Source organism: Halomonas llamarensis, assembly GCF_023555005.1.
Taxonomy (GTDB): domain Bacteria; phylum Pseudomonadota; class Gammaproteobacteria; order Pseudomonadales; family Halomonadaceae; genus Vreelandella; species Vreelandella llamarensis.
On the sequence record NZ_JAMJPJ010000013.1, the window covers coordinates 1 to 57,671 of the forward strand.

The following is a 57,671-nucleotide window of genomic DNA, read 5'->3' on the forward strand; positions in this document are numbered from 1 at the left end:
CATGGCTTGGAGGGTAGAATCTGTCATGGCGTATCCATTTGTGTTGGTTGAAATCTTGGTCGTGATCAATCAACAGGATACGCCACCCTTCCTTCTGTCCTCCATACACAACATCCGACTATATCTCGTCATAGGTGAAGGGATAACATGATCGATCAAGCCGCCGATTATCGGAAAATCGAACTGTGGTGTTTCAATGGTTACAGTTGCTGCTCGCAGCTCTGCCAACAGCTTCTCAAGATGGGAGGCACTATACCGGCTATCTGACAAGGTTTTCCGTACTTTGGCAGGGTCTACCAAAAGCTCTACACCACCATCAGACACATCGCGGCGGCGTTCGGCACAGTGCAAAATCGCCTCAACAACATCTGCGTGCCGCTGGCCAAGCCTTCCCTTAATACGACAGCGGCCAAAGGATGTTTCCATCCAGTTGGCCTCCATCAGGCTTGGCCGCTGACTGGCCTGGTAAAGCATCACTCTTGCCTGTGCACTGGTACTAGTTGGAGTAACCTTGTTACCAGTTGTCATCAGCGCCTTCCATAACAGCTTTAGATTTCTTGAACGGTAATACTCCTTTGGCCCTACGCTGCCTCTCCAGCACGGCAGGTTTCAGTACACCGCCTTCGTGACGCCTGAACCAACGCTCTGCGAAAGGAGAGCCATAATTCGCCTTGCTCACGCCATAGCGGACGAAGTACCCACGCTGACTATCATCAACACCCCATTCCTCAGCCTCGGTTTGCGTCATGCCAGACAGGTACGATTGCCAGCGAATGTTATCGACCAGAACAGACGACCCACGGCTGGCCTGTTGCTGGTCACCAGCACCAATCATGGCGGCGCTCTTACTGGCATGGTGCAAAAATACGATAGAGCACCCCGTATCGGCGGCAATGGCCTCCATACGTCCGATCACTTGCGCCATTGGGCCGCTGGCGTTTTCATCTTCAATATGGAAACGGCGTAAGGTGTCCAGGATCATCAGGCGACGGCCTTCAGCCGCTCGCTTAAGGCCATCGAACCAGTCAAGACACATGATGTTGGGGCACCTTCCTATCAGCGGCTCAATCAGCAAGCCTTCAGCAACGGCTTGCCGCTGCTCGGCAGTGAGATGTGCCCCAAGCGCATGTAATCGGTGATGGATAGCAGCAGGAGGATCTTCTGCGGGAAGATAGATAACTGGCCCAACAGTAAATTCTCCGACTTCCAGCAAGTCCGGGCCTCCAGCGATCTGCGTGGCAATCTGTAAGGCCAGCATGGATTTTCCGGCACCACCTGGTGAAACCAAGGCCCCCACCGTACCGGCAACCATGTTAGGTAAAACATAATCAAGAGGCAGCGGCGTTTCCGAAAAGGCCGCCATAAGATCAAGGGCCATACTGTTAGGCCTCTATGGTGTTGCCAGGTCGAGCAGCCTGGATTCCAGACGCTTTACGCGTCTCTATCCATTCTTCGACTTCCGATAAATCCCAAGCAACATTTCTGCTTGTAAGCGCTATGCGCTTCGGAAACTCCCCACGCTGTTCCAAGTTATAAATTGTGCGCGTTGAAAGTGGAATCATCTCCAGGAGCTGTTTCCTGTTGATGAGAACTTTATTTGCCATTATTTGCATGCTTGAACCTCCACTTACCTGTTGAGGCTTCATCGTGCCAAGCAATGCAACTTGATTAAGCTTTATTTTTGGACTATAAAGTTGTTATGAATATCGAACATCAAGCTAGACTAGACCTAGGGCAAGACTATATAGCCATCCTTCCAGGCTGCGCCCAGCCTGTTTCTCTTGCTATCGCCAAATTCAGAACGTGTTGGGGACCTTACTCTGCCTTCTCTCGGCGCTACCCCATTCTTCGCCTGATACAAGAACTGATCGATCCTGCCGTAGCTGAATACATGGATTCCCTCCCAAACAGTTATAAAAACTATGTTGCGGGCAGTGGTTCAGGGGTTGGATTTAGCGAAATCATCCGGCTGATAGGGCTGGAAGCAATGGTGCGCATGCAGCACCAACTGCTACGCCAGTTCATAAAGACAAGTGATGAACAAACCCAAAGAGATCAGTGCTTCGTCGCAACCATTGAATCGTTAATCGAATTAATCTGGGATTGCGCCTGTAAGCGTCCGAAGAAATCAACAGGTACCAAAGGCGTCAACCTAAACGTACAACGAAAACATAATTTCTGCGAATTCTGTGGGAACCTTACGGAGTACTCAAAATTCATGCTCACAGTAGAGCAGAGATTAACAAATGAGGTTGAACTTATAGACCACAAGAAACTAGAACTTAGCCACAATTACTGCAAAGAGCATCGCCCCAAACTTGCCAATGACGAGTGGAATCCAAGTTACAAACAAGCAAAGCGCTCCCTCGCACAATTCAATATCGAACTTTCCAGGTTAACTCATCAATCTGCACATCGCTCTAAGCCTCATGCTATGTCAGGAGACAAATTGATCGATGACTATTTCTTCCTATTTATGTTGAATTTAACATTACAGCCAGCAGACGTAGCGGAGCTTCGCAATCTGGCTCGAAAGATGGTCGACTCTAAGCTCTCAGACAATAAGAAGAAAATGCTGGTACTTCAGCATTATGGCTACACTCAATATCAAATTGGCAAAAAGCTACTAAGCAGGAAACAACAACCAATGACACCTCAAGCAGTATCCAAAGCATTAGCAGCCGTTCGCAAAGATTTTTTGCTTCCTGCTAACAGGCCGGAAAAATCCCAATAGAAATTTTAGCCGCTAAAATTCACTGACTAGAATTTTAGCCAACTTGATCTGCGCGAGAAGGGAGGCAGTAATCAGTGCATTTCAGAGTCCGCCAATTTTGCGAGAGTTATGCACCCTTGACTTGTAACGAACCCTGTTTCCTCCGCCTCCGCAGGCAACATATATAGAACGTCGAGCGGTAGCTCTTTCCCCGCAATTCTCAATTCCGCCTTAAGTCTTAACAAAGCCTCACCAGGCGGACCAACAATCAAAATATCGAAATCGCTGCCTGCACCGAGCAATGAAGAGCCGAACATGTAGGATTCGAACTCACGCAGGGACTCACAAGATTTTAGTAAGTGTCTTGCCACCCCACATGCCTTCATCAACGGTTCCGTAAAAGTTTCTTTAACTCTTCCCATTTCATCACCTCACAGCCAAGATCCTTTCCTGCTTCAATGGCATTCTGAGTGGGATTCCCGTTCGGATTGATATTCCAAGCAATATCGATGGGGCCGAACCGATCCCAGAAGGTACGAATAGCGTCAGCTGTCGGCTCATACTCCATGATCATGCCCACTCGAAGTGTACGCCCGTTGGCAAGCGTCATCGTGAAAACTCGGTCAAACTCTCTATCAAGATTTGTAAAAGATCTCATTTGACTAATGAGCCGGTAGGAGAAGAAGAAATCCTTATGGGAAGCACTCCTTACATTGCCGCTGGAAAGGGCGGAACCGAGTGTACCGGCACTTCCCCAGCCTATTGCGTTTCTTTCTAAATATTCGATCGCTCCACCTTCCCAAACGCATTCCTTTCGATATCCGCAAAGGAATTCCATATCGGGGAAATCCTCATGGTATTGTTCCGCTAAGTCAGCGTTGATCGTGTAATCAGCCGAGATAACCGCCACAATGTCGGGCTGATGAGATAGCGTAATTTTGATAGCATCACCGTGAATATGCTGTGCTGACGCACTCTTATGAGCTTCCAATATATATTGAAGCGCATAGCTCACCTGCCAGTTCATGAGAAGATTCCATCCATTTCTTCTGGGTAGCGGATAGCACTGCCTGCTACACCACAAACATGTCGCTCTGAGAGACCTCGAACATGCTCTTGGTATTGTGCGAATGTCTGTAGCTCAGCTTCCGTCATGTGCTGTTGGTTTGCCATGATAATGGCCTGGATACGGAAATGGTTAGGCAGAATGACACCTCGCATCCTCTGCATCCACGTTTTAGCTGCTTCAGATTCTGGATTATACTCAAAGCCTGATCCATCGGAGGGCGCAAACTCCCTCCATACAGCTTTGTTTTCTGCCATGGCGGCGACCACGGCACATCTAACTTGGCCACGCTCATCGTATGTATGAATTCCTTGCCTGTGTGCCAAAGCAGCAAGATGATTATTTTTCCAATCTAGCAACGTACCTCGGCTATATCCGCCGGGATCTTTGTCGACTATCGTATGGCATGTGGGACACAACAGAATAAGATTTTCAAAAGAGTCGACCTCAAGCCCTCCAGTGGGCCTTTCTTCATGGCGCGGCCCCGTTTCTCCATGTGGAATCACATGAGCCATTTCAGCTATATGCTTGTCCCCACCCATTTCAGCGGGAAAAAGAGGCTGAAGGCAGTCGGGGCGTTGACAGTGACCTGCTGCCTCCGAAAACAGCCGAAGTTTCGTTTTTGTAGGTATTTGTTTACGCTCTGCCATTGTTGCAAGCCTATAATCTGATGCGGATACAATTAATCCATAGATAAAATACAAGAAAAGTTATCGGGTCTTTCCAGCAGTCCATTCATCAATCATATCAGCCCAGTCCTGCAACATAGCTGTACGCTGATCACGATACTCGGCTTTGTTATATATCGCCCTTACACCTTTTTGCTCATGTGCCAAGCATTTCTCTATCCAGTCGGTGTTGTAACCGGCTTCATGAAGCAAGGTACTGGCTGTCCGCCTCAGATCGTGGGGTCCAAACTTGGCAAGAGGCTGTCCTTCTTTTTGAGCTAGCTTGTAAGTCATGGTCATGACACGATTGAGCGTGGCACTGCTCATGGGCACGTCAGAATCGTAACGCGACGGCAGAACATAATCCGATCCGCCGGAGAACGTCTTCAAAGCGATGAGGATGTCCATGGCCTGCCTGGATAGAAACACCAGGTGAGGGTTTCGACGCTTCATCCGTTCTTTAGGGATCGTCCAGAGCGCTTCGCTGAAGTTGATCTCACTCCAAGTGGCATTCGTCAGCTCGCTTTTACGCACCATCGTCAACAACAGTAGCTTTACCGCTGCCCGGATCGATGGTGATGTACCAATACGCCCCATGTACTGGTACATGATCCTGATTTCTTCGGGCGTCAAGGTTCGATCTCTCGGCTCAAACCTGGCAATGCTTGCGGGCCTCACCAGGTCTGCCGGGTTCTCAACCTTCTGGCCTCGCTCAGTCGCCCAGCGGTATACCTGGAGTACAATCTCACGCGCATGAACCGCCGTAGCAGGTGCACCGCGCTCTACGATGGCGTCAGTTAGTGCTCGTAAGTCCTCGTGGGTGATTTCGGTCAGCTTCTGATTGCCGAATTTCGTTTCCAGCTCTCTCGTATAAACCGAGCGGCGCATATCACGGGTAGAATCGGCCATCTGATAGCCACGTAGCCACTTTTCCGCCCAGGCACCAAAGGTTTCAGCCCCTTTAACACGCGCCTTGTCTCGGGCCTTCTCCTTCGCTGGAGACTTTCCATCAGCGACCATCCGCTTGGCTTCACCAAGTCGCTCACGGGCTTCTGCCAGAGTGATTCCCCCAACGCCATAGCGGCCAAAGGTAATTGTCTCTTGCCTGCCATTGATCGAGTAGTTGTAACGGAATGAGATAGAACCGGCAGGAGTGACGGCCACATAGAGGCCATCCCGGTCATTCACCTTGTAGAGTTTATCCCTCGGCTTGAGGTTGCGCAGCTTGGTATCGGTCAGCAAGAGTCTTATCCTTCTTCGATTCCGATACCATGCTGAAAGACCACCTAAAAATTAGGCATTAATGTTAATAAAAACAGCCAGTTAAATAATTTTGATACCATGAACACACAGGATCAAGCAGCATGGTATCGGCTATCACTCATGGCATCATGTCTCGATAATACCACCTTAGGTACCACGCTCAAGCGGTGCTTCCCGCTGCCATCAGTTGCCAAACATTGCCAGACACAAAAACAAAAAAGCCCATGAAAACATGGGCTTAATTGTCATTTAATGCCAGTTAGTACCAACTAATGCCTAACGTGTGATCATTCCCACTCAATAGTAGCAGGCGGCTTACTACTCACATCGTAGGTTACCCGCGACACCCCTTCCAACTCATTGATAATCCGGTTGGAAACCTTCTCCAGCAGCTCATAGGGCAGGTGCGCCCAGCGGGCGGTCATGAAGTCGATGGTTTCTACTGCGCGTAGCGCGATGACCCATTCGTAACGGCGGCCGTCGCCGACGACGCCGACTGACCTCACCGGCAGGAATACGGCGAACGCCTGGCTGGTTTTCTCGTACCAGCCGGAGTTGCGCAGCTCTTCGATGAAGATGGCGTCGGCATCGCGGAGGATGTCGGCGTATTCTTTTTTGACTTCGCCCAGAATACGCACGCCCAGCCCCGGCCCCGGGAAGGGGTGGCGGTAGACCATGTCGTAGGGCAGGCCGAGTTCCAGGCCGAGTTTGCGCACTTCGTCCTTGAACAGTTCGCGCAGCGGTTCGACCAGCTTGAGCTTCATGGTTTCTGGCAGGCCGCCCACGTTGTGGTGGGATTTGATCACGTGCGCCTTGCCGGTTTTGGAGGCGGCGGATTCGATCACGTCCGGGTAGATGGTGCCCTGGGCGAGGAAATCCACATCCTCGATTTTGCTGGCTTCATCATCGAACACGTCGATAAAAGTGTTGCCGATGATCTTGCGCTTGAGCTCCGGGTCGCTTTCACCCTTCAGCTTGCCGAGGAACAGGTCTTCGGCGTCAACGCGGATGACCTTCACGCCCATGTGCTTGGCGAAGGTTTCCATCACCTGGTCGCCTTCCGCCTTGCGCAGCAGGCCATTGTCCACGAAGACGCAGGTCAGTTGGGTACCAATCGCCTTGTGCAGCAGCGCGGCCACCACGGAGGAATCCACCCCGCCGGAAAGGCCCAGCAGTACATGGCGGTCGCCGACTTGCTCGCGTACGCGCTGTACCTGGTCTTCGATGATTTGCGCGGGCGTCCACAGCTTTTCGGCCTTACAGATATTCAGCACGAAGTGCTCGAGAATGCGCTGGCCTTGCAGGGTGTGGGTGACTTCCGGGTGGAACTGTACGCCGTAGAACTGCTTGTCTTCCCAGGCCATGGCGGCAATCGGGCAGCTTGGGGTGGAGGCAGTCACGGTGAATTCGGCGGGCGCCTGGGCCACCTTGTCGCCGTGGCTCATCCATACGTCCAGCAGCGCTTTGCCGGTGTCGTGGTCCACGTGGTCTTTGATGTCGTTGAACAGCGCGGTGGTTTCGTCCAGACGAATCTGGGCGTAGCCGAATTCGCGCTTGTTGGAGCCTTCCACCTTACCGCCCAGCTGCTCGGCCATGGTCTGCATGCCGTAGCAGATGCCAAACACCGGCAGGCCCATCTCGAACACGCACTGCGGCGCGCGCGGGGAATCCAGCTCGGTGACGGATTCCGGCCCACCGGCCAGGATGATGCCGTTGGGGTTGTACTCGCGAATCTCTTCTTCGGTGATATCGAAGGCGCGAACTTCGGAATACACACCGATTTCGCGAACCCGGCGGGCGATCAACTGGGTGTACTGGGAGCCGAAGTCGAGAATCAGGATCTTATGGGCGTGAATGTCACTCATGGCGGTATCTCGTTAAGCGGGGCGGGGCCACGGTAAGGCCAAAAAGCAAGCGGCGAGCTGTGCCCGCCGCTGTTTAACTAAAGTGCTGGTTAGCTCACCCGGTAGTTGGGGGCTTCTTTGGTGATCTGTACGTTGTGGACGTGGGATTCGTTAAAGCCAGCGCCGGTGATTTTTACGAACTCCGGCTTGGTGCGCATCTCTTGAATATCGCGGCAGCCGGTGTAACCCATGGAGGCGCGCAGGCCGCCCATCAGCTGGTGGACAATCGAGCCCATCACGCCTTTATAAGGTACGCGGCCTTCAATGCCTTCCGGCACCAGCTTTTCGGCGCCTTCGGCTTTATCCTGGAAGTAGCGGTCGGCGCTGCCCTGATTCTCGGACATGGCGCCCATGGAGCCCATGCCGCGGTAAGCTTTATAGGTACGGCCCTGGTAAAGCTCCACTTCGCCCGGGGCTTCTTCGGTACCGGCCAGCAGGCCACCCACCATCACCGCGCTTGCGCCAGCGGCAATGGCTTTTGAAAGGTCGCCGGAGAAGCGGATGCCGCCGTCGGCAATCAGCGGAATGTCATACTCTTTCAGCGCTTCGGCCACGTTGGAGACGGCGGTGATTTGCGGTACACCTACGCCTGTCACAATCCGCGTGGTGCAGATAGAGCCGGGACCGATGCCGACTTTCACCGCATCGGCACCCGCGTCGGCCAGCGCCTTGGCGGCGGCGGCGGTGGCGATGTTGCCGCCAATCACCTGAATGGTCGGGAAGTGTTCCTTGATCCAGCGAACGCGGTCAATCACGCCTTCGGAGTGGCCGTGGGCGGTATCTACAACGATCACGTCAACACCGGCTTCTGATAGCGCCGCGACGCGGTCCGGGGTTTCTGGGCCGGTACCGACGGCAGCGCCTACCAGCAGACGGCCATCGCTGTCCTTGGCGGCCATCGGGTAGGTGCGGGCTTTTTCGATGTCCTGGAAGGTCACCAGGCCGCGCAGGTGGAAGGCGTCGTCAACGATCAGCATTTTTTCGATGCGGTGTTCGCGCATCTTGGCTTTGCTTTCTTCAAGCTGGGTGCCTTCCGGCACGGTGACCAACCGCTCGCGGGGGGTCATGATGTCGGCCACGCTATCGCCGTGGTTGGGCTGGAAGCGCATGTCGCGCTCGGTCACGATACCCACCAGCGTTTCGCCTTCTACCACGGGGAAACCAGAAAAGCCGTACTCGCGCGCCATGGCGAGCAGGTCTTCGAGCTTCGCCTTGGGGCTAACGGTGACCGGATCTTTTACAATCACGCTTTCGTGCTTTTTAACCTTGCGCACTTCAGCGGCTTGCTGGCTCATGGTCATGCTCTTATGGATAATACCGATGCCGCCTTCCTGGGCCATCGCAATCGCTAGCCGCGCTTCAGTGACAGTGTCCATCGCAGCGGAAGCAAGCGGAATATTGAGCGAAATATTGCGAGTCAGGCGGGTTCTGAGGCTGACATCCTTGGGCAGAACATCGGAGAAGCCGGGAACGAGGAGTACGTCATCGAACGTAAGTGCTTCTTGGGCCATACGTAGCATAGCGGCAACACCCTGATTGAAGAGGAAGTGGGGCGTGAAAGGTTAATCGCCTAGTATAACGCCTATGCGACCAAGGCAGCAATTCGCGGACACGATACCAACGCGCATTACAACGTTTTTTCATGCAACGTTTTTTCATGCAACACAAGGTTCTCTCGCATGCCAGACAAACCCGCCGCACTCTCCGTCAGCGAACTCAACCTTAAGGCGCGTAAGGCGCTTGAGCGCGACATGGGCGAGGTGTGGGTCGAGGGCGAGCTTTCCAACGTCTCCCGCCCCGCGTCTGGGCATGTTTACTTCACCCTGAAGGATGACCGGGCGCAGGTGCGCTGTGCGCTGTTTCGTCAGCGGGCGCGGTTTGTGTCGGCGCCGATGCGCGATGGTGACCAGGTCAAGCTGCGTGGCCGGGTGTCGCTGTTTGAGCCGCGTGGCGATTACCAGCTGATTGTCGAGGCAGTGCAAGCGGCGGGCTTGGGCGAGCTGTTGGCGGCCTTTGAGCGCTTAAAAACCCAGCTCGACGCGGAGGGCGTTTTTGCCAATGCGCGCGCGCTCCCTCACCCGCCCCGGCGGCTGATGATTTTGAGCTCCGCCACGGGGGCGGCCATTCGCGATGTGCTGGCAGTGTTAAGCGCGCGCTGGCCTCTCACGGAGGTGACGCTGATTCCAGTGCCGGTGCAAGGTAAGGAGGCCGCGCCCGCGGTGGTGGCCGCCCTCGGCCTGCTCAACCGTCAATCACAGCTCGACCCTGAGCGCGACGCGGTGCTCATTACTCGCGGCGGCGGCAGTTTGGAAGATCTTTGGGCGTTTAATAACGAGCACTTGGCACGGGCGATTTTTCACTCGCGGCTGCCGGTGATGTCGGCGGTGGGTCACGAAGTGGATATCACCCTGGCGGATTTTGCCGCTGATATGCGCGCGCCCACCCCTTCCGCGGCGGCCGAACGTCTGGTGCCGGACCAACACACCCTCAAGCGCCAGCTTGAGCACCATGAAAACCGCCTGATGCGGGCCATGCAGGCCCGCCTGGAGCGGGACAGTCAGCGGTTCGATACCCTACGCGCTAAGCTGCGCCACCCCGGTGAGCAGCTTAACCGCCAGCGCCAGCACTTAACCGCCCTCAGCCAGCGTTTGCAACGGGCCACCAACGCACGGCTTACCCAGCAGCGCGAGCGGGTGAATCAGCTTAAAGGGCGGCTGACAAGCCAGGACATGACTCGCCTGCACCAGGCAGAGCAATCGCGACTCCAGCAGCTAAAACGGCGTTTAGACAATGCTATGCAGCGCCAGCTCGAAACCCGCCAAGCGCGCTTGACCAGCGCCGCCCGCGAGCTGAATGCGATAAGCCCTTTGGCCGTATTAGGGCGTGGCTACGCCATCGCGCAGGATGAGAGCGGCCACGTCATGCGCCGAGCGCAAGACACGCAACCGGGGCAGAAACTCAAACTGCGCCTGGGTGAAGGCAAACTCAGCGTCGAGGTGAAACGGCGCTACAAAAGAAGCTAAAAATTACCCATCGGCAATGAATTGATATAAGCGCCTTGAAGCCATTCTCGCGCCTTTCTAACCCGCCAGCACCTTAATCAGCACTTTGGATTTTCGCGCGTGGTTGTACGTTTCGCGCTTCAGCGGTGGCAGGTCATCCAAGCTGGCTGAGGCAAAGCCGCGTTCGACAAACCAGTGGGCCGTGTGCGTGGTCAACACAAAGAGCCGCGTAATCTCGCGACTTCGGGCGCGCTGCTCAATGGCGTCGACCAGCCGCTCGCCACGGTCGCCACCGCGATAGCTGGCGTGCACAGCCACGCAGGCAAGCTCACCGAGTTGTACATCGGAAAAGGCGTGCAGCGCCGCACAGCCAATGACCATGCCGTCTCGCTCGATCACCACGTAGTCATCAATTTCATGTTCTAAACGCTCACGGGAGCGGGCCACCAGCATGCCGCGCTGCTCCAGCGGTTCGAGCAAATCCAGAAGCCCCGCCACATCATTGAGTGTCGCCGGGCGCAGCTGCTCGTAGCGGTGTTGGGTGATCATGGTGCCCACGCCATCACGGGTAAAAAGCTCACTCAGCAGTGCATCGTGGTTGCGCCAGCACAGCAGGTGCGTGCGCGCAACGCCCTCGCGGGCCGCTTGGCAGGCAGCGTGAAGATGACGCGCCAATTCGCTGCCCGGCGTGGCCTGGCTTAGCCTTGGCTGCGCTTCATACGGCGAGAGCTGACGCAGCAGCGCACCGGTATCGTCTTCAAGCCCTTCTGATTCGCCGAGCAAAATCAGCTTGTCGGCTTTTAGCGCCACGGCGGCGTGCTGAGCCACATCGGACGCATCCAGGTCAAACACTTCACCCGTACTGGAAAAGCCCAGCGGCGGCAGCAGCACCAACGCGCCTTTATCCAATAACCCCTCGATGGCACCAGCGCGCACACGGCGCACCTCGCCGCTGTGATCGAAATCCACGCCTTCGCGCACGCCCAGCGGTTTGGCGGTCACCAGATTCCCCGAGATGACATTGAGTTCAACACCGTGCAAGGGCGTGCTGGGGAGCCCCAACGAGAGTCGCGCCTCTAGCCACAACCGCTGTTGCGCCGCAACTTGCTCGACAGTCGCCATGACCGCGCGGTCGGCCACCCAGCGACCGTCCACGCGCCTTGGCGTAATCTCGGCTGCCGCCAACGCCGTGTGTACCTGGGGACGAATGCCAAACACCACCACCAAGCGCACACCTAGTGAGTGCAAAAGCGCCAGATCTTGAATCAGCTGTTCGCCGCGCCCAGACGCCATTGCCTCGCCTTCGATCAAAATCACAAAGGTTCGCCCGCGGTGCGCATTGATATAGGGCGATGCGTTACGGAACCAGTCAACAAAAGGGAAGCGCGTATCCAAGGGCCGCTCTCCGGCAGCAGGTGAATGAAATCTCGTATGCCGACGTTACCGGCCCGCTTACTTTAGCAGAGCACAAAAAAAGCGGCATCTTCTCAGTGCGCAGCGCGCCAGAAGATACCGCTTGGGCCGGGTTAACGCGGATGGCGTTTAGCGTTAGCCGAAGATGCCTTTGAATATAAAGAAGAACAAAATGGCAAGGCCTGCGCCAGCGGGCAGCGTAATCAGCCACGACATGGCAATAGTGCCAATCACCCGTAGATTCAGCGCCGCCATGCCACGGGCAAGGCCCACGCCCAACACCGCCCCCACTAACGTATGGGTGGTCGAGATCGGCAAGCCCGTACCCGAGGCCAGTACCACCGTCGTCGCGGCGGCCAGTGTCGCGGCAAACCCACGGCTCGGCGTAAGTTCAGTAATGCCCGTGCCCACGGTGGCGATCACTTTGTGGCCGTAGGTTACAAGACCGAACACGATACCGGCACCGCCTAACACCAGCACCCACCAAGGCACCAACGCGGCGCTTTCAATATCTCCGCCACTTTGTACCACGCTAATCACCGCCGCCAGCGGGCCGACCGCGTTGGCCACGTCGTTAGAGCCATGGGCAAACGCCATCGCGCAAGCAGTGAAGATCATCAGTACACCAAAGGCGCGCTCTACGTTGGCATAGCCAAAGTGGTCATCGCTGGATTTGACGTACTTCACGCGACGCTCCATCCAGGTACCAATGGCTGAGAGCACTAAGCCGAAGATGATCGAGATCAACAGGCTTTGGCCAAAAGAGAGATCAAGACCGACGTGCTTCAACCCCTTGGTCATGGTGACCATCGTCACCACAAACCCCACGAGGAAAACGTAAGCGGGCAGATAGCGTTTGGCAGCCGCCAACGGATCACGGGCTTCAAATACCAGATACTGTAGCGATTTAAACAGCACAAAACCAACGGTGCCGGCCAGTAGCGGCGATACGACCCAGCTCGCAGCAATGGTCCCCACGCCACCCCAGTCAACCGACGCCGCGCCTAATCCAGCAACGGCAAAGCCGACAATAGCGCCCACGATGGAGTGTGTGGTGGAAACCGGCCAGCCTTTCATCGAGGCAATCAAAAGCCACGTGCCCGCCGCCAGTAGCGCGGAAAGCATACCGTAGACCAAAAGCTGCGGATCATCCTGCAAAAGCGCCGGGTCGATAATGCCTTTGCGGATGGTATTGGTCACCTCACCGCCAGCCAGCCACGCGCCGAGAAACTCGAAAATGACGGCGATGATAATCGCTTGCTTGATGGTAATGGCCTTGGAGCCGACCGAGGTACCCATGGCATTGGCGACATCGTTTGCCCCCACGCCCCAAGCCATAAAGAAGCCAAACAGGCAGGCAAGGATGATAAAAATCTCGCCGTGTTGCGCAATAATTTGCATCTTGCCCCCTTTTAACGCGCGGTCAGAATCTGCAAGCGGCTACCCACGCGTTCGGCGCGGTCAGAAAGCTCGCCAACCCAATCGATAATCTTGTATAGGAAGATCACATCGACCGGCGGCAACTCACTTTCCAGCGCAAATAACTGACGACGAATTTCCACTTGCTGACTATCCGCTTGGTGCTCAAGGGTGTGCAGTTCACGGATCATGTTCTGCATGACATCAGAAACATTACGGCCAAAGCCGGATTCAAGCAGGTCTTTCAGCTCTTCAAGCGCCTGGCGCGCCTGGGCCACACAAGCCACGCTGGTATGCATGTACTGACGCATCGGCTCGGCAAGGCTTTTCGGCACGCACATTTTGCGCCCCAGCATAATGCCAGTAATGTCACGCACCTTATTGGCGATTTTGTCCTGCACGCTGATCAAATCGAGAATATCCGAGCGTGACACGGGCAAGAACATGGTGTTGGGTAGGTTAAGGCGCAGTTCCGTTTTGAGCACATCCGCCTCGTGTTCCAAGCGCGTAATGTTTTCACGCAGCTGGGCGGCACTCTCCCAGTCGCCTTGAAGCGATGCTTCAAAGAACGGCAGTAACTGATCAGCGCAGTCATTCGCTTTGACGATGTGCGCCAGCAGCGGCTGGAATGGCGAACGGCCAAACATCGCAGAAAAAGGATTGGAGGTAACCATAAAGCCTTTTAGCCTGTTTTCGGGAAGCCTGGATTTGGCGGGCGCCAGTATAAAGATTGACCTCGCCCACGTCATAAAAAATTCATATTGACATCAAAAATTAACCGTAGCGTCATATTAACGAGGTGGCAAACGTCATGAAAAATCCGAAAGTGTCTGCGCAAGCCCCGACGGAAGTGGAGCTAAAACTAGCCCTCGCCCCCGGCGGCCCGGCCCAGTTGGCTGCCCACCCGCTGCTTGATACCGCCACGGCAACGCGGCTTACGCTGACCAATACCTACTTTGATACCCCGGACGGCGCCCTTAACGCGGCGCGTGTTGCGCTACGTCTGCGTCAGATCAACGGCCAAACGCTGCAAACGGTCAAAACCGCCGGGCAAGGCGGCGGTGGACTTTCCTCCCGCGAAGAGTGGGAGTGGGAGGTAAATGGCAACCAACTCGACATCGCCGGCTTAAAAACGCTACCGCCTTTTCAGTCGCTGGATGACGCCACTCTCGCAACCCTCGTGCCGCAACTGCGCACGGATTTCACGCGCACAAAGTGGGATATCCACCATCAGGAAAGCCAAATTGAATTGGCGCTGGATGAGGGCGACATCGACTGTCACGGCTACCGCGCGCCAATTCGTGAGATGGAGTTGGAGCTTAAAAGCGGTACCCCCAACGCGCTTTGGGCCCTTGCTACAACCTTAGCGGCTGACGTCGCCCTTCGCCCTTCGGACAGCAGCAAGGCCGCCCGCGGCGCAGCCCTTGGCCGTCAGCACTGGCCGCTGCCCGAAGCGCACACGCCAAGCGAGTGGTTCCACCGGGCCACGCTTGCGCTGGATGCCTTTCACGATAGCGGCCAGGGCACATTTCTCACCTTGGCCTTTGAAGCGCTCGCCACGCTTGCCGCGCACCCAACGCTCAATGACTCAGCTCGCCCGCTCGCCCAAACATTGCCCCAAGCGCTCGATGCAAACGGCCAGCCCCGTACCGCTTACGGCAGCGCTGCGCTGACGCTGGCGCGAGCTTTGGCCAACCCCACCGACCTGCTGTGACACGGCGCTAATGTGACGACTGACCGAAGGACACCGCGATGAGCCTCACCCCCGCTGGCAAGGGTCTGCGTACCCAGCTTTTCCACGTGATTTTCGAATCCGATACACCGGCATCGAAAACATTCGACATCGTGCTGATCATCGCTATTTTGATTAGCGTCGCGGCACTGCTGCTCGATAGCGTCGAGGACTACCACGCTCGCTTTGGCACGGTATTCCGGTATATCGAGTGGGGGTTTACGCTGCTATTCACCGTGGAGTTAGCCCTAAGGGTCTACTGCTTAGAGCGCCCGTGGTTTTATCTAAAAAGCTTCTATGGCATTGTCGATTTGATGGCCATCGTGCCCGCGTGGCTGGTGCTTGCCATCCCCGGCGCCCAAAGCTTGGTGCTCATTCGTATACTGCGAGTGCTGCGCATTTTTCGCATTCTGCGCTTGATGGAATTTGTCGGAGAAGGGCGTTTGCTGCTTGATGCGCTTAAACGCAGCCTGCGACAGATTTTTTTGTTTTTCTTCTGCATTTTGATGGTGGTCACGCTGTTTGCCGCGCTGATGTACGCCATTGAAACCCCGGAGGCAGGCTTTACCAGCATCCCCATATCGATTTACTGGGCAATCGTGAGCATGACCACGGTGGGTTACGGCGATATCGTGCCCATGACCTCGCTGGGCAAGTCCATTACCGTGATACTGATGTTGCTCGGCTACTCGATTATCGCGGTGCCCACCGGAGTTTTCTCAGCGCAGGTGATACGCTCGATTCGCCAAGACCGCTACTCCGACGAAGCATGCCCCGGCTGCGGCCATGACCGCCACGAAAAACACGCCCGTTACTGTCTACGTTGTGGCACTTGGCTGGATGAATACAGCGAAGACCCGCGCAAACACGAGCCTTCGGCAGAGAACGATCAAGGCACTTGATATGTAGACTCACCTTATTCACCACGAAGGACTGCATCATAGTGGCACGCGCTACGATAAACGCGAAAGCAACTTCAAACCGATAGTATCCCTGGGGTGCATAGATCGCTGCTTGCGAGTTAACCTTTCTGAAAAAAACTAGCGTTTACCTATTAGCTTTCCACCTCATACCACCTCATAACAAACGGATGGCAAACGAATGGCAGACATTGGCAGACACTTAAATGACGGGCTACATCTGCGACCCTCAAGAGACTCAGATCATCTTTTTCTTGAAGCGCTTTACCGTGATATCCGGCAAGACCTACAACTTGCGTTGGCCGATCAAGAGGTGATTGAGGCCCTACTTGAGATGCAGGTTAAGGCCCAAGCGGTCGGTTATGGAACCGCTTACCCCAATGCCTTGTATTATATCGTCGAAAAACAGGGCGAGAAGATTGGTCGCGTTACGGTGGATTTCGGTGCCGATGACGTGCATATTCTTGATCTTGCGCTAATCAAGGGCGCACGTAACAAAGGCTACGGTGCTATTGTTTTAAAAGCTGTCCAGTCAGCAGGGGCTCAAGTGATGAGCCCCGTTTCGCTTTCCGTCGATCCATTGAATGTTTATGCCAAACAGCTTTACCAGCAATTAGGGTTTCGCTTTGAAAGGTTAGTGGGGGCAGTTGAGCGCTGGGTCTGGTATCCGCAAACGCCCTAGTGAAAAGTTAGTTAAAGACAAGTTGATACCAGGGCCGTAGATTATCCCCTACAGGGGGTAACACACGGTTAATATAGACACCTTCCATCGCCGCCCCGTCGCCTAGGCGTAAAACCCCGGTAGCGCTGGTAAAATCAGCTTCGTCTTGTTGACCAGACAGCAGAACGCGGAAAGGCTCCCGCGCCTTGCATGACCCCGGTACTTGGCACTCGGGGCGGCTTTTCACTTGCTCGACCGTTAACTGCACCGAAAGTGTCGGTGTCGCCTCAAAAACACACGCTTTTCCCTGTAGCGGCTGAAAATCCGCCGCTGTAATGGTGCCTAACATCGTCACTCCTCTGTGGGTGGCCGAGCCCTCACGCAGTCGGCCACCACCACTTGTCCTATGGGCGGGATGGAAAAATACCCTGTAACGCAATACTAAAGTTCAGGGCGAGATAAGGGTTCATTACGTTAAACGGTTGGCTCCCTCCGCTACTGCCCGTTTGTCCATTGTCTAACTCAACCGTGCTAGAGGGAGTGCCATGGAAGTAATTGCGAACCGGATCATTGAGATTGACTTTTCCGCTAGCTAAATAATCCCCTGTAGCTGGCGTGTCTTCATTGGCGTCATCCGGCGTGGCCACTGCCCCAGAGGTATGCGTGTGGTTAGGCATTTCATAAATACTAAGTGTGCGGTTTTCCACTCCAGCTTGCACACCGATATTGACATTTCCCATGCCCGTTCCCTGACCTTGCCCTCTGGGCATTCGCCCTTGCAAATCAGGCAGGTTAAAGGTGGTTTGACCATTGCCGCCATAAACAATGCCAAGCAAAGCAAAGAGGGCTTGATTCTGTGCAATAGACAACTGGGCACCATTGCATAGCCCCCACCCCTCCGGCGCCCATGCAAAACCTAACATTTTGATTTCACCGAGGAACGGATCCATAAAATACTCCTTGTCACTATTTTAATTAAGGTGATTTTAATAAATATATCGCTTAATTATTATAACGGCTACTCGGCCACCAGCGGCTACGCGTTAGCGAACCGGCTGTTCTGATAACCGTGCTAATAATAGGCTTAATAGCACTAACAGCAAAATCTTACAGATGCTTAAGCCAACAACTACAATATTAGCACTCATTGGCTATAATCACTTAATGAGACTAAGATGTTTTGACATGTACATGCGAATGTAAAGCAAAACCATACAAATACTATACAAAATCGGCTTAAGGCCGAAACGACTTAAAGAGCCACCTCTCTATGAATACTTCTACCCACCCAATACACCCAAGCCAATTGGCTGATCGGCATGAAATTATCTTTGTCGACCCCAGCGTTGACGATTACCAGACGCTGCTTAACGGCGTGGCCGCCGATACCGAGATCATACTCTTAGACCCCAACGCCAACGGCATTGAACAAATCGCCCAGGTGCTGGCACAGCGCAGCGAGCTTGACGCCATCCACCTCGTTTCCCACGGCAGCGAAGGACGCCTAGCGCTTGGTCATAGCACACTGGATAGCGAGACCCTGCCGGGCCACGCCAACTCCCTTGAGCAGTGGGGAGACGCATTGGGGACAGACGGTGACATCCTTATTTACGGCTGCGATGTTGGCGCTGGCGAGCAGGGGTTGCGGTTTGTGGAAGCGCTGGCTTTGGCAACGAACGCGGACGTGGCTGCATCGGATGATCTGACAGGAGCTTCCAGCCTGGGCGGCAACTGGGTACTAGAGCAGCAGTATGGTCAAGTGGAGACCAACAGCTTAATAGGGATTGAGCAGCAAGACACATGGCAAGGGCTGCTGGCAGAATCTGTATTTGACTGGGATTCAGGACCCGCCACTGATGATGGACTAACTGTCAGTGAACAAGTCGATGGGGTTACCTTGACAATATCGGCGTCCAATGGCACCGATATGGGTCTAAGTAATGCGGGCGGCACTTATAATATAGAAGGCTTTGCCGCCTACGCAGAGGCTAATTACAGCACTAGTGGGACCACATATACTTTTACATTCGATCAATCTGTTGATATGGGAACGATCGAGCTCCTGACAACTTCTGGCGAAACCAAGGCTACGTTCAGCGCCAGCGGTCATACGGATATACCCAGCGGCCCCATTGCTAATCTAAACGACGCCAGTGTCGTTGACTTAAGCAGCTTTACTGGCATCACATCGTTTACTATGGCACCAGTTGACCCTGAGCAGTTTTATTTTGACGAAATCAGTTTTACTAGTGCAAACAACTCGCCAGTGTTCACTACCATCAACGACGGTGATATCGATGAAACCGCCATCAGTGGCACAGTGGTATTGGAGAATAGCGATATAATAGCAAACGATGGTGACGGCGGTGGAGCTGATTCGGTCACTTATTCGATTGTAGGCGGTACAGGGGAAGACTACTTTGACATTGATACGTCCAACGGTGAAGTCACGTTAAATGCAGCGGGTGAAGCAGAGTTCGACTTTGAAGAAACCGAGAGTTACACCCTGACCCTGCGCGCCGACGATGGCAATAGCGCCACCGATGAGACCGTCACCGTTTCGGTTAACGATATCGCCCCATCCATTAGCACCGGCCAATCCTTTGGCGTAAAAGAGAGCGACACCAACAGCACGGCGCTGGGCACAGTTGCCAACACCGGCGATGACGATTCAATAAGCTGGTCCATACAGTATGGCAATGACACTGGCATTTTTGCCATCAATGCCGCAACAGGCGAGATTACCCTAAACGATACCAGCCAGCTCGACGCCAGCGCGACCGGTAGCTATACGCTCAGCGTACAAGCCACCGATGGCACTACCCCCTCAACAGAAGATATCACCGTCAACGTCATCGACGACGTGGCCCCCAGCGTTACCAGCATTGCCCCCAGCGGTTCACCTGCTGCCAATGCCGCCTCCATAGATTACACCGTTACCTTTAGCGAAGACGTCAGCAACGTCTCTGCCGACGACTTCTCACTCACCACCACTGACTCGGCAGATGGCACCATCAGCGGCTTCAGCGGCAGCGGTGATAGCTATACGGTGAGTGTCACGGGTATTAGCGGTGAAGGCGATTTACGCCTTGATCTTAACAGCGGCACCGATATTGATGACGGCGCCAGTAACGCGCCGGCGGCTTACAGCAGCGGCACCGCCCACAGCGTTGACTTAGTAAAACCAAGCGTGACCAGTGTGTCGTCCACCACGGCTGATGGCACCTATACAGCGGGCGATACCGTCGACATTACGCTGACCTTTAGTGAAGCCGTGACGGTAACCGGCACACCAAAACTTAGCCTGGAAACTGGCACGACCAACCGTGAGATTGATTACACCGCGGGTTCAGGCTCCGACACGCTGACCTTTACCTACACCGTGCAGGCGGGGGATGAATCCAGTGATCTGGCGCTGGCGGGCACCGAGATCATGCTCAATGGCGGCTCTATAAGGGACGCAGCAGGTAACGACACGGTAGCTGCCCTGCCCACGCCTAGCGAGGCTAACTCGCTGAGTAGCAAAAAAGATATTGTCATTGATGCCGTCGCGCCCACCGTCAGCAGCGTGTCGATCCCCAACAGCAGCCATAATATCGGCAATGCCGTGACCGTGACCATCGCTGCTGGAGAAGCTGGCTTATCGTTGGCGTCCGGTACGGTCAACGGGGTAGCCGTCACCGGTTTTACCGACCAGGGCGGCGGTAATTACACCGCTACTTATACGGTTCAGGAAGGTGACGCTGAACGCGCCTCCGGCGACGATATCCCCGTTAACATGGTGTTGACCGATGCCGCAGGCAATAGCTCTGCGGCCTATACCGCCCCGATCAGCCAGAACGCGGATGCCATCGACGCTGCCCGCCCCACGCTGGATGGCGCCATTACCCCGTCGGTGGCGACCATTACCGATGCCCAGGTGGGCAGCAGCAGCTTTACCTTAACGCTGAATTTCAGCGAAGCGATGAACACTGGCGCCGCACCAACAATCACGTTTCCCGCAGAAGACCCGTCGAATACCCTGAGCTTTAATAGCGGCAGCTGGGCAGACGCCACCACCTATACCGCCACCTTCGATACCGCCGATGCCAACGAAGTGGTGAACGATGTGGATGTGAGCATCAGCAATGCTCAAGATGCAGCGGGCAATACGTTAGCGGCAGTGACACAGAGCAACCTTTTCAGCGTGATTACCGCCCCCGCGCCGGTCGTTCAGGCGGTTACCTCGCCCATCGCTAATGGTACTTTCGCGGTGGGTAGCAACATTGGTATTACCGTGGCGTTCGATGAAGCGGTCGACTTTACCGCGAACGGCGGCACACTGACGGCCATACTTAACACCGGGGCGACGGTCATTCTCGCCAATGGCGACGCCGCCAACCAAACGCAGTTTAGCGGCAGCTATACGGTTCAAGAGGGCGAGACGGACACCACGGCGCTTAACGTGACCTCGCTAAGCCTTGCGGGGGGCGCCACGCTGGCCGCCCATGATGATGGCGTACCGGCCGACCTTGGCACCTTGCCGAGTGGCCAAAACCTGGCCGACAACGCTGCGCTGGCAGTGGATGCCAACACCCCTGCCACCTCTTCCCCCACGCTAGCAGCCAGCTCCGACAGCGGCGTGAGCGATAGCGACAACATCACTCACCAGACAACGCCCACCCTCACCGGCACGGGTACAGAAGCGAATGCGATGGTTGATGTGCGCGTCGGGGGTAGCAGCGTGGGTAACGCCACCGCGGATGCCAGCGGTGACTGGACGTTCACCTTTGCTGACGGCGACCTCAACGAAGGCTCCAACGCGATTGATACGATTGTCAGCGATAGCGCTGGCAACACCAGCAGCAACTCCGCAGACTTATTGATTACCCTGGACACGACCGCCCCCACTGCCAGCGATGACACCGCCGCCACGGTACGGGAAGATGCGGGTAGCGCGGCACTGACCGGCGTTAATGCCAGCGGGGATAACCTAACCGATAACGACACCGGCGCAGACACCACGGCCCCCATTGTCGCGGTGAATAGCGACACCGGTGCCCTGGGCAGCGCGGTGGCGGGCAGCCACGGCGGGCGCTTTATCGTCAGTGCCGATGGCACCGCCAGCTTTGACCCCGACGGCGAGTTTGCAGCCCTGGCCCCCGGCGAAACACGCACCACCAGCGTGTCGGTCGACGTTCAAGATGCCCCAGGCAATATCAGCACGTCCACTCTGAGCGTGACAGTGGATGGGGTCAACAATGCACCAACGATTGCGGCCAATGCCGGTCCAAGTGTTCAGACGGGAAATAGCGTCACGCTGACCACCACCCACTTAAACGAAGGCGACCCCGACGACGACGGGGATGGCTTAACCTATACCCTCAATACCCTGCCCACCGCTGGGACATTATCGCTCAACGGTACCGCCTTAGCCGCTAGCGACACCTTTACCCAGCAGGATATCAACGACGGCCTGGTGGCCTTCACTGCGGGCAATAGCGCAGGCAGTGCCAGCGTTGACTTCACCTTGGCCGATGGCGGTGAGGACGGGGCAGCCAGTGTTTCCGACACCTTGACCTTCACGGTGCAAGCACCTCCGCCGCCACCGCCGCCACCTACACCGGACCCCGAGCCAGAGCCGGAACCAGAGCCCGAACCAGAACCAGAACCAGAGCCCGAACCGGAACCAGAGCCCGAACCGGATGACAGTGACAATGATGGCGTTGCCGACGATGAGGAAGCCCGCGTGCCGTCTTTAGGCGGCGGTACGGGTGACGGTAACGGCGACGGCATCGCGGATATCGAACAGGATAACGTCTCCTCAGTGCCGTTTTTAAATAGCGATACCGCCGTGTCTAATCCGGGTGAAGCACCGGAAGTGTTTGTTACATTGGCAACAAATGCCAACAATAATACGGGTGGTAACGGAGGCGCCCCGACGCTACGCAATATCCAGCAATTAGATGCCCCGGAAGAACGTCCGGACGACCTCGACATGCCGTTGGGGCTTCTCTCGTTTGAAGCGGATACTGGCACTATCGGCGGCACCAGTGAGTTTACCCTCGTTGTGGATGGCGACCTGGCCATCAACGGGTACTGGAAACAAAACGCCGCTGGCGAATGGGTCAACCTCGCCAGTGACGAATTCGGCGGCCGCCTGGAGCAGGTAGAGGACAAACTGCGGCTCGACTTTACCCTGGAGGATGGCGGCGAATTTGATAGTGACGGCATCGCCAATGGGGTGATCGTTGACCCGGGCGCCTTGGGATTTCGCCAAACGGCAACGCCTCCGCCGGAGCCGCCAACAGAACCTGACCCCGCCGCCCCTTTCGACCCGCAAACCCCGGGGCTAGAAGATTTTAGCTGGATCTGGAACGAACTGGGCTAACATGCCAAGGAAATCTCTCATGCAAACAGCGCTTATCTTTTTACGCCGCCTACCGCGTGTCGCTTGGCTCACCGGCTTCATTTGCGGCGTAACCGTTGGTCAGGCGCACGCCAGCGCTTACCTTCTACTGGAAGGCGGCAAGAGCTACGCCGACCTTACGACTCAATCCTTTGACCGTGCCGCCGCAGCTTGGCTGGCCACCCCCACGGCCACTAGCGCCCAGGTGAGTAGCGACGACAGCCACACTCAATGGCGCCTGGGCGCAGGCTATGCGTTCAGCAAACAGTTAGCCGTCGAGCTTTACTATGAAGACCTGGGTGACTATCAAGCCGCCATGAATCTGAATGGTACCGACGGCCAAGGTGCCGCCGCGCAGCTAAACGCCACCGAAGCCGTTAACGTGAGTGGCGTAGGGGCGCAACTAGTTGGCCAATGGCCGCTGACGTCCCACGTATCCCTACTTGGCACGGCAGGTGTCGCGTACTTAGAAAACGAACGGCGTTACGACGCCAGTGTGACCAATTTTGACGCCCCGACTCAAATAAGCGACGCCAACGACGACAGCCACACATGGGTACCAACCCTGGGCGTCGGGGCCCAGCTGGCCATCACCGAACAGCTTTCTCTACGCGGGCGCTACACCCGCTACTTCGACGCCGGTGAAACCGACAACCTACCAGGGTTTGATCTGGATATGATCAGCGCGGGGCTTACCTGGCAGTGGTAACGGGCTGGATGAATATAGCGAAGACCTACGCAAGAAAGACGAAGACAAAAACGCGCCCCAGAACAGCTAAACAAAATAGCCAAATCTGGGGCGCGTCGTGTTTATTCAGCGCAAAATAGGATGGTTATCTTACCCATCACTCCACTTCGAGCGGGGCGTCCCAAGCGTCTAACTCAGCCTCGCTCCAGTCACCGTAGGTAGCGTTGGGGAACATGATCCAGTCGTTGCCGAAGCGTTCAGCATTATCCTCTACCAGAGCGCGCTGTTCCTCTAGGTTTGCCTCGGCAAACTCACCGGCAAAATCATGCAGCGAATCGCCTAGCTGCATCACCAGCGTATGTGCACCATCCACCTCGGCACGACGTTCTGACTTGGGAGGGCCCAGCAATTTAACGCTATCTTTAGACACCTGCGGCAGTTCCAACATCTCCAGTGTAGCCAGGGTATCGGCTTCATTTTCCTGGTAGCGGTCAGAAACGTAGTAGATAGCAACATCGTGCTCGTCAGCATATTCCAAAAAGTCTTTCGCACCGGGCATCAAACGCGGCTCCCCTTCCCGCTCCCAATGCTTCCAGGTATCCCAGGTAGTGAAGTCATGACAAGCCTGCATGTCCCGCGCCAACAAAGCGCTGTTATCTAGCACTGTCTCGTCGAGATCGGTAATAATCGCCAGGTCGACATCATCGCCATGGGCTTCGATCTGCTCTTCAAGGCGATAGGTGGCAAGCTCAAACCCTTGACGCTGCAAAGCGATGACTTCTGCTGATTGCTGTTGGTAGCGTAGCCCCATAGCGTACTCAGCCTGAGCGCAGTTCGTATCGTCATGGGCTACTGCTTGTCCCGCGATTAACGGCATACTCGCTAGACCTGCCAGGGCAGCCAAGGTTGCAGCATTGCGATAGCGCGATAATGTCATAAGCAATCTCCTTTCGTTGGCAATCCAAAAGCAGCGAACACACCGCCACCTGGATTGCTTTTTGTTACTGAAAAACGCTTGGCTACCCTATTTTATTTTTATTAATCATTCAAATATTCAAAAAAACGCCCTTAGCGGAGCGCATAAGGGCGTCAGGCATTTAGTCAGCGATTGAAAGAGGCTGGTGTGGGGTTGCTGCCACTTAATCGGTAAACGGCGCCACATCCCCTCGCCCTTCGCGGACGATCTTGGGCGGCAAATCGCGCAGGTCGATGACGCTTGTCGGGTCGAGTTGGCAAGCACCCCCGTCGATGATCAAATCCAGATGGGCGCCGAAGCGCTCGCGGATATCCTCGGCGTCGCTCATCGGCAAGTCCTCACCGACGGGAATCAGGGTAACGCTCATCAGCGGCTCACCTAGGGCATCGAGTAGCGCGTGGGTAATCCGGTGATCCGGTACGCGCACCCCGATAGAGCGGCGCTTGGGGTGCAAAAGCAGGCGCGGCACTTCAGTAGTGGCCTCCAGAATAAAGGTATAAGCCCCCGGCGTGTGCGCTTTGAGCAGGCGAAACACGTCGTTGTCCACTTTGGCGTAGGTACCGATTTCGGAGAGATCCGAACACACCAGGGTAAAGTTGTGCTTATCGTCCAGCGAGCGTAGCCATTTGATCTTTTCGATGGCTTTTTTCTCGCCTAGATGGCAGCCAAGCGCGTAGCCGGAATCGGTGGGATAGGCCACCACACCACCTTTGCGAATGATCTCTATTGCCTGATCAATCAAGCGCTTTTGTGGATTGTCGGGGTGAATCTGAAAAAATTGGCTCATGATGAAAGCCTCCCTACGGTGAATAACGTTTCAGTATAGATAATCGCGTTGAGCGTGCTTAGCAGCCAATCGCTAGCTAACAATACCTAACGGACAAAACAGCGCGACGATAAAAGCGGATGGCACCATACCGGCGGCGCTGCCGTACGGGGCACAACGCTCATGCTCCCGGGGGCGGCGTGGCTACCGGGAAAGTGAAAGTCGCTACCTAATGACGCGTACAAATCACGCTCGACCAGCTGGCGCGCCAAATCCCGCGTGGCATCCGCATTCTGCTGGCCGTTCACCAGCTCCACCGCTTGGCCGCCGGCCTCGCAAAACGTATCCATCAGCAGCCCGCGCTTACGCCGCGTCAACCGATAACGCAGCGGATGGGCAATCACGGCCACGCCCATGGATGCCACGATCCACTCTACTGCTTGGCTAACTTCCGGCCACTGCGCCTTGACGTCGCCTTTTTTGCCACTGCCGAGAAAGCGCTTAAACGCATCGGCCCAATCTTTGGCCACGCCCTCTTCCACCAGTGCGCGGGCAAAATCGGGGCGCCCCAGCGGTCGTTCGCTGCCCGCGTGAGCACGCGCCTTTGCGAGCGCATCCGGCAACCCCATTTTTTCCAACCGCTGGGCGATTACCTCGGCGCGCTCGATCCGCGCCTCGCGCTGCTGTGCGAGCCCTTCGACCAGTGGGCCTTGCAGGCCGTTCGGCATTAGCGCCACGACATGAATCCCCACGCCCTGCCAGCGTGTGGATATCTCGCCCCCCGGCAACAGGCAAATACCTGCCTGTTGCGCGGCTTGCTCGGCCTCAAACACGCCATCCATGGTGTCGTGGTCGGTCAACGCCATATGGGTCAACCCACGCTGCGCGCACAGCGCGACTAACGCCGTAGGCGAAAGGGCACCATCGGAGGCGGTAGAATGCGTATGAAAATCGACCGAATAGTGCTGATCGGCGGCGAGCGTAGGGGGAAGTGTGGCAATAGGCATGACGCCGTCGGACGAGTTTGTCAAAATAGCGGGCTCAAACAAGGCGGAATATGCTGCCATAGTGCGTGCTGCCAACCATGTGGTCAATGGCACGCTTTCGATATCAAGGAGTTATGCCCATGCTGTACGCCATTATCAGCGAAGACGTTGCCAACAGCTTAGAGCGCCGCTTGGCCGCTCGCCCCGACCACCTCGCGCGCTTAGAAGCGCTTCGCGATGAAGGGCGCTTGCTACTTGCCGGCCCCCACCCGGCCATCGATGCCGATAACCCCGGCGACGCCGGCTTTAGCGGTAGCCTCGTGATCGCCGATTTTGAAAGCCTCGATGCCGCTCAAGCCTGGGCTGACGCCGACCCGTATATGATTGCCGGTGTCTACGCTAACGTCACGGTCAAACCGTTTAAGAAAGTTTTGCCTTAATGTGCTTAGGCGTCTACGGCTGTTCACAGCCGTTTTTCCACACCGTCTTTCTTCACAGTGGCTGTGGACAACTCTGTGAAAACTCGGCGGACGCCTTTCGCTAAGCCAGAAATAACGCCCGGCTCACCACATTGGTTATTTTTTAACCACTTCATACTTTACTCATATGCTTCTTGCAGGCGGAGATTTCTGTGACACAGCCTCCCGGCCCTTCTTGCTTCCCCCCGTTGCCCGCGCTTTCCGCCCTCACGCCACCTGAGCTGCGCTGGGAAAACGGCGCACCGCACTCACAATCCTTTGATGATGTGTATTTTTCCCGTGAAGACGGGCGCGCAGAAACCGAACACGTGTTTATCCACGCCAACCATTTGCCCGAGCGTTTTGCCGCTTGGCGCGAGGCGCGCGCGTTTGTGATCGGCGAGACGGGCTTCGGTACCGGGCTCAATATGCTCTGCGCCTGGGCGTGCTTTGAGCGCCACGCCCCGGCGGCGGCAAGGTTACATTTGATCTCCACTGAAAAGTATCCACTGCCGCGCCAAGCCCTGTCGAAAGCGCTCAGCGCCTGGCCGTCGCTTGAAGATTATGCACAGCCGCTACGGTCGCAGTGGCCGGACGCGGTGAGCGGTATCCACCGGTTGCACTTGAGCAAGCGGGTGACGCTCGATTTGCACTTTGGCGATACCGCCGAGCGGCTTGCATTGCTCGATGGTCAGGTTGATGCCTGGTTTCTGGATGGCTTTGCGCCGTCAAAAAATCCTGAGATGTGGCAACCATCACTTTTCCACGCCATGGCGGCGCGCTCGCGTCCAGGGGCGACGTTTGCCACCTTTACTTGCGCCGGAGTCGTTAAGCGCGGCCTGAAAGCCGCTGGCTTTCGCTGGCAAAAAGTGCCGGGCTTTGGGCGCAAGCGGGAAATGCTCGCCGGTCATATCGACTTGCCGCCCGCTGATACACGCCGCCATGAAACGCCTTGGTTCACGCCACCACCGCCTCAGCCTGCCAAGCACGTGGCGGTAATTGGCGCTGGCATCGCCGGGAGCAGTGTGGCTGCTGCATTGGCACGACGGGGTGTGGCAGTCACCGTGGTGGATAAAACCGCCCCGGCCGCGGGCGGCTCGGGCAATCATCAAGGCGCGCTCTACGTTAAGCTCGCCGCTGAAACCAACGTGCAAAGCCGGGTTTACCTTAGCGGGCTCATGTACAGCCGCCGCTGGCTTGAGTGGCTCGACCCAGCACGAACGCTGTGGAGCGAGAGCGGTGTGCTGCAACTGGCATTAAGCGAAAAAGAAGCCCAGCGGCAACGCCGTTTTTTTGCTAATCATCCGCTGCCCGTCTCGCTACTCACCCTTCACCCGCGAGGCGAACTTGAACATATCGCCGGGCTTCACGTGGCGGGCGATCAGGGGCTTTTCTACCCACAGGCAGGCTGGGTGCGGCCTAAGGCACTATGTGAGCGCTTACTATCTATACAAGAGGTTCGTTATCAACAAGGCGAAGTCACACAGTTGCGCCAAGGGGATGACGGCTGGCAGCTATTGATGGCAAACGGTGACCTATTAACGGCGGACCAAGTAGTGATTGCCAGCGCGTACCTGGCGAATGGCTTTGACCAAACACGCGCCCTGCCACTGCAGGCGGTTCGCGGCCAAGTATCGTGCGTGCCCTTACCGGCAGAAGTTACGGGCCCAGCACCGGTGATTTGCGCAGGAGGCTACGTACCGCCGGCGTTGGATGGCATGCTCACCTTTGGCGCGAGCTTTGTGCCGAATAGCGAAACGACCGGCGTTTCCCCTGAAGAGCACCAGCGTAACCTTGATGAGCTGCGCCAGAGCGTGCCAACGCTTGCCGATGCCCTGGAAAGCGCGGGGGTCACCCCAGAGCAATTGGCTGGCCGTGCGGCAGTGCGCGCAGCAAGCCCGGATAAATCGCCCTATGCAGGCCCAGTGCCGGATGCTAACGCCTGGCAAGCAGATTACGCTGTGTTGGGCAAAGACGCCACGCGCGTGCCGACGCAAACCGGTCAGCACCATCCGGGGCTTTGGATCAGCACGGCCCACGGCTCGCGAGGCTTAGCCAGCGCGCCGCTGTGCGCGGAAGTGATTGCCTCACGCATGTGCGACGAGCCGCTGCCACTAGAGGCGCCGCTAGCTGATCACCTTCACCCTGGACGGCGGATTATCAGCGCGCTGATTCGCCGCCAAGTATTGTAGCCTGCGCCTCCTCTCTAGCTGTCAAACGAGGTCTCCTTCTTCTTCATCATCGCCAAGGTCGCGACCGAAACTGCGCCACTGCGCCAGCGTCATGACTTCTGTCATTTCCAGTTCCAGGTCGTGGGCAATAATCAACTCGCTGCGTTCAAGTTGCTGTTTTAGCTCAGCGACCCAGCCACGCATGCCTTCGCCGGTGTCTGTGGTGTCGTAGCCTTGGCGGGTCACAAAGGCTTCCAGCAGCGCCTCCAGCGTTTCCGGCGGCAGCATGCGTGCGGGCACTTCGATAAATCGGCTCATACGTTGTCCTCTTCTTCGCCGTTTTCCCAGGTGTCTAAGCGCTTAAGAAACGTGGCTTCGTCGATCACCGGAACGCCTAACTGCTCCGCTTTGGTCAACTTGCTGCCAGCGGCTTCTCCCGCTACTAGGCACGCGGTTTTCTTCGATACGCTGCCGGAAACCTTGGCACCCAGTGCTTGCAGGCGCGCTTTGCCTTCGTCACGGGTCATACTTTCCATGGTGCCGGTCAGTACCCACGTTTGCCCGTACAGCGGCGTAGGGCCACGCACCACGTCGCGCTCTTTCCAGCGCACCCCCGCGGCCAAAAGCGCATCAAGCGTTTCTTGGTTATGCACTTGACGGAAAAATGTATGCACATGCGCCGCGACGACAGGGCCAACGTCATCCACGACTTCTAACGCGGCTTTATCAGCCTCTTGTAAGGCATCTAACGTGCCAAAGTGCGCGGCCAGGTTAGCCGCTGTGGCCTCGCCCACTTCACGAATCCCCAAGGCATAAATAAAGCGCGAAAGCGTGATTTCCTTGGCGTGTTGGAGCGCATTGACCAAGTTAGACGATGATTTCCCCCCCATGCGCGGCAGCGTTTGCAACCGCTCGACGCTTAAGTGGAAAAGGTCCGCGGGTGTTTTGACCCAATCGTGGTCCACCAGCTGTTCGATCAGCTTTTCTCCCAGGCCATCGATATCCAACGCGCGTCGGCTGGCAAAGTGCTTTAGCGCTTCTTTACGTTGCGCCGGGCAGTAGAGCCCGCCTGAACAGCGCGCCACCGCTTCGCCCGCTAACCGCTCAATCTCGGAGTCGCACACTGGGCAACGGCTCGGAAAGACAATCTCACGAGCATCAGCCGGGCGTTTATCAACGTCAACGCGCACCACCTGGGGGATCACATCGCCGGCGCGGCGAATGGCGACCGTATCGCCAATGCGCACATCCAACCGCGCGATTTCATCGGCATTATGTAGCGTGGCGTTAGAGACGGTCACACCCGCCACGCTCACCGGCTCCAGGCGCGCTACGGGGGTAATGGCACCGGTACGGCCGACTTGAAACTCGACATCGTTGAGGCGAGTAATCTCTTCCTGTGCGGGGAATTTAAACGCCACGGCCCAGCGCGGCGCACGGGCAACAAATCCCAGCTCGCGTTGCAGGCGAAGGTCATCGACCTTGATCACCACGCCGTCAATATCAAAACCAAGCCGGTCGCGCTTCTCCCCTAGCGCCGCACAATAATCCGCGACGGCATTTGGGCCGGTTACCACGGATAGCTCGTCGCTGGTGCGAAAGCCCGCGTCTGACAGGCGCTGCATTAAGGCACTGTGGGTGGCATCGCCCATATCCGGCTCTAACCGCGCGGCTTGATAGGCGTGAAAATCAAGCGGGCGAGTCGCGGTAATGCGCGGGTCAAGCTGACGCAAACTGCCTGCCGCCGCATTACGCGGGTTGGCAAACACTTTGCTTCCCTGCTCACGAGCACGCTCATTCAGTGCCTCAAAACCGGAATGGCGCATAATCACTTCACCGCGCACCTCCAAAAGCGCAGGCGCTTTTTCGCCGCGAAGACGCAACGGCACCGAACGCAGGGTACGCAAATTCGACGTAATACCCTCGCCCGTACGGCCGTCGCCACGGGTGGCGCCGCTTACCAAGACACCTCGCTCATAGACAAGCGATACCGCGGCGCCATCAAGCTTTGGCTCACACGAGAACGAAATCTCATCCGGCACACACTCAAGCCGCTCGGCCACGCGCTCAGCAAAGGCAAAAATATCTTCGCGGCTAAAGGCATTATCAAGCGACAGCATGGGGATGGCATGGATGATTTCTGGAAAGCCATCCGCAGGTGCGGCACCCACGCGCTGCGTAGGCGAATCTGGGGTAACCTGCTCGGGATATTGCGCTTCTAACTGCTTAAGACGTTCGAACTGACGGTCGTAGTCGGCGTCGGTGAGCGTGGGGGTATCGAGCACATAATAGCGATAATTAGCATCTTCCAGCTCGGCACGGAGCGTGGCAATGTCCTTAAGCACGGCGGCATCGGGCTGACTCATGAAGGCAAATCCAAGCAAGGCAGAGGGAATGAATGTAGGGCTCAATTATACAAAAACACCCGCTGCCTGGCTTGGCAGCGGGTGTTTTTTTCATTTGCAACGTATGCGACGCGTAAAGGGAAACCGGATCAGTGCGCCTGCATCTGCTGATGCAAGCGATGGCGACGCTCAAACTCATGTACACGCTGACGGGCAAACTCAATGGTTTGTGCCGTCATCACACTATGGTTCTCGTCTTTAAGCTCACCGCCTAAGTGGCGTACCACGACCATCGCCGTCTCGACCATGGCTTCAAAGGCAGCGCTACTATCCTCAGCGCCGGGTAACGGCATCAGGAATGTCACGCCAGGCGTGACAAACTCGTCCATCTCTTCGATTGGAAAAGAGCCCGGCTTCACTACGTTCACCATGGAGAACTGCAATTCACTGTCAGAACTCTCCGTTTCAAAGCGGTGAAACACTCCCATGCCTCGGCTATAGCGAAGGCCGCACATCATTAAAAGCTCCAGCAGTGTGCCGCCATCAAAGCCTTCCTTGTCTCGCGACATCACGCTGATCACGATCACTTCTTCTGCGTTAGTCAGCGTGTTGCGGGCGTGCCCACCGCACACATCATGGCGTAGCGCTTTTTCCAATGTAGGGTGCGGGCGCACAACGTTATCGTAGCTGCCGTCATCATATTCAGCGTCTGCGTACGTATTGTCAGGTTGATCGTCTATCGCTCGCGCCCTTACTGGCGGTTCATCAGCTGGGGCCACTGCCTCAGCGGTTTTAGCAGCAGCGGCTTCTTGTTGAGCGTTTTTCTGCTCAGCGGCTAGGCGCGCTTGTTCAGCCTCAGCGGCCGCTTGGGCTTCTAGGCGCAACGTTTCTTCTCGCGCTTTGCGTTCGGCTTTTTCCTTGGCCTGCGCCTTGGCTCGCTCGGCTTTTGCTTCTTTCTTTTGCTGTTTCGCTTTACGCCGTTCGGCCATCCGCTCTTTTAGGGAATGCTTGATACCGTCAAAATCAACCAGTCGGTAGCTGTCATTCTCGTACTGCTCGTCGTCATCGGATTCTTCACGCTCACCGGCAATGTCTCGGCGCAGCTGACGCCGTTTGGCTTTGTTATGCTGGGCGTGATGGGCTTTAACATCGTCCTCGTCGGCACGGATACCGCTTAACGTGGGCTGAGTATCGTCGATGTGTATCGTGGAAGTCTGCCATTCGTTGGCTTTATGGTTAGCTATATCAGCATGATCGGACACATGAACCTTTTTGGCTTTTTGAGCACTTGCCTTTTCATGGTCAGTGTCAGTTGGCTCAGCAGTCGCCGTGGGGGGTACCGAGAAGGTAGGTTCTGTCTGACGTGGTGATTCAGCCGCTGACGTTTGGCCTGCCGCCGCTTTGAGATCGCTCGGAACGTCTTCTTTCGTCTCTTTCGCCCGCCGGAACTCTGAAAGCACCCGAGAAGGTCCGGGATGCGCTTGGCGCTCCAGTTTAGGCTTACCGCTCAAGCCACTATAATCCGCCGGTTTTAACACTCGCGCACCGCCGTTAGGTAGCTCCCAGCTCAGCTCTGCCTGGCGCTGCGCCTCTTCAGGATCTTTATCAGGGTTTTTGGTATCGCCAATGTCGGCACCGGCCGCTTGGTCTAACTGAGGTATTCGGCGTTGGCGCTGCAGCCGACGGACTCCATCAATGACGATCAGCGAAACCAACGCCAGCCCTAACACTATTAGCCATTCTCTTAGTTCCATGTCGTACGTTCCATGGGTCGTTTTGCCGGTTAAAGACTCTCGTATTGAAACATCACGATCTGAACACTTCTAAAACATCAAACTCTGAGCACAACAGTTGAATATATAAACGTTAACGCTGCTGTCCAGTTTGCCCAATCTATTACACTAAGCATAGCGTTAGTACGACAAAATAGGCCATTTTTTGCCTATTTTCACGTTTACGCGCCGCTTCAACCTCTTTTTACTATTTAGTAACGCACTTTCAGGCTAGCCGCTTTATTATGCATCAGCAAGCACAGCGGCTTCATCGACCCCTACCGCCACCAAGCGAGACACCCCTGGCTCTTGCATGGTCACGCCCATTAGGCGCTCTGCCGCCTCCATCGCAATCTTATTATGGGTAATATAGATAAACTGCACGTTTTCCGACATCTCTTTAACCAATTTAGCGTAGCGCCCCACATTAGCATCATCCAGCGGCGCATCCACTTCATCCAACATACAAAACGGCGCAGGGTTAAGCTGAAAAATCGCAAACACAAGCGAAAGCGCGGTTAAGGCTTTTTCGCCACCGGAAAGAAGGTGGATGGTGCTGTTCTTTTTACCCGGCGGGCGCGCCATGATGGCCACCCCCGTTTCCAGCAAATCCTCACCGGTTAACGTCAACCACGCGGTGCCGCCACCAAATACCCGCGGAAAAAGGGCTTGGAGCCCACTATCGACCTGCTCGAACGTCTCTTTGAAGCGCACACGTGTTTCTTGGTCAATGCGTCGAATCGCTCTTTCTAAGGTCTCCAGTGCTTCAGTTAATTCGGCGTGCTGCGCCTCTAAATAGTTACGCCGCTCGGCTTGTTGGTCGTACTCTTCAATGGCCGCGAGGTTAATCGCGCCCAGACGGCGAATTTTGTCACTGGTCGCGTCTAACGTGCCCTGCCAGCTCGCTTCATCCGCGTCGTTAGGCAACTCTGTCGCCAACACCTCGGCATCGTGGCCTAGCTCGGCCAGGTGCTCATCCTGCGTGGCGGCTTTTAGTTCCAGCGCTTGAACCTCCATCCGGCGGTTTTGCAGCTGCTCACGGCTCTGCGCCAAATTACGCTCGTGAGACTGGCGTGCTAGCTCATCATGGCGCAACTGTTCAGCGATGGTTTGCGCTTGCTCGCGCGTTTCGTTGAGCCGATGCTCTTGCTGCTCACGCTGGAAAAGAAGTTCTTCTAACGCTTCAGAGGCAAGTTCATCAGGCTCGATAAGCCCTTCACGTGTTTCTTCTAGCTCACTAATACGCTGCGATAAACGTTCTTCGCTTTCAGCACTACGCACTTTTTGTGCGTCAAGGCTCGCTTGCTCGACGGTTAAGCGCTCGCGCTCTAACGCTAAACGCTGCTGGTCGGCTTTAAGCGGTGCGTATTCATGATTAAGCCGTTCGCGTTGCTCACGCTGCTGTTCACGCGCTGCACTGGCTTGATCACGATGCAATGCCGCCGCTTCAAGATGCTCCATCGCGTCGTTCCAACGAGCGCGCTGCTCTTCCAGCTTAAGATCAAGCTCGGCACCGTCTTGTTGCACCTTTTTAAGCTCATCATCCAACTCCTTGGCACGGCTTTCGAGATGCTCTACCTGCTGAGCAAGGCTGCGTTCTTTAAGCGCTAACTGCTGTCGCGTTTCAATACTCTCCCGCTCTTGCTGCGCATGGACATCGCGCGCTTCTTCCAGTGACTCCAGCGCGACAAGCGCCTCGTCACAGCGGGCTTGCGCCAGTGCTAACGCTTCCTGCTGCGCTTGGCATTGCGTTTGGCAATCACCAAAACGGCGACGCGTCACCAGTAGCGCATCAATGGCCTCTCCCTCTGCTTGCTGACGCAGCCAGTCTGCGGACTGCCAAACGCCATCACGGCTAATGACGCTGTCACCTACCGGCAGCGATGCCAAGCGCGATTTAATATCATCGGCATGTTCAACGCAGTGGATGGTGCCTAACCAAGCATTGAGTGCGCCCGCGCCTTGTACCAAGGCGGCAACGGTATGGTCAGGGGCTGAAATACCCGGTGTATCTGCCAGCAAGCACCAATCCGTTGCGAGCGCCTGGGGTAACGCGGCGAGTTTTTCTGGCGCTACCACACGGGCATTCATCCACGGGGCAAGAAGCCAAGACGCTACGCTTTCCCAGCCGGGTGCCACCTGAAGAACTTCACCCAGCCGCGGGGCATTTGCCAGGCCGTGGGCATCGAGCGTCGTCAGTAACGCCGGGTCGTGGTCGGTTAGCTGTGCGTCAATCAACGCGGCCAGCGAGGCCTGCTCGCCTTCTAAGCGGCTGAGCGTTGTTCGCGCTTCATCACGCTGGGCGTTAGCCTCTTGCTGCTCGCGCTTCGCCTCAGCAAGGCGCGGCTGCCACGTCTCGCGTTCAAGATTAAGCTGCTGCGTTTGCGCATCGGCCGCGCTGTGTTGCTCTTGCGCTTTAGCATGCTCGGCGCGCAGTGCATTAAGATCCGCAATATCGCTACGCTGTTGACGGCGGCGCTGCTGCTCGGTGTGTAAGCGCTTTAATTGCTGCTCAATATCATGCAGCTGATCTTGACTACGCTCAGCGCTTCGGCTTGCTTGGCGCCATTGTTCGTCAGCATCAGACCAAGCGGCTTCAGCACTTTCCAGCGCGGGCGACGCCTCAGACATTGCGTGCTCAAGGGTTTCCAGCTGCTCCTCTAGCGCCTCGGCTTCCGGCAGCAGTGCGTCTAATCGCTCTTCAATGGTAAGCAAGCGCTCACTATCTGATTCCCCTAATTCACGCTGCTCATTGAGCTCGCGTCGAGCATTATCGATATCGCTGGCAAGCTGAGCTAGGCGGCTACGGCGGTGGGATTGGTCCTGTTCTAAGCGGGCGATACGCGTGGTGGTATCGTAAAACTGCTGCTGGTGTCGCTCTAATACGTCGGCAAGTTCATCGTGCTGCTCGCGCGCCTGCTCCAGACGCGTTTCGCATTCGCGCACACCAAAGACGTCTTTTTCGACACTGATTTCAAGCTCTCGCACGCGGTTTTCTTGCTGCTGCTGTTCGGCCCGCAGCGCGCGGGCGCGCAGCAGCGCAAGCTCGCCTTTGAGGCGGTGCTCTTGCTGCTTCAGGGTTTGATAGCGCTTTGCCGCTTCGGCTTGACGCTTTAAGCGCTCTAGCTGCTTATCCAGCTCTTCGCGAATGTCGTCGAGGCGATCAAGGTTTTCTTGGGTGCGGCGCATGCGGTTTTCGGTTTCGCGACGCCGCTCTTTGTATTTAGAAATGCCAGCGGCTTCTTCCAGGGTGGCACGCAGATCATCCGGGCGTGCTTCGATTAACCGCGAGATCATGCCTTGGCCAATAATGGCGTAGGAACGCGGCCCGAGGCCCGTCCCCATAAAGAGATCCGCGATATCTCGTCGACGGCATTTCTGACCATTAAAGAAGTAGTGAGATTGGCCGTCGCGGGTAACCTGTCGTTTCACCGCAATTTCAGCGTATTGGGCGTAGGGACCACCCATCATACCGTCACGGTTATCGAATTTCAGCTCGATAGCGGCTTGCCCCACCGGCTTGCGCACAGTAGAGCCATTAAAAATCACGTCCGCCATCGACTCGCCACGCAACGTTTTGGCCGATGATTCGCCCATCACCCAGCGTACCGCGTCAATAATATTCGATTTACCACAGCCATTAGGCCCAACGATGGCCGTCATATTGCCATCGAAGGGTACGGTGATGGGGTCAACGAAAGATTTGAACCCGACCAGGCGGATGGAGGTTAAACGCATAGTAAGGGCCGCCAACGATCACTCAAAGACACGATCCACAACGACCTCTACGGCTTCATCTTCTTCAACCGGGCCAACCGTGACGCCGTCTAAATCACCGAAGAGATCCCCTGGTTGCGGCGTGGCTTGCCCTGAACGTGAAACGCGCACCATCAAACGTGCTTGCTGCACTAGCGATAGCGAGGCTTCTGGTGACATGGCGTTGGTTTCATCTAATACAACCGTCATGGGCAACGCCGAGACCTGTGCCCTGACCACGGCAAGCGGTGGTAGCTCGCCTTCCATATCGCGCGCCGTAATAAAGACGGTGGCATCGTTAGGGACAGTATCAGCCAGCGATTCATCTAGCGAAACCTTGACGCGAACCCCCGGGCCTTGAGCCTGCCCGATATCCGCTTGCTCAGGCTCCACGCCCATACGGCGCTGGGCCACGCGGATACCTTCCCGCAACGACGAGGCCGTGTCTTCGTCGTCAATATTGGCCAGCGCGCGGCGCCAGCGATCAATCGCGGTTTCGTACTCGCTGCGGTCAAACGCGTGCACCCCTAAAAGCCCTAGCACGGTGGGCTGACGCGGATCCTGCTCAAGTGTCTCATCTACCAGCGCCTGCACTTCCGACGTGAGTTCACGCCCTTCCATAAAAAAACGTAGCTGAGCGAGCTGGGCTAGCAACGGCGCCAGGCGGCCTTCGATATCGATCAGCCGCTCAAGCGCATTAACGGCTTTTTCAACTTGGCCCGTTTCACGATAGAGCGGAAAGAGCTCAGACCACACGTTAGGGTTATCGGGCTGTCGCTCAGCTTGCGCTTCCATCCGCTCGATATACATCGCAAGCGACGCCTCCGGATCAGCCTGCACCTCGCGACGGGTTTCCAGCAGCATCAAGTCACCTTCAGCGCCCTGAAACTGGTACCAGACAACACTGACCGCTACCACGCTCAGCATAACCAACGGCACGACAAAACGCCCTGATGTGTACGTTTTCAGTGGGCGTCGTTTGAGGTTTTGGGTGTCTTCTAGCAGGCTGCGCTCTAGCTCAAGGCGGTCTTCTTCAAAACGCGAATCATCAATATCACCGCGCGCGCGCACTGCTTCCAGCGAGGCGAGGCGGCGCTTAAAGATGGCGACATTTTGCTCTGCGGAGGTATCGTTGGCTTCGAATGCTTGCTGCGTATCGTGCAGCTTTCGCGCTTGTCGAAGCGGCAATACCAAAAGCCAGAGTGCCGGCAACAATAAAACGGCAAACGCAATCCACAGCAGCGTCATGAAGACCTCTCGCGGTTAATGAGTTCATCCAGGCGGGCTCGCTCTTCGGCACTCAGCGAAGTCGCCGATGCATTGCGCCGTGCACGCACCATCCATACCACTAGTAAAACGCCCAACAGCACCAACACAACCGGTAGACCCCATAGCAGGTACGTGCGGTTTTCTAAGCGCGGGTTATAGAGAATGTACTGTCCAAAGCGCTGCACCATATGGTTGATAATTTCGGTATCGGATTGACCATCCTGAAGCAATTGATAGACACGCTCGCGCATATCACCCGAAATTGGGGCATCAGAATCGTTGATGGCCTGGTTCTCACACAGCGGACAGCGCATCGACGCCGTAAGATCTTGGTAACGCTCCTTTGTCACAGGGTCCTCAAACTCACGGATTTCCTCTGCGCCTAACGCGCTGCTGGCGAGAACCCATAGTAGCGTAGCGATAAGCCAACGATTCAGCGCCATTTTTCCACCTCCGGCATAATGGTATCGCGCACGTCAGTGGGGGCAATATACCCTGTATGGTGATAACGAATGATGCCGTCCGCGTCGACCAAAAACGTCTCCGGTGCGCCATAAACCCCAAGGTCAAAACCGATATCGCCCTCCGGGTCGAAAATATTCAACTCAAAAGGATTGCCGAATTCACTTAAGAATTCTCGCCCCTTCTCACGGGTATCTCGGTAGTTAACACCCACCATACGAACATCGCGATCAGCAAGATCGAGTAGCTGCGGCATTTCCTGTTTGCAGGCCGGGCACCACTCGCCCCACACATTGACGAGCGTCACTTCACCGGTTAGCACGCTCTGATCAACGCGACGATTTGGGTCTTCTAGCGTGCTTGCCTCAAACGCGGGAAAGTCGCGCGCCACTAACGCTGAATCGCGATACGAGGGGTCTTCCGAAAGGCGCAGATAAAGAAACACGGCGAGCAACAAAAAACCCACCAATGGCAAAAAAAGCAGTAACCGACGTTTCATGCTATTGCCTCCTTCGAGGCGCTGTCGCTAGACGAGGCACTCGTACTCTCAGAATCGTACCTTTGTTGGCGAACACGTGTGCGGCGATAGCGCTTATCCGCTACGGCAAGCAGGCCGCCTGCGGCCATCAACAAGCCACCCAGCCACAACCAACGCACCAAGGGCTTGTGCTGAATACGCATGGCCCAGCTGCCGTCGCCGAGATCCTCGCCCATCGCGACATAAAGGTCTCGGAAAAAGCCAGCACGTAGCGCCACCTGCGTCATCGGCATGCCCGTCGCCAAGTAGAGCCGTTTTTCCGGCTGCATGGTGAACTGACGTCCGCTTTCACCACGCTGAACCTCAATGACCGCAGTATCCGCCAAAAAGTTAGCGCCGCGGCGGCTTGATAGCTCTGTCATCGTGAAATGGTAGCCGGCCACCTCGACGCTATCTCCCGGCCCCATGCGCACGTTGCGCTCAATGCTGTAATGGGAGACCACGGCGACCCCTACAATGGTAAAGGCCACGCCCAGATGCCCAAGCACCATGCCCCAATACGTCAGGGAGAGTTTTTTCAGGCCAACACCAAACGAACGCGCATGGCGGGTTTTATCCCAAATATCGCGCAGTATCGGCAATACGATCCAAAGCGCCATCAGCATGCCAAGGGCCACCCAAATGTTCCATTCAGGGCCATAAAACACGGGAATTAAAGCACCCAACACCAATGCCACGACACCGGCCAGCCAGAGTTTGGTGTAAAGCTCTTTCGCCGCCATGCGCTTCCAGCGTGCCATCGGCCCTAATCCCATAAAGATGCTCGTCACCGCCATAAGAGGGACAAACAGCGCGTTAAAGTACGGCGGCCCCACGCTGATTTTGCCTAATCCTAGCGAATCCAAGATCAACGGGTAGAGCGTGCCCAACAGCACCGTGACGGTCATAATCACGAGCAGAATATTGTTGATTAATAAAAGCGCATCCCGCGATAGCCAGTTAAAACCCACTTTTTGGCTAACGCGTGGCGCACGCAGAGCAAAAACCAATAGCGAAAGAGTGACCGTAATCGCGAGCAGCATCAAAATGAAAAAGCCGCGCGCCGGGTCATTAGCAAAGGCGTGTACCGAGGTTAAAACCCCCGAGCGCACCAAAAAAGTCCCCATTAACGAAAGCGAAAAAGTGGCAATCGCCAACAGCACTGTCCAGCTCTTAAACGAGCCGCGCTTCTCGGTCACCGCCAGCGAGTGAATCAGTGCGGTACCGGTCAGCCAGGGGAGCAACGAGGCGTTTTCCACCGGGTCCCAGAACCACCAACCGCCCCAACCAAGCTCGTAATAAGCCCACCAACTGCCAAGCGCGATACCCACGGTGAGAAACGCCCAGGCGATATTGGTCCAGGGGCGTGCCCAACGTGTCCATGCCGCATCTAAGCGTCCGCCCAGAAGCGCGGCAATGGCAAACGCAAACACCACGGAGAACCCTACATAGCCCATGTAAAGCATTGGTGGGTGAACGACGAGACCAAAATCCTGCAAAAGCGGATTAAGGTCGGCACCGTCTTGCGGCATATTCGGCAACAACCGATCAAACGGGTTAGACGTCACCAAAATAAAAAGCAAAAACCCTACGCTGACCGCGCCCAGAATCCCCATCACGCGAGCAACCATATCGCGCGGAAGCTGCCGCGAGAAAACACCGGCAAAAAAACCCCAGCTGGCCAGCATCAAACTCCAAAGCAGCACAGAACCTTCATGGTTGCCCCAAACGGCGCTGAGCTTATAGTACCAAGGCAACATCGTGTTGGAGTTATTGGCCACGTTGGCCACGCTAAAATCATCCAGCATGTAGCTGGCGGTTAAACAGCCATAAGCAATCAACAAAAACAAAAACTGCCCTGCTGCCATAGGCCGACCGTAAGCCATCCATAACGGGCGCCGCGTCGCCGCGCCTGCTAATGGCATAATGGTCTGCACCGCTGCCATTAGCAGAGCGGTAACAAGGGCAAAATGGCCAACTTCTGGGATCATTTCAGTGAACATGTGCGCTCCGGGTTAGCACGTGACAGTCGGCTCGGCATAGCATGACGCTAGTACTCACTTGCTTTAGGCACGCCCTCTGCGTCAAGACGTTTCCCCACCTCAACGGCTTTAGCCTGGAAATCCGCCGGTTTATAACCTGATTCTTCGAGCGCCTGTGCGACTTCCGGGGGCATATAGTTTTCGTCGTGACGCGCTAGCACTTCATCCGCCCGCATGCGACCGTCAGCCTGTAGCTGACCTACCACGACCACACCCTGACCTTCACGGAACAGGTCCGGCAAAATGCCGCTGTAGTAAACATCAAGATCATCGACGTAATCGGTCACTTTAAACTCAACGTTAAGGCTCTCCGAGTCGCGGGATACCGAGCCTTCTTTCACCATCCCCCCGGCGCGTATGGTGCGTTCGATGGGCGCATTACCCTGTGCAATTTGGACCGGGCTGAAAAACAGATTGATATTAGAGCGAAGTGCATACAGCGTGAGCCCAACGGCGATGGCGGTAAGCGATACCAAGCCGAGAATCACAAACATCTTCTGTTTACGCTTAGGTGTCATGCTGACCTCCCGCTACAACCGGTTGAAGTGGCGCTGGGGCGGCGTTTTGCTGCTTTCGTGCGCGCTCACGCCGTTCACGACGTTTTAAACTGTTAATTAGCTGACGGCGTTCAAATCGTGCATGCCACACAAGAACCACGAGTAAAAATAGTGTCAGCCCCCACGAAGACCACACATACGGCGCATGCCCTCCCATGGCGATAAATTCTGCGAATGAGTTAAACGCCATTGTCATGCCTCCTGAACCCTGTCTCGCACCCAACGCTTGTTGGATTCACGGCGCAAAATTTCGTTTCGTGTCCGCATTAGCGTCAAGGCAATAAAAAAACTGTAAAACCCTAGCACCATGATCAGCAGAGGCATCCACATCTCGGTCGGCATCGCCGGGCGCGATGTAATCGTAAAGGAAGCCGGCTGGTGCAGGGTATACCACCAATCCACCGAATATTTAATGATCGGGATATTGATCACCCCCACCACTGCCAATACCGACGCCGCACGCGACGCGCTATCTCGGCTAGTAAAAGCACCGCGCAGCGCGATGACGCCTAAGTACAGAAACAGTAAAATCAACATGGAGGTAAGACGCGCGTCCCACATCCACCACGTTCCCCAGGTGGGCACGCCCCACACCGCGCCGGAAAACAGCGACACAAACGTCATCGACGCGCCCAGAGGCGCCATAACAGTCGCCGCCATATCCGCGACTTTTATCTTCCAGACCATGAACACAAGCCCCGCAACTGCCATCGACACAAAAATCGACTGCGCCAAAAACGCGGCGGGAACATGCACATAGATAATGCGAAAGCTATTGCCCTGCTGATAATCCGCCGGTGCAAATGCCAGCCCCCACACAGTGCCGGTCACGATCAAAAGCGCCGCGGCCACCCAAAACCAGGGCTCAAGCCTGGCACTGATACCGTAGAACCACTTGGGCGATCCCAGCTTATGAATAAAAGCCCACATAGTGAGTCTGTCCTCAACCGTTAATACTGATTCGCAGTGATGCCGCAATCGCCCAGGGCGCAAGCATAAGGGCAGCCGCTAGCAGCGCACCCAAAATCGCCAGGTGCGCGCTGACGCTATCGCCTGCAATTGCTGCCTGCACCGCACCGGCACCGAAAATAAGCACGGGAATATAAAGAGGTAACACTAGCAATGACAACAACACACCGCCCCGAGCCAACCCCACCGTTAGCGCCGCGCCTATCGCCCCAATAAGGCTCAGCGTCGCACTGCCTAAAGCAAGGGACACAGCAAGCACCAAGTAACTTCCTGACGGCAATGCCAACATAATACCCAAAACGGGTGCCATTAACGCCAGCGGCAACCCCGTCAAAAGCCAATGTACCGCTACTTTCGCCAGCGATAACGCGGCAAGCGGCTGAGGTGCGAGCAGTAACTGCTCCAAACTGCCGTCATCGAAATCGCTACGAAACAGGCTATCCAACGAAAGTAACGCCGCTAGCAATGCGGCTACCCATAAAAGCCCCGGTGCGATTAATGCTAACAAATCGGGATCGGGGGAAATGCCGATGGGAAACAGCGTGATGACCAAGGCAAAAAAGACCAAGGGATTTAGTACTTCACCACGACGACGTAGCATCAACACGAGATCACGCTTCAATGTCGCCGTTAGCGCGAGTGTTAAGCCCTCACCGGGCTCTTTTAGTCTCGGGGCAACCGCTGTGATTTCCTGCTGCACCACACTCTCCTTATACTTAGCCGGTGATTCAGCCCAGCACAATGCGTCGTAAAGCAGGGGACGAGGCCAACTCATGGTGGGTTGTCACAATCACGCAGCCACCGCTATTCGCATGCGCCACAAGCTGGGCTTCAAGCGCGGCAACACCGTCACGGTCAATGGCGGTAAAGGGCTCATCCAGTACCCATAACGCACGCGGTGTCAGCGTCAATCTCGCCAGTGCGATACGGCGGTGCTGGCCGGCAGAAAGCTGCCCAGCCGGCACATCTTCAAACCCCGCAAGCCCAACATTGGCCAGGGCGTCTAAACGCTCAGACTCGCTACCGCGCTGTCCGTCCAATGCTTGGTACCAAGAGAGATTTTCTAACGCTGTGAGCCCTGTCTTTACGCCCGGCGAATGGCCGAGGTAGAGCAAATTGGTCAAAAAATGCTCGCGCACCTCGCGCATAGGCTGACCATTCCAATACAGTTCGCCATGATAATCGCTCAGTTGCCCCGAAAAAATTTTCAATAGCGTGGTTTTACCACTGCCGTTAGGACCTTCAATCCGGACGACCTCACCACTATGGATGTCCACATCGAGACCCTGAAACAACCAGCGATCATCGCGTTCACAGGCGAGCTGTTGGGCTTGTAGGCGCAGACTCAAAGGGCTCTCCAAGCATATTGATTTCGCGTCGAACTCTACACGGAAAGCGTATTTCTCGCTAGTCACGCCCTGCGACGCCGGGTCGCATATTGACCTTGGTCAACTCACGCTTTAACGGGATACGCCTATCCGCGCAGATGATTTTCACGCCAAGGCTAGGGCCTGTTGACGTTTCACATTGGGAGCCATAAAAAACCGCACGCCAAAGCCACCATGCTTTCGTAGTTTCGCTTCAGTTTATCGTAGCGCGTCGCTATGGCGCGATACGATTTTAAACGGGCAAAGGCATTCTCGACGAGATGCCGATAGCGATATAAACCTCTGTCCAGACTGGCATTTCCCTTTTTCGAGTTGCGCCTACGTGGAATCACGGCCTCCATGCCTTTCGCCTCAACCTGCTCACGGATACGCTCGCTGTCATAGCCCTTGTCAGCCACTAGCGCCTCCCCCGTCGGCAAGTCGTCAATCAATGCCTGGGCTTCTGTGCTGTCGTGTACCTCACCGCCCGCTATCCTGAAGGAATTGGGAAGGCCATAAGCGTCAACGGCCAGATGAATTTTGCTGGTGTTGCCTGCACGACTTTTGCCAATGGCTTCTGACTCTTCTGTGGCAGCCCCTGTACTGTCCTGGTGCGCCTTGACGTAAGAGCCATCAATGAATAGCCACTCGACATCCGGATCCTCGACCAGCATGTTGAAAACCGCCATCAGCTTTCCAGCCGATGACCAGGCGTTGAAGCGCTTGTAGACCGTATTCCAGGACCCAAACGCCTCTGGCAGGTCCCGCCACTGGCAGCCAGTGTGCATCCGGTAAAGGATGCCTTCCACAGTGATGCGCAGGTTGGCCTTGTCATAGATACCTTGTTGAAGCAGGATAGGTTTCAGCTTCGACCAGTGTTCATCCGTGAGCATTTGTCGGGGCATCGCAAGCTCGCAGTTTGTTGGCGTGAGAACCTCTATTCTGCGAGCTTGCCCCTATCCTGCCAAATCATCTTCGATCAAACGTCAACACGCCCTAGACTGTATAGAAAAACACATATACAGTTAATCATGTACATAACAACAGACTGTACTAAAAAACACTTTTAAAAGAATACACTAAATAAGCCACAGGATGTCGCTGCCCACTTTGACCCAGGAGACTTCCATGACCGCCTTCCCCGCTATCGCCGAGTTCCATGATACCCCTGTCGCTAAGCGCATCACACGCCGCAATATTTACGCCATCAAAGTGCGTGGCAACCGGATGAACGATTGCAACCTATTTGATGGTGATGTCATCATTATTCGCCGTTTTCAGCACGACACCTACGATGAAACAGCAGTGGCTGAAATTAATCGCCGCTCTGTCACGCTTAAGCGACTTTCCATCGGCCACGACGGTGTTCATCTTCTGCCGGAACAAGCGGGCACACCTGCCATGTTCTTGCACAATCGCGACATTCAAGTGCTTGGTCTTGTCATGGGGATCGAGCATCAAGCCTCTTAGCTTGCTGCTGTTGGCCGCCAACCCCTGGAGCATTAATGCGTTATCCCGTCCCCAATCTTGCACCCGAAACTTGGCATGGCGAAAGCATTGAGATCGAAAAAAGCCAGTTTATTGCCTGGGTGTGTCGTGCGCCGAGCATTGACGATTTCGACATACTGCTCGACGCGGCCAAACAGGCACACCCGAATGCTAGCCACTATTGCAGCGCCTACATTGCCGGGGCGCCGAGTGAGCAAAATCGCATTGGCTTTTCGGATGACGGTGAGCCCGGAGGGACGGCGGGGCGCCCCATGTTTCAAGTTCTTAATGGCAGCGGTATCGGCGAAATTGGCTGCGTTGTTACCCGTTATTTTGGCGGTACCAAGTTGGGCACAGGCGGATTAGCGCGCGCCTACGCACAAGCGGTAAGCGCCGCGCTGGAAACGCTCCCTACTTGCGAGATTGTCGAGCGCGACACCTACACTCTGCGCTTAACGTTTGCCCAAGAAGCCGATGCTCGTGCTTGGTGTAATGAGCAGGAGCTCCCGATTGAAAATGCCGAATACGATAGCGATGGTGTGCGTTTAGCCATCGGATGGCCACGAGATCGTATGTTTGAGCTTGGTGAGCTGGAAAACCGGCTAAAGTCCCGCATTATCGCTAACCCACCGACAAAAACGCGGCACGCTGATTAACAGCGTGCCGCGCTTGACTTACGTGCGATGGGCCATTGGTGACAAGCTGAAGTTAGCCCAAGCGCTTAACCTAAATACTTAATCATCACCCCAGCCGCTACTGCCGAACCGATAACACCGGCCACGTTGGGACCCATCGCGTGCATCAACAGGAAGTTGTGCGGATTCGCTTCTAGCCCCACTTTGTTGGCCACGCGCGCTGCCATCGGTACCGCCGAAACCCCTGCAGCCCCAATCAGCGGGTTGATCGGCATTTTGCTCACCAGGTTCATCAGTTTAGCCATCAATACACCGGCCGCGGTGCCAATCCCAAAGGCCACAATGCCGAGCCCCAAAATACCTAGGGTCTCCACCGAGAGAAAACTCTCCGCCATCAATTTAGAGCCTACCGACAACCCCAGAATGATGGTCACGATATTAATCAACGCATTTTGCGAGGTGTCGGATAAACGCTCGACCACACCACACTCGCGCATCAAGTTACCAAAACAGAACATCCCCAGCAGCGGTGCGGCATCGGGCAGAAACAGCGCCACGAGAATCAGCAGCATTAATGGGAAAATGATTTTTTCCAGCTTCGAGACCGGACGAAGCTGCGTCATAGTGATCTCGCGCTCTTTTTTGCTGGTTAACAGGCGCATAATCGGCGGCTGAATCAGCGGCACCAAGGCCATATAGGCATACGCTGCGACGGCAATCGCCCCGAGAAGCTCAGGGGCCAACACGCTGGAGACATAAATTGATGTTGGACCATCCGCCCCGCCGATAATCCCGATCGCGGCGGCTTGATTAAGCGAGAAGTCCATCACGCCCATTGATGACAGCGCGACAGCGCCAAACAGCGTAGCGAAAATACCAAACTGCGCGGCGGCGCCTAAAAACAGCGTGCGCGGATTGGCCAGTAGTGGGCCAAAGTCCGTCATCGCGCCTACGCCCATGAAGATGATCAATGGCGCGACCCCCGTGCCAATCGCCACCTTATAGAAGTTATAAAGCATGCCGTCGCTGTAGCCGACATTGACGACCACGTCCTTAGCCGCGCGAAGCGCGTCTGCCGACGCATTGCCATCCGCCACACTTTTAAGCGCGACACGCCAGCTCTCGGCACTCGCCAACGGATCAAGCGCGATCCCAAATGCCGCGGCAATTTGCTGCAAAACAGCAGGCTTCCCCACCTCAATGGCTTGATCTAGCGCGGAAATCGCAAGACCCGCTTCAGGAATATTGGCCAGTATCCCGCCAAACCCAATGGGCACGAGCAAAAGCGGCTCAAACTTTTTGTAGATCGCCAAGTAAAGCAGCACAAGCCCCACCACGATCATCGCCGCTTGGCCAAGCTGAAGGTTATAAAGCCCCGAGCCTTCCCATAACGTGATTATCTTATCCATAGTGCGAAAGCCCCTTAAAGTTCGATCAACGTATCGCCAACGACGACGCTGTCGCCTTCATTGACCTTCACCGCGGAAACCGTACCGCTGCTTGCGGCGCGCACTTCGGTTTCCATCTTCATCGCTTCGAGGATAATCACCACGTCGCCTTCGACAACCGCATCACCGGGCTTAACGTTCACTTTGAAAATATTCCCCGCTAGCGGGGCGTCAATGCTCTCGCCACTGCTTTCGACTGGAGCGCTTGCCCCTTTCTCTTTGGACGCATTAGATTGTTCTTGCACCTCACCGATATCACCACCTTCAGACACTTCCACCACAAACGCCTTACCGTTGAGTCTGACGGTGTAAGTTTCGGGGCCGCTACTCGCCACCGGGGCTTTTGTTGGCTCAGCGTTGGCGGGCGCCTTAGCAGTGGCATCCGGCGCTTGCGGTACCGGCTCGAACGCATCCGGATTGTCGCGGTTTTTGAGGAACTTCAAGCCAATCTGTGGGAATAGCGCGTACGTCAAGACGTCATCCATTTCACGCTCGCCCTCGGCTAAACGGATGTCGTCTGCCTTGGCTTTTTCTTTGAGCTCGGTAGCAAGCTTATCCATCTCAGGGCTTAGGTTATCCGCCGGGCGACAGGTGATCGGCTCGCCGCCATCAAGCACGCGTTTTTGCAGCTCAGCGTTGAGCGGGGCGGGCGCGGCGCCATATTCGCCCTTGAGCAAGGCCTGAACTTCTTTCGAGATCGACTTATAGCGCTCGCCCATCATCACGTTCATCACCGCTTGGGTGCCGACAATCTGCGAGGTCGGTGTGACCAGCGGGATAAAGCCCAAGTCTTCGCGCACACGGGGAATTTCGCTTAACACATCGTCAAGCTTGTCACCGGCGCCCTGCTCTTTGAGCTGGCCTTCCATGTTGGTGAGCATACCGCCCGGCACTTGCGCGATCAGAATGCGCGAATCAATGCCTTTTAACGAGCCTTCAAACGCTGCGTACTTCTTACGCACGTTGCGGAAATACGCCGCAATGTCTTCCAATAGCTCCAGATCCAGCCCCGTATCGCGGTCGGTGTCCTTGAGCATTGCCACGACGGATTCGGTCGGACTGTGGCCGTACGTCATCGACATCGACGATATCGCCGTATCGACATTATCGATACCCGCTTCGACAGCTTTCAAAATAGTCGATGTCGACAGGCCCGTCGTCGCGTGGCACTGCATGTGAATCGGGATCGATAGCTCCTGCTTTAAACGGGTGACCAGATCATATGCGGTGTAAGGCGTCAAAAGCCCCGCCATATCCTTGATAGCTAACGAGTCGGCGCCCATGTCCGCGATGGTTTTGGCCAAATCAACCCAGCTTTCCAGCGTATGAACCGGACTCACGGTGTAGGAAATCGTGCCTTGCGCGTGGCCTTCAACATCCCTTACGGCCTTAATCGCCCGCTCTAGATTGCGTGAGTCATTCATCGCATCAAACACACGGAACACATCCACGCCGTTGATTTTGGCGCGCTCAACAAACTTATCCACCACGTCGTCGGCGTAGTGGCGATAGCCCAACAAGTTTTGGCCGCGCAACAGCATCTGTTGTGGCGTATTGGGCATTGCCTGTTTAAGCGCACGAATGCGCTCCCACGGATCTTCGCCTAAGTAGCGGATACACGCATCGAAAGTCGCGCCGCCCCACGACTCTAATGACCAGAAGCCGACTTTATCCAGCTTTTCGGCAATGGGCAGCATGTCATCAAGGCGCATACGTGTCGCGAATAGCGATTGATGGGCGTCACGTAGCACAACATCCGTAATGCCCAACGGGCGTTTCGTCTCATTCATGGCGTTAACTCGTATCGATAAGTAAAAAGGTGAAAGAGGCGCTAGAGATTGTCGTTAGTTTACAAACAAAATTCTCTTTTTTAACACAAGCAGGCTACGAATCACGCCCTTTTTGGCGACGGTAGCGATGAACAGCTGCGCTAATCACCGCCTGCACTTCATCGTCTTTTGGTGAGGTGCCAGTAGGCCCACGCCGCACAGGCGCTGATGGAACAGGGGCGGGCTGAAAGCGGCGCACAGCGCCCGACATCAGTGTAACGCTGATGACCAAAACGGTAAGAAACGTAAAAACGAACCCCATACCCAGCGCCATTAAGGCAAGCCCTTCGTTTAATAGCTCAGTATTTTGCATTTGGCATTCTCCTGAATTCACGCTGATTACAGCGTTTCTTATAGCATACCCAGCGGCATTACCACGGTTAGCGCAATAAGGGTGGTACAATAAACTGCCACACTCAGAAAAGATTGCAATGGCGCCATAGTGGAACTCAACGTTGTTAATTTACTACAAAAAGGCAAAATAGGCCTTGCACCGATGGAAGGCGTTATCGATGCCCTTACCCGTAACTTATTGACGCGCCAGGTGGGTTTTGACTGGACCGTGACCGAATTTGTTCGTGTAGTCGATGCCCGCTTACCCCCGCGCGTGTTTTATAAACATTGCCCCGAACTACAAATATTCCCTGCATCCACGCCCAGCGGCGTCCCCGTTCACCTCCAGTTACTCGGTTCAGACCCTCACGCACTTGCCGCCAACGCCCGCCAGGCCCTCTCGCTTGGTGCGCTAAGCATTGATTTAAATTTTGGCTGCCCCGCAAAGCTTGTCAATCGACATGATGGCGGCGCATCGCTTTTACGTCGACCAGAGCGGGTTTATGCCGCCGTCAAAGCCGTTTTTGACGCTGTTGGCGATCAGATTCCGGTCACGGCAAAAATTCGTTTGGGCTTCTCCAATCGTCGTTTAGCGATTGCTTGTGCCCAAGCAGCAGAAGCCGGCGGCGCCTGCCAGCTGGTGGTACATGGGCGCACACGCGACGAAGGCTATCGTCCGCCAGCGCATTGGGAATGGATTAGTAAAATTCGCCACCGAGTGAAGATCCCCGTAGTGGCGAACGGCGATATCTGGACGCTGGAAGACTACTGGAAAGCACGCACGCTGTCAGGTTGTCGTGATGTCATGCTTGGCAGAAGCGCCTTAGCCGACCCATGGCTTGCGCCTCGCATTCGCCACTGGCAGTTAACGGGCGAGCGTTTACCTGAGACCACTTGGCCTATGCGTGCCAACATGCTTAAAGAGTACGCCCATTTGCAGCGGCAAAACCTGCCCGAGCGCATTGTCGTCTCACTCGTCAAGCAGTGGCTCGCGCAGATGCGCCAGGGCAACGCGGAAGCCGACCGCCAATTTCAACGAGTAAAACGCATCACCGACCTGGCAACGCTGCTGGATAGCCTCGTGATCGATGCGCCAACACAACCACAACACAGGCACGCCCCCTTAGAGGCGTAACCTTGATCAAGAGCATAGCGGCAGGCCGATATCAAAAAAAACGCCCTACCAAAATAAATGGGGGGCGCTACACACGATCGCGAGATCAGCGACGCGAGCCACCGCTAAACTAGCCAGGAAAATAAAACTGATGGGTAACTTCATCATTAACGACTATCAAAACAGAAAACCCGCTCTCTTTGAGAGCGGGTTTATAATCTGGTGCGCCCGGGAGGATTCGAACCTCCGACCACCTGATTCGTAGTCAGGTACTCTATCCAGCTGAGCTACGGGCGCTTAACGCTACTGCACTAGAATTAATATATTAAAACTTGCGCATTAGAGGCTTTTCAGGAAGGTGGTGCGCCCGGGAGGATTCGAACCTCCGACCACCTGATTCGTAGTCAGGTACTCTATCCAGCTGAGCTACGGGCGCTTACCTTTTGCTATCCTTCACCCTTTTTCGACGAAGAGACAGCATGCCAATTGGCGGAGAGAGAGGGATTCGAACCCTCGATAGGGCTATAAACCCTATACTCCCTTAGCAGGGGAGCGCCTTCAGCCACTCGGCCACCTCTCCTTAACGGCACGGCGTGAATATTACCGATTTGGCGCGAGCCTGTCTACCCTTGTGCCAATTTTTTTCGCGCCAGCAACAAAAAGCGGGGATTCCCCTAAGACACGTAAGCCTATGTGCCATAAGCAAAACCCGCTCTTCAGGGCTATTACTCGTCGTCGTCTTCTTCGGTGCTTCGCTCACGCTGAATACGCTGGTAGATCTCTTCACGGTGAACAGCAACGTCTTTCGGCGCATTAACGCCAATACGGACTTGGTTGCCTTTCACCCCTAAAACCGTGACGGTAATTTCATCACCGATCATCAGGGTTTCGCCAACACGGCGGGTTAAGATGAGCATGGCTGATCTCCTTCTCAGACGTTTTTTGTTGCAACGGGATGTGTCCGCCAGAATCGGCGCCGTGCCATTATGCGCCATGACACCGCTGTCACCAATGGCGCAGGGTTATATCACCTGAACACCCCGTTGAAAGAAAGCCCACCACCGCGCGGCAGCGAGACCCCTTATTTAGCGTAGAAGGTTTCACACATCTTACGTTATCTAAATGCCGTGTTACTCAGGTTCGATATCCGATTTATTCAAACCAAAGGCTTTATGCAACGCTTGAACTGCCAATTCCATGTGCTTCTCATCAATCACGACAGAAATTTTGATTTCTGAAGTCGATACCATGCGGATATTGACATTTTCATCGGCCAAAACGCGGAACATCTTGGACGCTACGCCCGCATGCGAGCGCATACCTACGCCGACGAGCGATACTTTCGCGATATTATCGTCACCGCGCAGATCACCGCCACCCAGATCAGGAATCACTTGCTCTTCGAGAATCTTTTTGGTCGCTTTATAATCGCCTTTGGCCACGGTAAAGGTAAAATCGGTGTAGTCACCGGCCGGTGCCACGTTTTGCACGATCATATCGACTTCGATATTGGCATCAGCAATCGGACCTAGAATGCGTGAGGCGACACCCGGTACGTCGGGCGTGTTCAACAGGGTCAGTTTGGCTTCGCTTTTGGTAAAGGCAATACCGGAAATCAGCGGTTCTTCCATGGAGTCCTCGTCTTCGTCTGAGTCTGCAACAATAAGGGTACCGGGGCCGTCTTCAAAGCTTGAGAGCACCCGTAGCGGAACGTTGTACTTACCGGCGAATTCCACCGCGCGAATCTGCAATATCTTAGAACCTAAACTCGCCAGCTCCAGCATCTCTTCGACGGTGATCGTTTCCAGGCGCTGCGCTTTAGAGCAAACACGCGGGTCGGTGGTATAAACACCGTCAACGTCAGTATAAATCTGACACTCATCCGCCTTCAGCGCGGCCGCGAGCGCAACACCGGTGGTGTCAGAGCCGCCGCGGCCCAAGGTGGTGATGTTGCCCTCGTCATCCACACCCTGAAAGCCAGCCACTACCACGACTTTGCCTGCATCAAGATCCTCTTGCAGCTCATCGGTCTCAATGCGCTGGATGCGCGCTTTGGTGTAAGCGCTATCGGTATGGATCCCGACCTGGGCTCCCGTGTGTGATGTCGCGGGCACGTCGAGCTGCTGCAGTGCCATTGCCAATAGTGAAATGGTGACCTGCTCGCCGGTGGAGAGCAGCATATCCATCTCACGGGGCTCTGGTTCACTGTTGAGCGCCGTGGCCATATCGGTCAAGCGGTTAGTCTCGCCGCTCATCGCAGAGACGACCACCACCACTTGGTGCCCTTGGTCGCGAAACCCTTTGACCTTTTGCGCCACGGCCTTGATGCGCTCGACAGAGCCCACCGATGTACCGCCGAACTTCTGTACGTATAGTGCCATATGCCGTTTTCCTATTACGTTCGAGAATGAAGGGTGAAATGTAAAAACGTGTTATCAAACAGGAAGGCCGGTGACTATCACGCCACCGGCCTTTTCGATTACTTAAGCACGCGCTCCAACCAAGCAGGAACGCTATCCAGCGCGCTGGGTAAGGCCTCCGGCTGACTGCCGCCGGCCTGGGCCATGTCGGCACGGCCACCGCCTTTGCCGCCGACTTGCGAGGCCACATGGTTAACCAGCTCGCCCGCTTTAACGCGCCCGGTGAGATCTTGCGTCACCCCAGCGATCAAACTGACCTTACCGGCGTCTTTATCGGCCACGCCAAGCACGATAACGCCAGAGCCCATTTTGTTTTTCAGCTGATCCAACACGCCCCGCATCTCTTTACCCGAGACACCTTCCAGCTGCGTGGCCAGCAGCCTCACGCCGCCAACGTCTTCGGCCTGACTAAGCATATCGCTGCCTGCGGCGCTGGCCAGTTTCGCCTTGACCTGCTCAAGCTCTTTTTCCAGGCTGCGATTGCGCTCGACCAAGGATTCAACGCGGGACTCTACCTGTTCAGGCTTAGCCTTCACGCGCTCAGCAATACGCTGCACGCGGGCTTCTTGCTCGCGGAAGTAAGCCAACGCGTTTTCACCGGTAATCGCTTCAATGCGGCGCACACCGGAGGCAATACCGACTTCGCTAATAAGATGGCAGCAACCGATATCGCCGCTGCGCGCGACATGGGTTCCCCCACATAGTTCGATAGAGAAATCATCACGGCCAATCGTCAATACGCGAACGCTATCGGTGTACTTCGCCTCGAACAGGGCCGCGGCGCCTTTATCCTTGGCTTCATCCAGGGTCATTTGTTCGGTCTTGGTCGGCGCGTTAGCGAGAACCTGCTCGTTTACCAGACGTTCGACTTCATCGAGCTGCTCGGGCGTCATCGGCTCAAAGTGACTAAAGTCAAAGCGCAGTCGCTCAGCGGTCACCAGCGAGCCTTTCTGCTGCACGTGATCGCCCAGCACCATCCGCAGTGCCTTATGCAGCAAATGCGTTGCCGAGTGATTGCGCACGGTCGCACTACGAAGCGTCGCATCGACTTGCGGATGCACACGCGCCCCGACATTGAGTGCTCCTTCGACCATTACGCCCCGATGCAGATGATGGCCGCTCTGCTTTTGGGTATCAGTGACCTGGAAGCGGGCGCCGTCATCCAGATGCAAATAACCGGTATCGCCGACCTGACCGCCGGATTCGCCGTAAAACGGCGTGCGGTCGAGAACGACAATGCCTTTTTGCCCGGCTTCTAACGCGGCAAGCTCGTTGCCTTCACTATCGACGATTGCGGTGACTTTTGCCTCGTCTTCCAGGCTGTCATAGCCGGTAAATAGCGTTTCGCCGCCCAGCTCAATTTTTACGCTGTAGTCAGCGCCGAACTGACTCGCTGCGCGGGCGCGCTCGCGCTGGGCTTCCAATTCACGCTGAAACCCGTCTTCGTCGAGCGTCACATCACGCTCCCGGCAGACATCGGCGGTTAGGTCATAAGGGAAGCCGAACGTGTCATACAGTTTAAAAACGGTCTCACCCGGCAACACCTTACCTTCAAGCTCGTCGAGCGCGGCGCTCAAAAGCCCCATGCCATGATCCAGCGTGCGGGCAAACTGCTCTTCTTCTTTGAGCAGCACGCGGGCAATCTGATCGCGCGCGTCACGTAGCTCCGGGTAGGCATCCCCCATTTCCGCATCGAGCGCGCTCACCAGCGTGTGGAAAAATGGCTCGGAAGCGCCCAGCTTGTGCCCGTGGCGGATCGCACGACGAATAATCCGGCGCAACACATAGCCACGACCTTCATTGGAAGGCAACACGCCATCGGCAATCAAAAAGGCGCACGAGCGAATATGATCAGCAATCACGCGCAGCGACGGCGTATTGGTATCTGAGTGGCCGGTCGCTTGAGCCGCTGCCTGTAACAAGTTCTGGAACAGGTCGATTTCGTAATTGGAGTGAACGCCTTGCATGACGGCGGCAACACGCTCCAAGCCCAGACCCGTATCAATCGACGGTTTAGGCAGCGGGTTTAGCGTACCCTCGGCGTCGCGGTCGAACTGCATAAAGACCAAGTTCCAGATTTCGATGTAACGGTCGCCGTCCTCTTCGGGGCTGCCAGGAGGACCGCCCCACACGTCAGGGCCGTGGTCGAAGAAGATTTCGGAGCTCGGGCCACAAGGGCCGGTGTCGCCCATCTGCCAGAAGTTATCTTCGTCGAGCTTGGAGAAGCGTTCGGGGTCGACGCCGATCTCGTCTTTCCAGATCGCTTCCGCTTCGTCGTCACTGATATGTACCGTGACCCAAAGTTTGTCTTTAGGCAGGCCGAGGGTTTCGGTGAGAAACGTCCAGGCAAAGCGGATCGCATCACGCTTGAAGTAGTCGCCGAAGCTGAAGTTGCCCAGCATTTCAAAGAAGGTGTGGTGGCGCGCGGTATAGCCGACGTTATCCAAATCGTTATGCTTACCGCCGGCGCGCACACAGCGTTGCGCTGACGTGGCGCGCACATAAGGGCGTGGATCGCGCCCGAGAAAGACATCTTTAAACGGCACCATACCCGCATTAGTGAACAAAAGCGTCGGGTCGTTGCCCGGCACCAAAGAGCTCGTCGGCACGATGGTGTGCCCATGCTGGGCAAAATAGTCGAGAAAGGCTGTTCTGATTTCTGCGCTTTTCATAGGGTATCCGTAACAAGAAAGCGTGATGCCCCAGGGCGCTTTAGCCGCTACCCGCCGGGGTCGCAAAGGCGCTATTATAGCGCAGTTGTCAAACGACTAAAGCCGCAGTTAGTGGCAGACGCAAGAAAATCGCCACATTGGAGGGCGTTAAAGCGTCGAAAGTGCGTAGCGGATCTGGTCAAAATCAAAGCCGCGACTGACCAGAAAGCGCTCGCGCTTGGCACGCTCTTTGGGGGTATCGCCGGGGGAAGAAAAGCGCCGAGAAAGGGCCTCACGGGCGAGATCGAACCAATCAACACCCTCTTGCGCCACTACCTCAGCCAATGCGGCCGCATACGTGGCGGAATCGACACCACGCTGTCGCAACTCGCTTTCAATGCGCCGTACGCCTTGCCCGCGTAAAATGCGCGAACGAATAAAACTTTCAGCAAAGCGCGTATCCGACTGTAGCCCTTCTTCGGCAAGTGCGCTTAAACAAGCGTCGATCTCGTCAGGCGGCACGTCTTTGCGCTCAAGGCGGGTGGCTAGCTCAGCGCGGGAATATTCGCGCCGAGCCAGCAGGGTAATAGCGATCTCGCGGGGCGAGCGCTCAGATTGTCCGGATGCACTCGTGCTGGAAGCGCCAAATGCCATCACGGTTTACAGCAGCTCGTCGCTATCAGACTCAAGCGGCGCTTGATCAGCAGAGGCTTCCGCCGCCGCTTTCTTTTTGCCATCGCTTTTGCCGTCGCTTTTGCTGTCGTCTTTGCCGCTCTCTGTGTTCGGCTCGGGCTGCGCGAGTAACTGTGCGCGAATTTGGCTTTCGATCTCTTCCATTGTCCCGGGGTTATCTTCGAGGTATTGCGCGGCGTTGGCTTTACCTTGGCCAATCTTTTTGCCCTTGTAGCTGTACCAAGCGCCGGCTTTATCGACGAGGTTGCACTGTACGCCGAGGTCAACCACCTCACCGGCGTGATAAATGCCTTTGCCATAAAGAATCTGGAACTCGGCTTGCCTAAACGGCGGCGCCACTTTGTTTTTGACCACTTTTACACGGGTTTCGTTACCCGTGACTTCGTCGCCCGATTTCACCGAGCCGGTGCGGCGAATATCCAAGCGCACGCTGGAATAAAATTTCAGTGCATTACCGCCGGTGGTGGTTTCCGGCGAGCCAAACATCACCCCGATTTTCATGCGGATCTGGTTGACGAAAATCACCATGCAGTTGGCATTTTTCATGTTGCCGGTGACCTTACGCAGCGCCTGCGACATCAAACGCGCTTGAAGACCAACGTGGGCGTCGCCCATCTCGCCCTCAATCTCGGCGCGTGGCGTCAAAGCGGCCACGGAGTCGATCACGATGACGTCAACACCACCAGAGCGCACCAGCATGTCGGTGATTTCCAGCGCCTGTTCGCCGGTATCAGGCTGCGAGACCAGAAGATCGTCCAAGTTAACCCCGAGCTTCTCGGCATAGCTTGGATCCAGGGCGTGCTCAGCGTC

51 protein-coding genes and 3 tRNA genes (1 of these 54 running past the window's edge) are annotated in these 57,671 nt (G+C 55.8%); 12 read left to right on the forward strand and 42 right to left on the reverse strand.

The genetic code is table 11. The features are described from left to right. Positions 1 to 69: 69 nt before the first annotated feature. The 3 genes from M8006_RS09385 to M8006_RS09395 are packed head-to-tail and all read right to left on the reverse strand — an operon-like array spanning position 70 to position 1,646. A complete protein-coding gene (locus M8006_RS09385) occupies positions 70 to 528 on the reverse strand; it encodes a hypothetical protein (protein WP_250081525.1) in 459 nt (152 codons plus the stop codon). Further along, the gene (locus M8006_RS09390; RefSeq protein ID WP_250081527.1) at positions 515 to 1,378 is read right to left on the reverse strand and encodes a helicase RepA family protein; all 864 of its coding nucleotides are present in this window, start codon (positions 1,376 to 1,378) and stop codon (positions 515 to 517) included. The genes M8006_RS09385 and M8006_RS09390 overlap by 14 nt, the downstream gene beginning before the upstream one ends. 4 nt (positions 1,379 to 1,382) lie before the next feature. After that, complete coding sequence (locus M8006_RS09395; protein ID WP_430886818.1) at positions 1,383 to 1,646, reverse strand: helix-turn-helix transcriptional regulator; 264 nt, start codon at positions 1,644 to 1,646, stop codon at positions 1,383 to 1,385. Between the two features lie 53 nt (positions 1,647 to 1,699). Between M8006_RS09395 and M8006_RS09400 the strand changes: the two genes are divergently transcribed. After that, on the forward strand, positions 1,700 to 2,734 hold the full coding sequence (locus M8006_RS09400; RefSeq protein ID WP_250081528.1) for a LuxR family transcriptional regulator: 1,035 nt from the start codon (positions 1,700 to 1,702) through the stop codon (positions 2,732 to 2,734). Positions 2,735 to 2,805: 71 nt separating this feature from the next. On the opposite strand, the gene M8006_RS18380 is transcribed toward M8006_RS09400, so the two are convergent. The 6 genes from M8006_RS18380 to guaB form a co-directional block, all read right to left on the reverse strand. Further along, complete coding sequence (locus tag M8006_RS18380) at positions 2,806 to 3,135, reverse strand: nucleotidyltransferase domain-containing protein (protein WP_430886819.1); 330 nt, start codon at positions 3,133 to 3,135, stop codon at positions 2,806 to 2,808. After that, positions 3,099 to 3,740, reverse strand: a complete 642-nt coding sequence (locus M8006_RS09405; RefSeq protein WP_250081530.1) for a hypothetical protein — start codon at positions 3,738 to 3,740, stop codon at positions 3,099 to 3,101. The genes M8006_RS18380 and M8006_RS09405 overlap by 37 nt, the downstream gene beginning before the upstream one ends. Next, on the reverse strand, positions 3,737 to 4,429 hold the full coding sequence (locus M8006_RS09410; RefSeq protein ID WP_250081531.1) for an HNH endonuclease: 693 nt from the start codon (positions 4,427 to 4,429) through the stop codon (positions 3,737 to 3,739). The genes M8006_RS09405 and M8006_RS09410 overlap by 4 nt, the downstream gene beginning before the upstream one ends. A 60-nt stretch (positions 4,430 to 4,489) precedes the next feature. Next, positions 4,490 to 5,689 carry a tyrosine-type recombinase/integrase gene (locus M8006_RS09415; RefSeq protein ID WP_250081532.1) on the reverse strand — a complete coding sequence of 400 codons (1,200 nt, stop codon included), beginning with the start codon at positions 5,687 to 5,689 and terminating at the stop codon, positions 4,490 to 4,492. 308 nt (positions 5,690 to 5,997) lie between these two features. After that, complete coding sequence (gene guaA / locus M8006_RS09420; RefSeq protein ID WP_250081535.1) at positions 5,998 to 7,575, reverse strand: glutamine-hydrolyzing GMP synthase; 1,578 nt, start codon at positions 7,573 to 7,575, stop codon at positions 5,998 to 6,000. A gap of 89 nt (positions 7,576 to 7,664) precedes the next feature. Then, positions 7,665 to 9,134 carry an IMP dehydrogenase gene (guaB, locus tag M8006_RS09425; RefSeq protein ID WP_250081537.1) on the reverse strand — a complete coding sequence of 490 codons (1,470 nt, stop codon included), beginning with the start codon at positions 9,132 to 9,134 and terminating at the stop codon, positions 7,665 to 7,667. A gap of 159 nt (positions 9,135 to 9,293) precedes the next feature. Here guaB and xseA point away from each other — a divergent pair, with 159 nt between their 5' ends. Beyond that, positions 9,294 to 10,637 carry an exodeoxyribonuclease VII large subunit gene (gene xseA, locus M8006_RS09430; protein WP_250081539.1) on the forward strand — a complete coding sequence of 448 codons (1,344 nt, stop codon included), beginning with the start codon at positions 9,294 to 9,296 and terminating at the stop codon, positions 10,635 to 10,637. A gap of 57 nt (positions 10,638 to 10,694) precedes the next feature. Here the strand turns inward: xseA and argA are convergent, their stop codons facing one another. The 3 genes from argA to M8006_RS09445 form a co-directional block, all read right to left on the reverse strand. Beyond that, complete coding sequence (gene argA / locus M8006_RS09435; RefSeq protein WP_250081541.1) at positions 10,695 to 12,011, reverse strand: amino-acid N-acetyltransferase; 1,317 nt, start codon at positions 12,009 to 12,011, stop codon at positions 10,695 to 10,697. A gap of 153 nt (positions 12,012 to 12,164) precedes the next feature. After that, positions 12,165 to 13,430: an inorganic phosphate transporter gene (locus M8006_RS09440; RefSeq protein WP_250081543.1), complete on the reverse strand. Its 1,266-nt coding sequence runs from the start codon at positions 13,428 to 13,430 to the stop codon at positions 12,165 to 12,167. Between the two features lie 11 nt (positions 13,431 to 13,441). Beyond that, on the reverse strand, positions 13,442 to 14,122 hold the full coding sequence (locus M8006_RS09445; protein WP_250081545.1) for a TIGR00153 family protein: 681 nt from the start codon (positions 14,120 to 14,122) through the stop codon (positions 13,442 to 13,444). Between the two features lie 137 nt (positions 14,123 to 14,259). On the opposite strand from M8006_RS09445, the gene M8006_RS09450 reads away from it, so the two are divergent. From M8006_RS09450 to M8006_RS09460, 3 genes are all read left to right on the forward strand, one after another. Next, complete coding sequence (locus M8006_RS09450) at positions 14,260 to 15,162, forward strand: CYTH domain-containing protein (protein WP_250081547.1); 903 nt, start codon at positions 14,260 to 14,262, stop codon at positions 15,160 to 15,162. 38 nt (positions 15,163 to 15,200) lie between these two features. Further along, on the forward strand, positions 15,201 to 16,082 hold the full coding sequence (locus M8006_RS09455) for an ion transporter (RefSeq protein WP_250081550.1): 882 nt from the start codon (positions 15,201 to 15,203) through the stop codon (positions 16,080 to 16,082). A gap of 199 nt (positions 16,083 to 16,281) precedes the next feature. After that, positions 16,282 to 16,782 carry a GNAT family N-acetyltransferase gene (locus tag M8006_RS09460; protein ID WP_250081552.1) on the forward strand — a complete coding sequence of 167 codons (501 nt, stop codon included), beginning with the start codon at positions 16,282 to 16,284 and terminating at the stop codon, positions 16,780 to 16,782. Between the two features lie 7 nt (positions 16,783 to 16,789). Here M8006_RS09460 and M8006_RS09465 read toward each other — a convergent pair whose 3' ends face one another. Together M8006_RS09465 and M8006_RS09470 are read right to left on the reverse strand one after the other, a co-directional pair. Further along, positions 16,790 to 17,110 (reverse strand): DUF6916 family protein, encoded by a 321-nt coding sequence (locus M8006_RS09465; RefSeq protein WP_250081554.1) that lies wholly within the window; start codon positions 17,108 to 17,110, stop codon positions 16,790 to 16,792. Between the two features lie 55 nt (positions 17,111 to 17,165). Beyond that, complete coding sequence (locus M8006_RS09470; protein WP_250081557.1) at positions 17,166 to 17,711, reverse strand: phage tail protein; 546 nt, start codon at positions 17,709 to 17,711, stop codon at positions 17,166 to 17,168. 320 nt (positions 17,712 to 18,031) lie between these two features. Between M8006_RS09470 and M8006_RS09475 the strand changes: the two genes are divergently transcribed. Both M8006_RS09475 and M8006_RS09480 read left to right on the forward strand, forming a co-directional pair. Further along, positions 18,032 to 23,131, forward strand: coding sequence for a DUF4347 domain-containing protein (locus M8006_RS09475; protein ID WP_250081559.1), 5,100 nt, complete (start codon positions 18,032 to 18,034; stop codon positions 23,129 to 23,131). A 19-nt stretch (positions 23,132 to 23,150) separates the two neighbouring features. Continuing rightward, positions 23,151 to 23,858: an outer membrane protein gene (locus tag M8006_RS09480; RefSeq protein WP_250081561.1), complete on the forward strand. Its 708-nt coding sequence runs from the start codon at positions 23,151 to 23,153 to the stop codon at positions 23,856 to 23,858. 136 nt (positions 23,859 to 23,994) lie between these two features. Here M8006_RS09480 and M8006_RS09485 read toward each other — a convergent pair whose 3' ends face one another. From M8006_RS09485 to M8006_RS09495, 3 genes are all read right to left on the reverse strand, one after another. Beyond that, complete coding sequence (locus tag M8006_RS09485) at positions 23,995 to 24,774, reverse strand: 5'-nucleotidase, lipoprotein e(P4) family (protein WP_250081562.1); 780 nt, start codon at positions 24,772 to 24,774, stop codon at positions 23,995 to 23,997. A gap of 202 nt (positions 24,775 to 24,976) precedes the next feature. Further along, complete coding sequence (locus M8006_RS09490) at positions 24,977 to 25,600, reverse strand: L-threonylcarbamoyladenylate synthase (protein ID WP_250081564.1); 624 nt, start codon at positions 25,598 to 25,600, stop codon at positions 24,977 to 24,979. An 86-nt stretch (positions 25,601 to 25,686) separates the two neighbouring features. After that, a complete protein-coding gene (locus M8006_RS09495; protein WP_250081663.1) occupies positions 25,687 to 26,586 on the reverse strand; it encodes a PHP domain-containing protein in 900 nt (299 codons plus the stop codon). Positions 26,587 to 26,705: 119 nt separating this feature from the next. On the opposite strand from M8006_RS09495, the gene M8006_RS09500 reads away from it, so the two are divergent. Next, positions 26,706 to 27,005: a YciI family protein gene (locus M8006_RS09500; protein WP_250081565.1), complete on the forward strand. Its 300-nt coding sequence runs from the start codon at positions 26,706 to 26,708 to the stop codon at positions 27,003 to 27,005. A 191-nt stretch (positions 27,006 to 27,196) separates the two neighbouring features. Next, on the forward strand, positions 27,197 to 29,215 hold the full coding sequence (mnmC, locus tag M8006_RS09505; protein ID WP_250081568.1) for a bifunctional tRNA (5-methylaminomethyl-2-thiouridine)(34)-methyltransferase MnmC2/FAD-dependent 5-carboxymethylaminomethyl-2-thiouridine(34) oxidoreductase MnmC1: 2,019 nt from the start codon (positions 27,197 to 27,199) through the stop codon (positions 29,213 to 29,215). Positions 29,216 to 29,236: 21 nt separating this feature from the next. Here mnmC and M8006_RS09510 read toward each other — a convergent pair whose 3' ends face one another. From M8006_RS09510 to M8006_RS09575, 14 genes are all read right to left on the reverse strand, one after another. Further along, on the reverse strand, positions 29,237 to 29,512 hold the full coding sequence (locus tag M8006_RS09510; RefSeq protein WP_250081570.1) for a YheU family protein: 276 nt from the start codon (positions 29,510 to 29,512) through the stop codon (positions 29,237 to 29,239). Beyond that, entirely contained in the window at positions 29,509 to 31,560 is a 2,052-nt protein-coding gene (gene ligA / locus M8006_RS09515) for an NAD-dependent DNA ligase LigA (protein ID WP_250081573.1), read from the reverse strand. The genes M8006_RS09510 and ligA overlap by 4 nt, the downstream gene beginning before the upstream one ends. 128 nt (positions 31,561 to 31,688) lie before the next feature. Continuing rightward, positions 31,689 to 33,293 carry a cell division protein ZipA gene (locus tag M8006_RS09520; protein WP_250081576.1) on the reverse strand — a complete coding sequence of 535 codons (1,605 nt, stop codon included), beginning with the start codon at positions 33,291 to 33,293 and terminating at the stop codon, positions 31,689 to 31,691. A 261-nt stretch (positions 33,294 to 33,554) separates the two neighbouring features. After that, positions 33,555 to 37,049, reverse strand: coding sequence for a chromosome segregation protein SMC (gene smc, locus M8006_RS09525; RefSeq protein WP_250081578.1), 3,495 nt, complete (start codon positions 37,047 to 37,049; stop codon positions 33,555 to 33,557). Between the two features lie 18 nt (positions 37,050 to 37,067). Then, the gene (ccmI, locus tag M8006_RS09530; protein WP_250081580.1) at positions 37,068 to 38,315 is read right to left on the reverse strand and encodes a c-type cytochrome biogenesis protein CcmI; all 1,248 of its coding nucleotides are present in this window, start codon (positions 38,313 to 38,315) and stop codon (positions 37,068 to 37,070) included. Beyond that, complete coding sequence (locus tag M8006_RS09535) at positions 38,312 to 38,779, reverse strand: cytochrome c-type biogenesis protein (RefSeq protein WP_250081583.1); 468 nt, start codon at positions 38,777 to 38,779, stop codon at positions 38,312 to 38,314. Before M8006_RS09535 ends, ccmI begins: the two co-directional genes overlap by 4 nt. After that, positions 38,770 to 39,297 carry a DsbE family thiol:disulfide interchange protein gene (locus M8006_RS09540; protein ID WP_250081585.1) on the reverse strand — a complete coding sequence of 176 codons (528 nt, stop codon included), beginning with the start codon at positions 39,295 to 39,297 and terminating at the stop codon, positions 38,770 to 38,772. Before M8006_RS09540 ends, M8006_RS09535 begins: the two co-directional genes overlap by 10 nt. After that, positions 39,294 to 41,318 (reverse strand): heme lyase CcmF/NrfE family subunit, encoded by a 2,025-nt coding sequence (locus tag M8006_RS09545; protein WP_284047003.1) that lies wholly within the window; start codon positions 41,316 to 41,318, stop codon positions 39,294 to 39,296. Before M8006_RS09545 ends, M8006_RS09540 begins: the two co-directional genes overlap by 4 nt. A 47-nt stretch (positions 41,319 to 41,365) precedes the next feature. Next, positions 41,366 to 41,875 (reverse strand): cytochrome c maturation protein CcmE, encoded by a 510-nt coding sequence (gene ccmE, locus M8006_RS09550; protein WP_250081587.1) that lies wholly within the window; start codon positions 41,873 to 41,875, stop codon positions 41,366 to 41,368. Then, positions 41,865 to 42,104, reverse strand: a complete 240-nt coding sequence (gene ccmD, locus M8006_RS09555; protein WP_250081589.1) for a heme exporter protein CcmD — start codon at positions 42,102 to 42,104, stop codon at positions 41,865 to 41,867. Before ccmD ends, ccmE begins: the two co-directional genes overlap by 11 nt. Positions 42,105 to 42,106: 2 nt before the next feature. Next, positions 42,107 to 42,844 (reverse strand): heme ABC transporter permease, encoded by a 738-nt coding sequence (locus tag M8006_RS09560; RefSeq protein WP_250081590.1) that lies wholly within the window; start codon positions 42,842 to 42,844, stop codon positions 42,107 to 42,109. Positions 42,845 to 42,857: 13 nt separating this feature from the next. Then, on the reverse strand, positions 42,858 to 43,583 hold the full coding sequence (gene ccmB, locus M8006_RS09565; RefSeq protein ID WP_250081591.1) for a heme exporter protein CcmB: 726 nt from the start codon (positions 43,581 to 43,583) through the stop codon (positions 42,858 to 42,860). A 28-nt stretch (positions 43,584 to 43,611) separates the two neighbouring features. Continuing rightward, complete coding sequence (gene ccmA, locus M8006_RS09570; RefSeq protein WP_250081594.1) at positions 43,612 to 44,232, reverse strand: cytochrome c biogenesis heme-transporting ATPase CcmA; 621 nt, start codon at positions 44,230 to 44,232, stop codon at positions 43,612 to 43,614. A gap of 173 nt (positions 44,233 to 44,405) precedes the next feature. After that, positions 44,406 to 45,155: an IS5 family transposase gene (locus tag M8006_RS09575; RefSeq protein WP_250081595.1), complete on the reverse strand. Its 750-nt coding sequence runs from the start codon at positions 45,153 to 45,155 to the stop codon at positions 44,406 to 44,408. A 223-nt stretch (positions 45,156 to 45,378) separates the two neighbouring features. Here M8006_RS09575 and M8006_RS09580 point away from each other — a divergent pair, with 223 nt between their 5' ends. Beyond that, positions 45,379 to 45,720 (forward strand): LexA family protein, encoded by a 342-nt coding sequence (locus M8006_RS09580; RefSeq protein WP_250081598.1) that lies wholly within the window; start codon positions 45,379 to 45,381, stop codon positions 45,718 to 45,720. 35 nt (positions 45,721 to 45,755) lie between these two features. After that, positions 45,756 to 46,394, forward strand: coding sequence for an IMPACT family protein (locus M8006_RS09585; protein WP_250081600.1), 639 nt, complete (start codon positions 45,756 to 45,758; stop codon positions 46,392 to 46,394). Positions 46,395 to 46,459: 65 nt separating this feature from the next. On the opposite strand, the gene M8006_RS09590 is transcribed toward M8006_RS09585, so the two are convergent. From M8006_RS09590 to M8006_RS09600, 3 genes are all read right to left on the reverse strand, one after another. Next, positions 46,460 to 47,782 (reverse strand): sodium ion-translocating decarboxylase subunit beta, encoded by a 1,323-nt coding sequence (locus M8006_RS09590; RefSeq protein ID WP_250081602.1) that lies wholly within the window; start codon positions 47,780 to 47,782, stop codon positions 46,460 to 46,462. A 14-nt stretch (positions 47,783 to 47,796) separates the two neighbouring features. Further along, a complete protein-coding gene (gene oadA, locus M8006_RS09595) occupies positions 47,797 to 49,611 on the reverse strand; it encodes a sodium-extruding oxaloacetate decarboxylase subunit alpha (protein WP_250081605.1) in 1,815 nt (604 codons plus the stop codon). Positions 49,612 to 49,705: 94 nt separating this feature from the next. Then, complete coding sequence (locus tag M8006_RS09600) at positions 49,706 to 49,963, reverse strand: OadG family protein (RefSeq protein WP_250081607.1); 258 nt, start codon at positions 49,961 to 49,963, stop codon at positions 49,706 to 49,708. Positions 49,964 to 50,146: 183 nt separating this feature from the next. Between M8006_RS09600 and M8006_RS09605 the strand changes: the two genes are divergently transcribed. Next, the gene (locus tag M8006_RS09605; protein WP_250081667.1) at positions 50,147 to 51,118 is read left to right on the forward strand and encodes a tRNA dihydrouridine synthase; all 972 of its coding nucleotides are present in this window, start codon (positions 50,147 to 50,149) and stop codon (positions 51,116 to 51,118) included. Positions 51,119 to 51,317: 199 nt separating this feature from the next. On the opposite strand, the gene M8006_RS09610 is transcribed toward M8006_RS09605, so the two are convergent. The 8 genes from M8006_RS09610 to recA all read right to left on the reverse strand — a co-directional run. Then, positions 51,318 to 51,394: transfer RNA gene (locus M8006_RS09610), tRNA-Arg, on the reverse strand. 62 nt (positions 51,395 to 51,456) lie between these two features. Next, positions 51,457 to 51,533, reverse strand: a tRNA-Arg gene (locus tag M8006_RS09615). 51 nt (positions 51,534 to 51,584) lie between these two features. Beyond that, a tRNA-Ser gene (locus M8006_RS09620) sits at positions 51,585 to 51,677 on the reverse strand. A gap of 145 nt (positions 51,678 to 51,822) precedes the next feature. Then, a complete protein-coding gene (gene csrA, locus M8006_RS09625) occupies positions 51,823 to 52,014 on the reverse strand; it encodes a carbon storage regulator CsrA (protein WP_250081609.1) in 192 nt (63 codons plus the stop codon). 213 nt (positions 52,015 to 52,227) lie between these two features. Beyond that, on the reverse strand, positions 52,228 to 53,478 hold the full coding sequence (locus M8006_RS09630) for an aspartate kinase (protein WP_250081611.1): 1,251 nt from the start codon (positions 53,476 to 53,478) through the stop codon (positions 52,228 to 52,230). Between the two features lie 98 nt (positions 53,479 to 53,576). Continuing rightward, entirely contained in the window at positions 53,577 to 56,189 is a 2,613-nt protein-coding gene (alaS, locus tag M8006_RS09635; RefSeq protein WP_250081614.1) for an alanine--tRNA ligase, read from the reverse strand. 147 nt (positions 56,190 to 56,336) lie between these two features. Beyond that, positions 56,337 to 56,822 carry a regulatory protein RecX gene (locus tag M8006_RS09640; protein WP_250081670.1) on the reverse strand — a complete coding sequence of 162 codons (486 nt, stop codon included), beginning with the start codon at positions 56,820 to 56,822 and terminating at the stop codon, positions 56,337 to 56,339. 6 nt (positions 56,823 to 56,828) lie between these two features. Continuing rightward, positions 56,829 to 57,671, reverse strand: the 3' portion of a protein-coding gene (gene recA, locus M8006_RS09645; RefSeq protein ID WP_250081616.1) for a recombinase RecA. 282 nt of this gene lie beyond the right edge of the window; the window shows 843 of its 1,125 coding nt (coding positions 283-1,125); its start codon lies off the right edge, out of view; it ends in the stop codon at positions 56,829 to 56,831.

Coding starts and splice junctions, on each gene's coding strand:
- M8006_RS09385 (WP_250081525.1), bottom strand. CDS start 528: ATGACAACTGGTAACAAGGTTACTCCAACTAGTACCAGTGCACAGGCA.
- M8006_RS09390 (WP_250081527.1), bottom strand. CDS start 1,378: ATGGCCCTTGATCTTATGGCGGCCTTTTCGGAAACGCCGCTGCCTCTT.
- M8006_RS09395 (WP_430886818.1), bottom strand. CDS start 1,646: ATGAAGCCTCAACAGGTAAGTGGAGGTTCAAGCATGCAAATAATGGCA.
- M8006_RS09400 (WP_250081528.1), top strand. CDS start 1,700: ATGAATATCGAACATCAAGCTAGACTAGACCTAGGGCAAGACTATATA.
- M8006_RS18380 (WP_430886819.1), bottom strand. CDS start 3,135: ATGGGAAGAGTTAAAGAAACTTTTACGGAACCGTTGATGAAGGCATGT.
- M8006_RS09405 (WP_250081530.1), bottom strand. CDS start 3,740: ATGAACTGGCAGGTGAGCTATGCGCTTCAATATATATTGGAAGCTCAT.
- M8006_RS09410 (WP_250081531.1), bottom strand. CDS start 4,429: ATGGCAGAGCGTAAACAAATACCTACAAAAACGAAACTTCGGCTGTTT.
- guaA (WP_250081535.1), bottom strand. CDS start 7,575: ATGAGTGACATTCACGCCCATAAGATCCTGATTCTCGACTTCGGCTCC.
- guaB (WP_250081537.1), bottom strand. CDS start 9,134: ATGCTACGTATGGCCCAAGAAGCACTTACGTTCGATGACGTACTCCTC.
- xseA (WP_250081539.1), top strand. CDS start 9,294: ATGCCAGACAAACCCGCCGCACTCTCCGTCAGCGAACTCAACCTTAAG.
- M8006_RS09440 (WP_250081543.1), bottom strand. CDS start 13,430: ATGCAAATTATTGCGCAACACGGCGAGATTTTTATCATCCTTGCCTGC.
- M8006_RS09445 (WP_250081545.1), bottom strand. CDS start 14,122: ATGGTTACCTCCAATCCTTTTTCTGCGATGTTTGGCCGTTCGCCATTC.
- M8006_RS09450 (WP_250081547.1), top strand. CDS start 14,260: ATGAAAAATCCGAAAGTGTCTGCGCAAGCCCCGACGGAAGTGGAGCTA.
- M8006_RS09455 (WP_250081550.1), top strand. CDS start 15,201: ATGAGCCTCACCCCCGCTGGCAAGGGTCTGCGTACCCAGCTTTTCCAC.
- M8006_RS09460 (WP_250081552.1), top strand. CDS start 16,282: ATGGCAGACATTGGCAGACACTTAAATGACGGGCTACATCTGCGACCC.
- M8006_RS09465 (WP_250081554.1), bottom strand. CDS start 17,110: ATGTTAGGCACCATTACAGCGGCGGATTTTCAGCCGCTACAGGGAAAA.
- M8006_RS09470 (WP_250081557.1), bottom strand. CDS start 17,711: ATGGATCCGTTCCTCGGTGAAATCAAAATGTTAGGTTTTGCATGGGCG.
- M8006_RS09475 (WP_250081559.1), top strand. CDS start 18,032: ATGAATACTTCTACCCACCCAATACACCCAAGCCAATTGGCTGATCGG.
- M8006_RS09480 (WP_250081561.1), top strand. CDS start 23,151: ATGCAAACAGCGCTTATCTTTTTACGCCGCCTACCGCGTGTCGCTTGG.
- M8006_RS09485 (WP_250081562.1), bottom strand. CDS start 24,774: ATGACATTATCGCGCTATCGCAATGCTGCAACCTTGGCTGCCCTGGCA.
- M8006_RS09490 (WP_250081564.1), bottom strand. CDS start 25,600: ATGAGCCAATTTTTTCAGATTCACCCCGACAATCCACAAAAGCGCTTG.
- M8006_RS09495 (WP_250081663.1), bottom strand. CDS start 26,586: ATGCCTATTGCCACACTTCCCCCTACGCTCGCCGCCGATCAGCACTAT.
- M8006_RS09500 (WP_250081565.1), top strand. CDS start 26,706: ATGCTGTACGCCATTATCAGCGAAGACGTTGCCAACAGCTTAGAGCGC.
- M8006_RS09510 (WP_250081570.1), bottom strand. CDS start 29,512: ATGAGCCGATTTATCGAAGTGCCCGCACGCATGCTGCCGCCGGAAACG.
- ligA (WP_250081573.1), bottom strand. CDS start 31,560: ATGAGTCAGCCCGATGCCGCCGTGCTTAAGGACATTGCCACGCTCCGT.
- M8006_RS09520 (WP_250081576.1), bottom strand. CDS start 33,293: ATGGAACTAAGAGAATGGCTAATAGTGTTAGGGCTGGCGTTGGTTTCG.
- smc (WP_250081578.1), bottom strand. CDS start 37,049: ATGCGTTTAACCTCCATCCGCCTGGTCGGGTTCAAATCTTTCGTTGAC.
- ccmI (WP_250081580.1), bottom strand. CDS start 38,315: ATGACGCTGCTGTGGATTGCGTTTGCCGTTTTATTGTTGCCGGCACTC.
- M8006_RS09535 (WP_250081583.1), bottom strand. CDS start 38,779: ATGGCGCTGAATCGTTGGCTTATCGCTACGCTACTATGGGTTCTCGCC.
- M8006_RS09540 (WP_250081585.1), bottom strand. CDS start 39,297: ATGAAACGTCGGTTACTGCTTTTTTTGCCATTGGTGGGTTTTTTGTTG.
- M8006_RS09545 (WP_284047003.1), bottom strand. CDS start 41,318: ATGTTCACTGAAATGATCCCAGAAGTTGGCCATTTTGCCCTTGTTACC.
- ccmE (WP_250081587.1), bottom strand. CDS start 41,875: ATGACACCTAAGCGTAAACAGAAGATGTTTGTGATTCTCGGCTTGGTA.
- ccmD (WP_250081589.1), bottom strand. CDS start 42,104: ATGGCGTTTAACTCATTCGCAGAATTTATCGCCATGGGAGGGCATGCG.
- M8006_RS09560 (WP_250081590.1), bottom strand. CDS start 42,844: ATGTGGGCTTTTATTCATAAGCTGGGATCGCCCAAGTGGTTCTACGGT.
- M8006_RS09575 (WP_250081595.1), bottom strand. CDS start 45,155: ATGCCCCGACAAATGCTCACGGATGAACACTGGTCGAAGCTGAAACCT.
- M8006_RS09580 (WP_250081598.1), top strand. CDS start 45,379: ATGACCGCCTTCCCCGCTATCGCCGAGTTCCATGATACCCCTGTCGCT.
- M8006_RS09585 (WP_250081600.1), top strand. CDS start 45,756: ATGCGTTATCCCGTCCCCAATCTTGCACCCGAAACTTGGCATGGCGAA.
- M8006_RS09590 (WP_250081602.1), bottom strand. CDS start 47,782: ATGGATAAGATAATCACGTTATGGGAAGGCTCGGGGCTTTATAACCTT.
- oadA (WP_250081605.1), bottom strand. CDS start 49,611: ATGAATGAGACGAAACGCCCGTTGGGCATTACGGATGTTGTGCTACGT.
- M8006_RS09600 (WP_250081607.1), bottom strand. CDS start 49,963: ATGCAAAATACTGAGCTATTAAACGAAGGGCTTGCCTTAATGGCGCTG.
- M8006_RS09605 (WP_250081667.1), top strand. CDS start 50,147: ATGGAAGGCGTTATCGATGCCCTTACCCGTAACTTATTGACGCGCCAG.
- csrA (WP_250081609.1), bottom strand. CDS start 52,014: ATGCTCATCTTAACCCGCCGTGTTGGCGAAACCCTGATGATCGGTGAT.
- M8006_RS09630 (WP_250081611.1), bottom strand. CDS start 53,478: ATGGCACTATACGTACAGAAGTTCGGCGGTACATCGGTGGGCTCTGTC.
- alaS (WP_250081614.1), bottom strand. CDS start 56,189: ATGAAAAGCGCAGAAATCAGAACAGCCTTTCTCGACTATTTTGCCCAG.
- M8006_RS09640 (WP_250081670.1), bottom strand. CDS start 56,822: ATGGCATTTGGCGCTTCCAGCACGAGTGCATCCGGACAATCTGAGCGC.